The 55,147-nt window shown below is 69.9% G+C and carries 55 protein-coding genes (2 of these 55 running past the window's edge); 24 read left to right on the forward strand and 31 right to left on the reverse strand.

Going from position 1 to position 55,147, the window contains the following annotated elements; translation table 11 throughout:
* The 7 genes from FHS44_RS23545 to FHS44_RS23575 all read right to left on the reverse strand — a co-directional run.
* Positions 1-374: the 5' portion of a nuclear transport factor 2 family protein gene (locus tag FHS44_RS23545; RefSeq protein WP_184718189.1), read on the reverse strand. 55 nt of this gene lie to the left of the window's left edge; only the first 374 of its 429 coding nucleotides appear in the window; the start codon lies at positions 372-374; its stop codon lies beyond the left edge, outside the window.
* Positions 371-1,900 (reverse strand): phenylalanine--tRNA ligase subunit alpha, encoded by a 1,530-nt coding sequence (gene pheS / locus FHS44_RS23550; protein WP_246435928.1) that lies wholly within the window; start codon positions 1,898-1,900, stop codon positions 371-373. Before pheS ends, FHS44_RS23545 begins: the two co-directional genes overlap by 4 nt.
* A complete protein-coding gene (locus tag FHS44_RS23555) occupies positions 1,897-2,964 on the reverse strand; it encodes a cupin domain-containing protein (protein ID WP_184718194.1) in 1,068 nt (355 codons plus the stop codon). The genes pheS and FHS44_RS23555 overlap by 4 nt, the downstream gene beginning before the upstream one ends.
* A complete protein-coding gene (locus FHS44_RS23560) occupies positions 2,961-4,061 on the reverse strand; it encodes an aminotransferase class I/II-fold pyridoxal phosphate-dependent enzyme (protein WP_221461206.1) in 1,101 nt (366 codons plus the stop codon). The genes FHS44_RS23555 and FHS44_RS23560 overlap by 4 nt, the downstream gene beginning before the upstream one ends.
* Before the next feature lie 613 nt (positions 4,062-4,674).
* The gene (locus tag FHS44_RS23565; protein ID WP_184718199.1) at positions 4,675-4,875 is read right to left on the reverse strand and encodes an EF-hand domain-containing protein; all 201 of its coding nucleotides are present in this window, start codon (positions 4,873-4,875) and stop codon (positions 4,675-4,677) included.
* A gap of 123 nt (positions 4,876-4,998) precedes the next feature.
* Complete coding sequence (gene secD / locus FHS44_RS23570) at positions 4,999-7,266, reverse strand: protein translocase subunit SecD (RefSeq protein ID WP_184718201.1); 2,268 nt, start codon at positions 7,264-7,266, stop codon at positions 4,999-5,001.
* 105 nt (positions 7,267-7,371) lie between these two features.
* Positions 7,372-7,767, reverse strand: coding sequence for a hypothetical protein (locus FHS44_RS23575; RefSeq protein WP_184718203.1), 396 nt, complete (start codon positions 7,765-7,767; stop codon positions 7,372-7,374).
* Positions 7,768-7,875: 108 nt separating this feature from the next.
* Here FHS44_RS23575 and FHS44_RS23580 point away from each other — a divergent pair, with 108 nt between their 5' ends.
* The 3 genes from FHS44_RS23580 to FHS44_RS23590 all read left to right on the forward strand — a co-directional run bounded on the left by FHS44_RS23580 (position 7,876) and on the right by FHS44_RS23590 (position 10,615).
* Positions 7,876-9,537 carry an alpha-amylase family protein gene (locus FHS44_RS23580; protein WP_184718205.1) on the forward strand — a complete coding sequence of 554 codons (1,662 nt, stop codon included), beginning with the start codon at positions 7,876-7,878 and terminating at the stop codon, positions 9,535-9,537.
* Positions 9,538-9,758: 221 nt separating this feature from the next.
* On the forward strand, positions 9,759-10,394 hold the full coding sequence (locus FHS44_RS23585) for a hypothetical protein (RefSeq protein WP_184718207.1): 636 nt from the start codon (positions 9,759-9,761) through the stop codon (positions 10,392-10,394).
* The gene (locus FHS44_RS23590; protein ID WP_184718209.1) at positions 10,391-10,615 is read left to right on the forward strand and encodes a hypothetical protein; all 225 of its coding nucleotides are present in this window, start codon (positions 10,391-10,393) and stop codon (positions 10,613-10,615) included. Before FHS44_RS23585 ends, FHS44_RS23590 begins: the two co-directional genes overlap by 4 nt.
* On the opposite strand, the gene FHS44_RS23595 is transcribed toward FHS44_RS23590, so the two are convergent.
* Together FHS44_RS23595 and FHS44_RS23600 are read right to left on the reverse strand one after the other, a co-directional pair.
* On the reverse strand, positions 10,569-12,434 hold the full coding sequence (locus FHS44_RS23595; protein WP_184718211.1) for a CASTOR/POLLUX-related putative ion channel: 1,866 nt from the start codon (positions 12,432-12,434) through the stop codon (positions 10,569-10,571). The two genes, FHS44_RS23590 and FHS44_RS23595, sit on opposite strands and share 47 nt — an antisense overlap.
* 120 nt (positions 12,435-12,554) lie before the next feature.
* Complete coding sequence (locus tag FHS44_RS23600) at positions 12,555-13,316, reverse strand: SDR family oxidoreductase (protein ID WP_184718213.1); 762 nt, start codon at positions 13,314-13,316, stop codon at positions 12,555-12,557.
* 115 nt (positions 13,317-13,431) lie between these two features.
* Between FHS44_RS23600 and FHS44_RS23605 the strand changes: the two genes are divergently transcribed.
* Positions 13,432-14,265, forward strand: coding sequence for a helix-turn-helix transcriptional regulator (locus FHS44_RS23605; protein WP_184718215.1), 834 nt, complete (start codon positions 13,432-13,434; stop codon positions 14,263-14,265).
* Here FHS44_RS23605 and FHS44_RS23610 read toward each other — a convergent pair.
* The gene (locus FHS44_RS23610; protein WP_184718217.1) at positions 14,257-14,796 is read right to left on the reverse strand and encodes a DUF4262 domain-containing protein; all 540 of its coding nucleotides are present in this window, start codon (positions 14,794-14,796) and stop codon (positions 14,257-14,259) included. The genes FHS44_RS23605 and FHS44_RS23610 overlap by 9 nt on opposite strands.
* Positions 14,797-14,948: 152 nt before the next feature.
* Between FHS44_RS23610 and FHS44_RS23615 the strand changes: the two genes are divergently transcribed.
* Entirely contained in the window at positions 14,949-15,452 is a 504-nt protein-coding gene (locus FHS44_RS23615) for a DinB family protein (protein ID WP_184718219.1), read from the forward strand.
* Positions 15,453-15,456: 4 nt separating this feature from the next.
* On the opposite strand, the gene FHS44_RS23620 is transcribed toward FHS44_RS23615, so the two are convergent.
* Complete coding sequence (locus tag FHS44_RS23620; protein WP_184718221.1) at positions 15,457-16,065, reverse strand: TetR/AcrR family transcriptional regulator; 609 nt, start codon at positions 16,063-16,065, stop codon at positions 15,457-15,459.
* 133 nt (positions 16,066-16,198) lie between these two features.
* Here FHS44_RS23620 and FHS44_RS23625 point away from each other — a divergent pair, with 133 nt between their 5' ends.
* Entirely contained in the window at positions 16,199-17,005 is an 807-nt protein-coding gene (locus tag FHS44_RS23625; protein ID WP_184718223.1) for an alpha/beta fold hydrolase, read from the forward strand.
* 3 nt (positions 17,006-17,008) lie between these two features.
* Here FHS44_RS23625 and FHS44_RS23630 read toward each other — a convergent pair whose 3' ends face one another.
* Both FHS44_RS23630 and FHS44_RS23635 read right to left on the reverse strand, forming a co-directional pair.
* On the reverse strand, positions 17,009-18,244 hold the full coding sequence (locus FHS44_RS23630; RefSeq protein WP_184718225.1) for an RNA polymerase sigma factor: 1,236 nt from the start codon (positions 18,242-18,244) through the stop codon (positions 17,009-17,011).
* Between the two features lie 39 nt (positions 18,245-18,283).
* Positions 18,284-18,652, reverse strand: a complete 369-nt coding sequence (locus tag FHS44_RS23635; RefSeq protein WP_184718227.1) for a YciI family protein — start codon at positions 18,650-18,652, stop codon at positions 18,284-18,286.
* Positions 18,653-18,824: 172 nt separating this feature from the next.
* On the opposite strand from FHS44_RS23635, the gene FHS44_RS23640 reads away from it, so the two are divergent.
* Positions 18,825-20,363 carry an MFS transporter gene (locus tag FHS44_RS23640; RefSeq protein WP_184718229.1) on the forward strand — a complete coding sequence of 513 codons (1,539 nt, stop codon included), beginning with the start codon at positions 18,825-18,827 and terminating at the stop codon, positions 20,361-20,363.
* 56 nt (positions 20,364-20,419) lie between these two features.
* Here FHS44_RS23640 and FHS44_RS23645 read toward each other — a convergent pair whose 3' ends face one another.
* Positions 20,420-21,517: an acyltransferase family protein gene (locus FHS44_RS23645; protein WP_184718231.1), complete on the reverse strand. Its 1,098-nt coding sequence runs from the start codon at positions 21,515-21,517 to the stop codon at positions 20,420-20,422.
* A gap of 529 nt (positions 21,518-22,046) precedes the next feature.
* Here FHS44_RS23645 and FHS44_RS23650 point away from each other — a divergent pair.
* Positions 22,047-23,240 (forward strand): acyltransferase family protein, encoded by a 1,194-nt coding sequence (locus tag FHS44_RS23650; protein ID WP_184718233.1) that lies wholly within the window; start codon positions 22,047-22,049, stop codon positions 23,238-23,240.
* Between the two features lie 35 nt (positions 23,241-23,275).
* Positions 23,276-24,478, forward strand: a complete 1,203-nt coding sequence (locus FHS44_RS23655) for a cytochrome P450 (RefSeq protein WP_184718235.1) — start codon at positions 23,276-23,278, stop codon at positions 24,476-24,478.
* Here FHS44_RS23655 and FHS44_RS23660 read toward each other — a convergent pair.
* Entirely contained in the window at positions 24,468-25,256 is a 789-nt protein-coding gene (locus tag FHS44_RS23660) for a helix-turn-helix domain-containing protein (RefSeq protein ID WP_184718237.1), read from the reverse strand. The genes FHS44_RS23655 and FHS44_RS23660 overlap by 11 nt on opposite strands.
* A 91-nt stretch (positions 25,257-25,347) precedes the next feature.
* Here FHS44_RS23660 and FHS44_RS23665 point away from each other — a divergent pair, with 91 nt between their 5' ends.
* The gene (locus FHS44_RS23665; RefSeq protein WP_184718239.1) at positions 25,348-25,707 is read left to right on the forward strand and encodes a VOC family protein; all 360 of its coding nucleotides are present in this window, start codon (positions 25,348-25,350) and stop codon (positions 25,705-25,707) included.
* A 42-nt stretch (positions 25,708-25,749) separates the two neighbouring features.
* On the opposite strand, the gene FHS44_RS23670 is transcribed toward FHS44_RS23665, so the two are convergent.
* From FHS44_RS23670 to FHS44_RS23685, 4 genes are all read right to left on the reverse strand, one after another.
* On the reverse strand, positions 25,750-26,901 hold the full coding sequence (locus FHS44_RS23670; protein ID WP_184718241.1) for a cytochrome P450: 1,152 nt from the start codon (positions 26,899-26,901) through the stop codon (positions 25,750-25,752).
* Between the two features lie 382 nt (positions 26,902-27,283).
* Complete coding sequence (locus FHS44_RS23675; protein ID WP_184718243.1) at positions 27,284-27,460, reverse strand: SRPBCC family protein; 177 nt, start codon at positions 27,458-27,460, stop codon at positions 27,284-27,286.
* Between the two features lie 102 nt (positions 27,461-27,562).
* The gene (locus tag FHS44_RS23680) at positions 27,563-29,011 is read right to left on the reverse strand and encodes a hypothetical protein (RefSeq protein ID WP_184718245.1); all 1,449 of its coding nucleotides are present in this window, start codon (positions 29,009-29,011) and stop codon (positions 27,563-27,565) included.
* Between the two features lie 65 nt (positions 29,012-29,076).
* Positions 29,077-29,946, reverse strand: coding sequence for an NAD-dependent protein deacetylase (locus tag FHS44_RS23685; protein WP_184718247.1), 870 nt, complete (start codon positions 29,944-29,946; stop codon positions 29,077-29,079).
* A 167-nt stretch (positions 29,947-30,113) separates the two neighbouring features.
* Between FHS44_RS23685 and FHS44_RS23690 the strand changes: the two genes are divergently transcribed.
* Positions 30,114-30,662, forward strand: a complete 549-nt coding sequence (locus FHS44_RS23690; protein ID WP_184718249.1) for a DUF4365 domain-containing protein — start codon at positions 30,114-30,116, stop codon at positions 30,660-30,662.
* Between the two features lie 23 nt (positions 30,663-30,685).
* Positions 30,686-31,840, forward strand: coding sequence for a hypothetical protein (locus tag FHS44_RS23695; protein ID WP_184718251.1), 1,155 nt, complete (start codon positions 30,686-30,688; stop codon positions 31,838-31,840).
* A 75-nt stretch (positions 31,841-31,915) separates the two neighbouring features.
* Here FHS44_RS23695 and FHS44_RS23700 read toward each other — a convergent pair whose 3' ends face one another.
* The 4 genes from FHS44_RS23700 to FHS44_RS23715 form a co-directional block, all read right to left on the reverse strand.
* Positions 31,916-33,907: an ABC transporter ATP-binding protein gene (locus FHS44_RS23700; RefSeq protein ID WP_184718253.1), complete on the reverse strand. Its 1,992-nt coding sequence runs from the start codon at positions 33,905-33,907 to the stop codon at positions 31,916-31,918.
* Entirely contained in the window at positions 33,904-35,637 is a 1,734-nt protein-coding gene (locus tag FHS44_RS23705) for an ABC transporter ATP-binding protein (RefSeq protein ID WP_184718255.1), read from the reverse strand. Before FHS44_RS23705 ends, FHS44_RS23700 begins: the two co-directional genes overlap by 4 nt.
* On the reverse strand, positions 35,627-36,280 hold the full coding sequence (locus FHS44_RS23710; protein WP_184718257.1) for a TetR/AcrR family transcriptional regulator: 654 nt from the start codon (positions 36,278-36,280) through the stop codon (positions 35,627-35,629). The genes FHS44_RS23705 and FHS44_RS23710 overlap by 11 nt, the downstream gene beginning before the upstream one ends.
* A gap of 71 nt (positions 36,281-36,351) precedes the next feature.
* A complete protein-coding gene (locus FHS44_RS23715; protein ID WP_184718259.1) occupies positions 36,352-37,326 on the reverse strand; it encodes an NAD-dependent epimerase/dehydratase family protein in 975 nt (324 codons plus the stop codon).
* A gap of 269 nt (positions 37,327-37,595) precedes the next feature.
* Here FHS44_RS23715 and FHS44_RS23720 point away from each other — a divergent pair, with 269 nt between their 5' ends.
* Both FHS44_RS23720 and FHS44_RS23725 read left to right on the forward strand, forming a co-directional pair.
* Positions 37,596-38,534 (forward strand): anti-sigma factor RsbA family regulatory protein, encoded by a 939-nt coding sequence (locus FHS44_RS23720; RefSeq protein ID WP_184718261.1) that lies wholly within the window; start codon positions 37,596-37,598, stop codon positions 38,532-38,534.
* 271 nt (positions 38,535-38,805) lie between these two features.
* Positions 38,806-39,891: a hypothetical protein gene (locus tag FHS44_RS23725; RefSeq protein WP_184718263.1), complete on the forward strand. Its 1,086-nt coding sequence runs from the start codon at positions 38,806-38,808 to the stop codon at positions 39,889-39,891.
* Positions 39,892-39,931: 40 nt separating this feature from the next.
* Here the strand turns inward: FHS44_RS23725 and FHS44_RS23730 are convergent, their stop codons facing one another.
* On the reverse strand, positions 39,932-40,351 hold the full coding sequence (locus tag FHS44_RS23730) for a MarR family winged helix-turn-helix transcriptional regulator (RefSeq protein WP_184718265.1): 420 nt from the start codon (positions 40,349-40,351) through the stop codon (positions 39,932-39,934).
* A gap of 115 nt (positions 40,352-40,466) precedes the next feature.
* Between FHS44_RS23730 and FHS44_RS23735 the strand changes: the two genes are divergently transcribed.
* Entirely contained in the window at positions 40,467-42,059 is a 1,593-nt protein-coding gene (locus FHS44_RS23735) for an MFS transporter (protein ID WP_312863783.1), read from the forward strand.
* 389 nt (positions 42,060-42,448) lie between these two features.
* Positions 42,449-42,763, forward strand: coding sequence for a MerR family transcriptional regulator (locus FHS44_RS23740; RefSeq protein ID WP_184718269.1), 315 nt, complete (start codon positions 42,449-42,451; stop codon positions 42,761-42,763).
* Between the two features lie 8 nt (positions 42,764-42,771).
* Here FHS44_RS23740 and FHS44_RS23745 read toward each other — a convergent pair whose 3' ends face one another.
* From FHS44_RS23745 to FHS44_RS23760, 4 genes are all read right to left on the reverse strand, one after another.
* Complete coding sequence (locus FHS44_RS23745; protein WP_184718271.1) at positions 42,772-43,347, reverse strand: 1,2-dihydroxy-3-keto-5-methylthiopentene dioxygenase; 576 nt, start codon at positions 43,345-43,347, stop codon at positions 42,772-42,774.
* Between the two features lie 72 nt (positions 43,348-43,419).
* The gene (locus FHS44_RS23750; protein WP_184718273.1) at positions 43,420-44,439 is read right to left on the reverse strand and encodes a TIGR04500 family putative peptide maturation system protein; all 1,020 of its coding nucleotides are present in this window, start codon (positions 44,437-44,439) and stop codon (positions 43,420-43,422) included.
* Positions 44,439-45,407 (reverse strand): MvdC/MvdD family ATP grasp protein, encoded by a 969-nt coding sequence (locus FHS44_RS23755; protein WP_184718275.1) that lies wholly within the window; start codon positions 45,405-45,407, stop codon positions 44,439-44,441. Before FHS44_RS23755 ends, FHS44_RS23750 begins: the two co-directional genes overlap by 1 nt.
* 51 nt (positions 45,408-45,458) lie before the next feature.
* Positions 45,459-45,605, reverse strand: a complete 147-nt coding sequence (locus tag FHS44_RS23760) for a hypothetical protein (RefSeq protein ID WP_184718277.1) — start codon at positions 45,603-45,605, stop codon at positions 45,459-45,461.
* 262 nt (positions 45,606-45,867) lie between these two features.
* On the opposite strand from FHS44_RS23760, the gene FHS44_RS23765 reads away from it, so the two are divergent.
* Both FHS44_RS23765 and FHS44_RS23770 read left to right on the forward strand, forming a co-directional pair.
* Positions 45,868-46,788, forward strand: coding sequence for a hypothetical protein (locus FHS44_RS23765; protein WP_184718279.1), 921 nt, complete (start codon positions 45,868-45,870; stop codon positions 46,786-46,788).
* 128 nt (positions 46,789-46,916) lie between these two features.
* Positions 46,917-49,199 (forward strand): polysaccharide lyase 8 family protein, encoded by a 2,283-nt coding sequence (locus FHS44_RS23770; protein ID WP_184718282.1) that lies wholly within the window; start codon positions 46,917-46,919, stop codon positions 49,197-49,199.
* Here FHS44_RS23770 and soxR read toward each other — a convergent pair.
* On the reverse strand, positions 49,192-49,599 hold the full coding sequence (soxR, locus tag FHS44_RS23775; protein ID WP_184718284.1) for a redox-sensitive transcriptional activator SoxR: 408 nt from the start codon (positions 49,597-49,599) through the stop codon (positions 49,192-49,194). The two genes, FHS44_RS23770 and soxR, sit on opposite strands and share 8 nt — an antisense overlap.
* A 79-nt stretch (positions 49,600-49,678) precedes the next feature.
* Between soxR and FHS44_RS23780 the strand changes: the two genes are divergently transcribed.
* The 3 genes from FHS44_RS23780 to FHS44_RS23790 are packed head-to-tail and all read left to right on the forward strand — an operon-like array spanning position 49,679 to position 51,347.
* On the forward strand, positions 49,679-50,290 hold the full coding sequence (locus FHS44_RS23780; RefSeq protein WP_184718286.1) for an NADPH-dependent FMN reductase: 612 nt from the start codon (positions 49,679-49,681) through the stop codon (positions 50,288-50,290).
* Entirely contained in the window at positions 50,287-50,919 is a 633-nt protein-coding gene (locus tag FHS44_RS23785) for an antibiotic biosynthesis monooxygenase (RefSeq protein WP_184718288.1), read from the forward strand. The genes FHS44_RS23780 and FHS44_RS23785 overlap by 4 nt, the downstream gene beginning before the upstream one ends.
* Positions 50,916-51,347, forward strand: a complete 432-nt coding sequence (locus FHS44_RS23790) for a nitroreductase family deazaflavin-dependent oxidoreductase (RefSeq protein WP_184718289.1) — start codon at positions 50,916-50,918, stop codon at positions 51,345-51,347. The genes FHS44_RS23785 and FHS44_RS23790 overlap by 4 nt, the downstream gene beginning before the upstream one ends.
* Before the next feature lie 153 nt (positions 51,348-51,500).
* Here FHS44_RS23790 and FHS44_RS23795 read toward each other — a convergent pair whose 3' ends face one another.
* Entirely contained in the window at positions 51,501-51,854 is a 354-nt protein-coding gene (locus FHS44_RS23795) for a nucleoside triphosphate pyrophosphohydrolase (RefSeq protein ID WP_184718291.1), read from the reverse strand.
* A 580-nt stretch (positions 51,855-52,434) separates the two neighbouring features.
* Between FHS44_RS23795 and FHS44_RS23800 the strand changes: the two genes are divergently transcribed.
* A complete protein-coding gene (locus tag FHS44_RS23800) occupies positions 52,435-53,319 on the forward strand; it encodes a hypothetical protein (RefSeq protein ID WP_184718293.1) in 885 nt (294 codons plus the stop codon).
* On the forward strand, positions 53,316-53,804 hold the full coding sequence (locus tag FHS44_RS23805) for a GntR family transcriptional regulator (RefSeq protein WP_184718295.1): 489 nt from the start codon (positions 53,316-53,318) through the stop codon (positions 53,802-53,804). The genes FHS44_RS23800 and FHS44_RS23805 overlap by 4 nt, the downstream gene beginning before the upstream one ends.
* Here FHS44_RS23805 and FHS44_RS23810 read toward each other — a convergent pair.
* Positions 53,716-54,372: a helix-turn-helix domain-containing protein gene (locus FHS44_RS23810; protein ID WP_312863784.1), complete on the reverse strand. Its 657-nt coding sequence runs from the start codon at positions 54,370-54,372 to the stop codon at positions 53,716-53,718. The genes FHS44_RS23805 and FHS44_RS23810 overlap by 89 nt on opposite strands.
* A 112-nt stretch (positions 54,373-54,484) precedes the next feature.
* Here FHS44_RS23810 and FHS44_RS23815 point away from each other — a divergent pair, with 112 nt between their 5' ends.
* Positions 54,485-55,147: the start of an ABC transporter ATP-binding protein gene (locus FHS44_RS23815; protein ID WP_221461208.1), read on the forward strand. The gene runs 1,143 nt beyond the window's last position; 663 of the gene's 1,806 nt are visible here — the first part of the coding sequence; its start codon is at positions 54,485-54,487; the stop codon falls past the right edge of the window.

A 55,147-nucleotide genomic window follows, 5' to 3' on the forward strand; every position in this document is an offset into this window, starting at 1 on the left:
GCCTCGAAGGCCGGACGGGCCGTCACCGTGTCGTAGACGATGTGCAGTGCCTCGATCCGGCCGTCTTCGGCCAGTTCGAGGACGTCCACGCACTCGAAGTTCGCCGGCTGGCCCGAGGGGAGGGTCCAGTCGAAGCGGAACCAGATGGTCACCAGCGGGGCGCCGGTGACGGTCCTGCCCTGGGTCGTGCCGAGCAGCAGCAGCCTGGCGCGGCCCGTGTCGGCGAACAGGGCGGGGTAGAACTCCGACGCGGGCATGGGGCCGTACAGGGGGGAGTGGACGATTCCCCCCGGTCTGTACAGGCCGAGCACGGCGTCGAGATCGCCACGCTCAAGCCCGTCGAGATAGGCGTGAGCGAGTTCTTCCGGTGTCACAGTTTTTCCTTTTCTCTGGGGTTACTCGGTTTGGTGAGGCGTTCGAGGGCACTGAGGTCGAGCTCCATGGCGCTCGTCCCCGGCGGCAGGCCCAGGGCGTCGACCGTGGCAGGGCTAAGCTGCCCGGCGTGACCGAGCACGGTCGCCCCCACGAGCAGCGCGACGCAGCGGCCGGGCAGCCACGGCGGGGGACCCCCCTCACGCGTGGTCAGCCGTACGGCACCGGCAGTGGCGCTCGTGGCGCTCGTGGCGCTCGCGACCGCGCGGGCCACGTCGACCAGCTCGGCCCAGCGGGGTTCTCCCGCGAGCACGGCGGCCAGGTGGTACGGCTGCGCGGGGACGAGGTCACGCAGCGCCCGCAGGTCCTCCTCGTCCGGGCGGTGCCCGGTGGGCACCTGAGGCGCCTGGCCCGTGAGGACCGGGGAGGTGAAGACCGTGCCCTGCTCGAACAGGCCAAGGCGCGTCCGGCCGCGTTCGGCGTCCCGGCGCAGCACGTCCAGCAGGCCGGGAAGGAGCGTGGTGCGCAGCTCGGGCTCTCCGGGGTTGAGCGGGTTGACGAGCGTGAGGGACCGTCTGCGCGGGTCGTCGGCCGCCAGCCCGAGGGCGTCCCACGACGTGGTTCCCACGAAGGGGAAGGCCGTGGTCTCGACGTATCCGGCGGAGGTCAGCGCCCGCCCGGCCATCCGCCTGACGCGCTGGAAACGAGGAGGCCCGGCCGGGTCGAAGGGCAGCGGTGTCTCACCGAGGGCGCGGATGTCGTCGAGGCCGTGTCTGAGCATCAGCGTGCGCTCGACGCCCACCCCGAAGGCGAACCCGCCGTACTCCGCCGGGTCGATGCCGCAGGTGGCCAGCACCCTGGGGTGGACCATCCCGCAGCCGCCCCACTCCACCCACCCGAGCCCCCCGCAGGTACGGCAGGCCCGGTCGGGGGTGCCACGGCAGACGGCGCACGCCACGTCGATCTCGGCGGACGGCTCGGTGTAGGCGAACCAGTGGGGCCGCAGCCGGGTCACCACCCCCTCGCCGAACACCGAGGCCGCGAAGTGGTCGAGCGTGCTCGCCAGGTCGGCCATGGTCAGGCCCCGGTCCACGACCAGCCCTTCGGCCTGGGTGAAGACCGGGCTGTGGGTGGCGTCGAGCGGGTCGGGACGGAAGACACGCCCGGCGCAGATCATCCGGATCGGCGGCTCGGAGGTGAGCATCCGCCTGATCTGCACCGGGGAGGTGTGCCCCCGCAGCACCAGGCCGCAGCCGCGTTCGGTGTCCGAGGGGTCGGCGACGTAGAAGGTGTGATCCCGGTCGCGGGCGAAGTGGTTCTCGTCCATGTTGAGCGCGTCGAAGACGAACCACTCGGCCTCGACCTCTGGCCCTTCTGCGACCTGGTAGCCGAGGTCGGTGAAGATGTCGGTGATCCGTTCGGACATGACGGTCACCGGGTGCCGGTCCCCGGGCGGGGCGCAGGAGACGCGGGACAGGACCGCGTCGGGGTGGGGAGCGGGAACGCGCCCCCCGGTGGCGGATCTCATCGCCCTTCCTTCAGGGTCCATGCGGCGATGCGCTCGTGGATCAGGTCCATCTGGTCCCAGGCCCGCCTGCAGGTCTCGGCGAGCCTGGGGAAGGCGGAGGGGGGCAGCGCCGCCAGGCGGGCCCTGCCGACGTTCCTGTGGTCGTCGTCGGCCTGGGCGTGCAGGGCGAAGTAGCCGCCCGCCTCCTCGCGGAAGATCTCCGAGGTGGCGAGGCCGAACACGTGGCCGCTCGACTCGACGACCATGTGCACGAGCACGATCCGCTGGGCCTCGTCCATCTGGTACATCTGGGCGACGAACCAGCTTCCCGCCGCCTCAAGGACCGGGTCGTAGACGTCGGTGCCCGCGTCGTACTGTTCGAGCAGCAGGAGGTCGTGACCGAACTCCTCACGCAGGTGCTCGCCGTACTCCGCGCGCAGGATCTCCTCGGCGCAGGTGGCCTGGCGGGCGTGGAGCATCCGCTGGAAGTAGGTCGCCCAGACGTAGAGGGCGGCCAGGAAACGCGTCCGTAGCGCGGGGTCCTCGTTCAGCCTGCCGCTGTCGAACAGGGTGAACAGCGTGTTGCCCCGATGGCGTCTGAGCAGCGACTCGTTCAGCCGGTCGAGCTCGGCGAGCGCCTCCTCGGCGCCGCCGAAGGTGGCTCTGGGCGCGTGCCCGTCCTCGTAGAGACCGGCTCCCTCGAACTGCACGGAAAGACCGTGGAACTCCTCACCGGGGCGGGTGCGGAACCCGTGGTCGCTGTCAGGGGGCACACACACGACGTCCCCCTCGGACAGTTCGCGTTCGTGGGAGCCGAGCAGCAGCACCGAGCCGCTGCAGACCAGGATCATGGACTTGGTCGGATGCCGGTGCACGGCCAGACTCTCCCCGTCGCGTAGCCGTACCCAGGCGAAGGAGGGTCTGCCCGCCTCGGGCAGGAAAGCGGCGAGGGCGTCGTTGCGGCGGAAGTCGCGTTGTTGGCCGAGTTGGTGGACGTGGCCGTCCACCCTGACCGAGGTGATGGCGCGTATGTCGTCGCGGGCGACTGTCGTCACGGACGGCGCCGTGGTCGTCTCGGTGCTCATGTCTGGAGTCCTCTCCCCCGGATCGCGGCGACCGCGCCGCGTGCCATGCGGAACGTCGGTTTTCTCATGCCGGTCGCGGGTTCCCTGGCCGGGACGCCCTTGAGCGCGGCGACCAGCCGGGAGTTGTCCACGGGCCGTCCGACGGAGACGCGCACGTGTCCCGGCCAGCCCATCGGCTCAGGGAGCGTGTCGAAACCGGCCCGCCACAGCTCGTCGGCGAGGGTGTGCTCCCCCTCGACCGTGACGAAGCCCGCCTCGGCGAAGACGCGCCCGACCCCTGGGCATCCGGCGAGCCCGGCCGCCAGGCGGTCGCGCTCTCCGGTGAAGGCCTCGATCCGGCCGCGCAGCGACGCGGGGCGCGTCAGCTCGGCGACGGCCCGCGCGGTCACCGGCCCCGGCAGCGCGTACGGCAGCCGCGTCTTGCGCAGCGCCGTGAGCAGGTCGGGGTGGGCGAGCACGGCGCCGAGCCGCAGCGCCGCGAGGCCGAGCGCCTTGGACATCGACCGCACGACCACGAGGTTGGGGTGCTCGGGGATCAGGTGCCGGTAGGACACGCGCCCCGAGCACTCGACGTAGGCCTCGTCGATCACCACCAGGCCGTCGAAGGCGTCGAGGAGCGCCAGGACGTCCCGCCGGTCCAGGCAGGTGCCGGTCGGATTGCCCGGGTCGCACAGGATGACGCCCTTGACCGGGAGCGAGGCCAGCCGTCCGACGTCGAGCCGGTCGAGCCGCTCTCCCCTGAGCGGGACGGGCACGCGGGCGACCCGGTAGACCGTGGCCAGCTCGTCGAAGAGCGCGAAGCTGGGCGGTGTCAGGGCGACCGCGTCCGAGGCGGGTTCGAAGAACGTCCTGAAGACCAGGTCGAGGCCGTCGGCCGCACCCCGGGTGATCAGGACGCTTTCCGGCCCCCAGCGCCACCGGGGACCGTCGGGCATGGGTTCGACGACGTCGAGGGCGCGGATGTAGGCGGCGACCAGGTCGTCGTTCCCGTTGTCGGGATAGTGGCGGTGCGGTCCGCCGAAGGGATTCTCGTTGTCTCTCAGATTGACCAGGTCGTGGCGTTCCCGGCGGGGAGCCGTGGGGAACGTCGGTCGCATCGACCGGATCACTTCACGTGCGAGACCTCCGGCCATGTCTCACCTCCTGCGGAGAAAGCCGGATGGAGGACCCTGGAGACCGATCGGTCGTATGCCTGGGAGTCTCCGGCTGGCTCCGCGCTGTCGCGGTGAGTCGGCGGGAGGTCGGCGAGGGGACGACCGATCCGCTGCGCAGGATTGGGGTCAGCTCACGCTGGAAGCTGAACCGGGATGGGTATCTTCGGTGGCGCGGGTGACGCTCTGGAAAGGCGTTCAGGGGGGTGGCCCCGGGGGCACGGTGGTCATGGGCCGTGCCGTTCGTGGGCGGACGATGTGACCGTGTGATGCATTGAACCTCACCTCACCGCTACATTATGAAGCTCATTGGCTACTTTAAGTTATTAGGTCGTGAATGGAGAGTCAATAGCCCGCAAGGGCAGGAGCGAATGCTTTGCCATATCGCCGATCCACCACCGAATTTCATCTATTCGGGCAGCGTATTAACGGAAAAATCCGATTTAAGTCGTAAATGTCCGGCGACTATGGGCGAGAAGAGAAGAGGGGCCTCGGGCCGGGGGCCGCCATGGTCATCGCGGCCCCCGCTGCCCTCGCCCCGGGGGTGTAAAAGCGGAAATTAGCTGAGATATCCGGCGAACTCCTCCAGGGAGATGAGGCCGTCACCGTCCTGGTCGATCCTGGCCACGGCCTCGGCCGCCCCCTCCGGGGTGAGCGGCTGACCGAGCACCTCCATCAGCCGCGCCAGCTCGGGCGCCGAGATGAGGCCGTCGCCGTCCACATCGATGATCTTGAACGTCGTCGCGTAGTCTTCCGCCACGGTGGGTCCGCCTTCCAGGGGTCGGGGGGATCAGATCCCCAGCACATTAGCGGCCCGTCCTCTCCCCGAGGAGAGGCCCGCCGAACCTCGGCGACGGCCTCACCCCGGGAATCTCGCGAAGGCTCAGACGACAGCTCCCGACCCCTCTCTCGTACGGCCCCGCCCCGCCTTGGGGCGCGGTGGCCCCGCCGTACCGCGTCGCTCGAACTCGACCGCGAGCGGCGCCGCCACCAGCGCGGAGGACAGGGTGCCGGTGACGATGCCGATCAGCAGCGCGATGGCGAAGTCGGTCAGCGAGTCGCCCCCGAGCACGGCCAGCGCCCCGAGGATGAACAGCGCGCCCAGGCCCGTGTTCACCGTCCGGGGCACGGTCTGCAGGACGGCGCCGTTGACCACCTCGGCGAACGGCGCCCTGCGTCGCGCCCCCCACAGCTCGCGGACCCGGTCGAAGACCACGACCTTGTCGTTGACCGAGTAGCCGATCACCGTGAGCATCGAGGCCAGGAAGACCCCGTCGATCGTCTTGCCCAGCCAGGCGAACACGCCGACCACCACCGCCGCGTCCACAACCAGGGCGATCACCGTGGCCAGCCCGAACGTCCAGCGGAACCGGAAGGCCAGATAGGTCAACTGCGCGGCGAGCGCGACCCCGAGCGCGATCATGGCGTTCCTGCGCAGCTCCTCGCCCAGGCTGGGGCCGATGAGCTCGTCGCGTTCCTTGGTGACCTGGCCGCCCTCGCTCTCCAGCGCGGCCTCGATCCGCGCCTGCTCGGCCTCGCCGATCCTGCCGGTCCGCACCGAGACGCCCTCGTCGGACGACTGCACGACCGCGTTCGGGAACCCGGCGCCGGAGACCAGCTCGCGGGCGGCGTCGGCGCTCAGCGGCGTGCTCGTCGAGTAGTCCATCATCCTGCCGCCGGTGAACTCGACCCCGAAGTTCATCCCCCTGACCGCGATCCCGCCCAGCGCGGCGACCACCAGCGCCGCGGTGACCATGAGGTACGGCACCCGCCTGCGCATCAGGTCGGGCTGACGCGCGGTCAGCCACCTGCGGACCCGGCCGATGTCCGCCAGGCCGGTCGCCCGGGGCCGCCTGGCGACCGAGGGCAGGTTCACCGCCCACTGGGCCAGGACCCGGGTGACGACCATCGCGGTGAACAGCGAGGCCACGACGCCGATGACCAGCGTGACGCCGAAGCCCCGCACCGGCCCCGAGGCCAGGAAGAACAGCAGGCCCGCGGCGAGCAGCGTCGTGATGTTGGAGTCGGCGACCGCGCTCCACGCGTTGCGGAAGCCCCCTTCGAGCGCGGGCCGCAGCCGGGGTTTGGCGGCGTACTCCTCCCTGGCGCGTTCGAAGACCAGCACGTTCGCGTCCACGGCCATGCCGATCGCCAGCACGAAGCCCGCCAGGCCGGGCAGGGTGAGCGTGGCGCCGAGCGCGACCAGCGCGGCGTAGGAGATCAGCGCGTAGCAGAGCAGGGCGATCGTGGCGACGGCCCCGGCCAGGCGGTAGGTCACCACGATGAACAGCCCGGTGAGCAGCACGCCGATGACGGCGGCCTGGGCGCTGGCCAGGATGGCCGCGGCGCCGAGCGTCGGGCCGACGGTCCGCTGCTCGACGATCTCGACGGGCACGGGCAGCGAGCCGCCCTTGATCAGCGCGGCGAGGTCCTGCGCCTCCTCGACGTCGAAGGCGCCGGTGATCTGCGTCGAGGGGCCGTTCAGCCCGACCCCGCAGCCGACGTCCTCGTTGACCTGCGGGGAGATGAGGACCTTGTCGTCGAGGACGATCGCGACCCTGCGCTTGGGGTCACCGTACGGATGGCAGGCGGCCTCGCCGGTCAGCTTCGCCCACTCCTTGCGGCCCTTCTCGCGCAGGTCGAGCGTGACGAACCAGCCGCCGCCGCTCTGCGGGTCCGTCCCGGCCGCGGCGTCGCTGACGCCGTCCCCGGTCAGCCGGGCGGGGCCGACGATCACCTTCGCGCCGTCCTCGTCGGGGATGACGCGCCGGTCCTTGCCGGGGGTCGTCCCCTCGGGCGCGGGGCCCTCGACGGCGTGGAAGGTCAGTTGGGCGGTCTTGCCGATGACCTCGGCGGCCCTGGCCGGGTCCTGCACGCCGGGCAGTTCGACGATGATGCGCCGCTCGCCGGAGCGTGACAGCGGGGCGTCGGCGACGCCGAGCGCGTCGGCCCTGCGGCGCAGCACCTCAAGGGTGCGGTCGGTCGCCTCGGCGTCGGCCTTGGCGGTGGGGGAGTCCCTGGTTTCCAGCACGATCTGGGTACCGCCGCGCAGGTCGAGACCGAGGCGCGGTGACATGGTCAGCGCGACGAAGAGCGAGACGGCGATGACGGCGAGCGCCGTCACCGCGCGCACCACGGGGGCACGCGACATGGAAGCCTCCACAGGCTTGGAAAAGAGAAGAAGAGAGGTCTGGTACGGCCCGCCGGCGGGCGTGCCGGAACGCCTCCCGGGGTGTTCCGGGAGGTCAGGTGATGGTCAGACGCCTGTGGAGAAGGGAGGGGCCCTGGCGGGGCCGGTTCCCGAGGCGGGAGGCGCGAGGAGCGCCTCACCCGATGAGCGCGCGTGCGAACCGGCCGGTGGAAGGAGGGGCGCGAAGCCCGTCCGCGGGGCGACGGCCAGGTGCCCGCCCGCGGCCGCCGGTCCCGAAAGGGCCGAGAGCAGCGCGGAGGCGAGGGTTCCCGGAGCGTGCGACCGCTCACCCGCCGAGGTGTCACGGCTCTCACGGGAGATCGGACGGGTCGCGGGGGCGGCAGCCGTACCGACGCTGGAAGAAGGAGCGGGGGGGAGGGCGGCGGGGCCGGCCGCGACGAGCAGGGGGAACAGCAGGCTGAGCAGCCACCCGAAGGGGGCTCCGTGCCTGAGCTGTCGCATGATCCCCTCCAGCGTCCAGCCTCCACCGTAGCCGTACCGGCGACATGCCGGGAGCGATCACTATTGGTATATCCCCATAAAGAGGTAAAGCTCGGGTAGTGCGGGCGCATGCGACTGACCCACACGGCTGATCTGTGGTGGAAGAACGCCGTCGTCTACTGCCTTGACGTCGAGACCTACAAGGACGGCAACGGCGACGGCATCGGCGACTTCAGAGGACTGGCCCAGCAGATCGACCATCTCGACCGTCTCGGGGTGACGTGCATCTGGTTGATGCCGTTCTTCCCGACCCCCGGCCGCGACGACGGCTACGACATCACCGACTTCTACTCGGTCGATCCCCGCCTGGGCACCCTCGGCGACTTCGTGGAGTTCATGCGAACGGCCAGGGACCGGGGCATCCGGGTGATCGCCGACCTGGTGGTCAACCACACCTCCGACGAGCACCCGTGGTTCAAGGAGTCCAGGTCGAGCCGGGACTCGCCCAAGCGAGACTGGTACATCTGGCGGGACGAACCCGAAGATTTCGACCCGAAGGCGATCGTCTTCCCCGACAAGGAGGACAGCATCTGGGAGCTTGACGAGGGAAGCGGCCAGTACTACCTGCACAGCTTCTACCGCTTCCAGCCCGACCTGAACGTGGGCAACCCCGAGGTCCGCGACGAGATCGCCCGCATCCTCGGCTTCTGGATGGAACTCGGCCTTTCCGGCTTCCGGGTGGACGCGGTGCCGTTCCTGATCGAGGGGGCGGGCAACGACCCGCACTCCTTCCTGGCCGACCTGCGCGCCTTCATGAACCGCCGTGACGGTGGCGCGATCCTGCTGGGCGAGGTCAACCTGCCCTACCCGGACCTGATGGCCTACTTCGGCAACGGGAACGGCAACGAGGTCACCATGTGCTTCGACTTCATCGGGATGCAGCGCCTGCACCTGTCGCTGGCCAGGGGACGCCCGGCCGCCCTGGGTGAGGCCCTGAGTGAGCGGCCCGCCCCGCCGAAGGACAGCCAGTGGGCCACCTTCGTCCGCAACCACGACGAGCTGACCCTGGACAAGCTCACCGACGAAGAACGTCAGGAGGTCTTCGACGCCTTCGCCCCCGACGAGGACATGCGGGTCTTCGGCAGGGGCATCCGGCGGCGTCTGCCCCCGATGCTCGACGGCGACCAGCGGCGGCTCAGACTGGCCTACAGCGTGCTCTTCTCCCTGCCGGGCACGCCGGTGCTCTTCTACGGCGAGGAGATCGGCCTCGGTGAGAACCCCAAGGGGGAGGGCCGGATGGCGGTCAGGATCCCCATGCAGTGGACGCCCGCCGGTGGGTTCTCGCCCGTCGCCGAGCGGACCGCCGTCCCCACCCCCTCCGGCGAGTACGGCCCGCACAACGTCAACGTCGAGGTCCAGCGCCGCGAGCCCGACTCGCTGCTGCACTGGATCACCCGGCTCATCGAGCGCTACCGGGAGTCGCCCGAGCTGGCCTGGGGCTCCTACCAGGTCCTGGACGCCGACGACGACGCCGTGCTCGTCCACCGGGCCGACGCGGAGGGCGGAACCGTGGTCGCCGTCCACAACTTCGCCGACCGCGAGGCACGGGCCGAGTTCGTGCTGGAGGGACTCGACGAGGGGCTGGTGCTGACCGACCTGCTGGTCGACGGCACGCTTGACCTGCCCCCCGACGGCAGGGTGAGCCTCACGCTTGAGCCGTACGGCACGCGCTGGCTGCGGTCGGCCGCTCCCGACGAGCCCCTTGAGGACGCCTCGGCGAAGGGGAGCTGAGGCCGGGTGCGAGGCCACTCACGGGACCGCATATGCTTCGCATGGCCAAATTTATGGATTTAGCGGGACTTAAAGGGAGAAATTGACCGTGTACAAGGAGTTCGCCGTCGAGGCCGTGGTATGGCTGATCCCCGTCGTCGTCCTGCTGGGCCTGGCCTTCATGATCACCGCCTGACCGATCTCCACTGGCGGCCGTTCCGGACTTCGGCTTTGATGACCACATGTTCGGAAAAGCCCAGGAACAGCCGCTGGACTCGCCGATGACACGGTACGCGGGCCCGGGTGTGCGTCCGCTCACCCGGGTACTGATCGGGCCTCCCGGTCTCCCGCTGATCTCCGTGACCACCCTGGCCGGCCTCCTCCTGCTGTACGGCGCCAGCGCCCCCGGCGGCTACTTCATGACCTCCATTTTCGGCGGTCTGCTGGCCATGGGCGTCGCCATGGTCTGGGCTCCCCGGCTCCTCGTCGGCCTGGTACGCGCCGACGGCCGCCCCGGCCTGCGGCGGCACTGGGCGCGCTGGGTCGCGATCCCCCTCCTCGGGACGGTCACCGCCGTGCTCCTGACCTTCGACACCTCCTACGCCGTCCGGTTCGCGCTGTCGGAGAAGAGCATGGAGGCCATCGCCCGCGAGCTCGTGGCCGGTGGGAAGACCTCCGCCGACCCGGGATGGGCCGGGCTGTTCCAGGTGTCGTCCGTCGAGCGGCAGGGCGGCGCCGTAACCTTCGTCCTTGAGGACACGGGCTTCCTCGCGCGCTACGGCCTGACCTGGAGCCCCGACCGCAAACCCGGGGTGGATTCCGACGCCAGCTATCGGCACTTCACCGGCCCCTGGTACGAGTGGATGGAGCGGTTTTGACCCTTCCCGGCAGGCCCGTCGACTGGATCGTCGGAGGCGTCGTCCTGACCCTCGTGCTGATCTACCCCCTGGGCGGGATCGGCTGGCCGCTCTACCTGTTCATCATGCCGCTGGCCATGACGGCGGCGACGGTCCTGGCCTACCAGGAGGCGGCCAGGGCACGTGCGGCGGGCCTCAGCGCTCGGCGAGAACAATCACCGAGTCACCCTCCCCAAGAGTGACCGGGCGGGACTTGTCGGGGTTGAGGACGACGCCGAAGTGCGGCGCCTCGTTCGCCCGCTCCGCCAGCCGGTAGCCGATCGCCGTCTCCCCACGGCGCCTGGCCGACTCGATCATCGAGGCGAAGCTGACCGGCGTGCCCGTGCGGACGTACCGGGCGGCGGGACGCGGGTAGATCTCCGAGCCCCTGGAGTCGAAGAGGTAGCCGAACACCTCGGCCAGGTGCCGGTTCTCGGCGAGCTGGGCCAGCAGCAGGCCGATGACCGTGTCGCTGATCACGATGTCGTCGGCCTCGGTGACCTCGGCGAGGCTCCGGTTGTTCTCGTCGTGCATCTCGCTGACGATCGAGTACCGCTCGCCGAGCGCGGTCTGCATGTCCCGAAGCTGCAACAGCGTCATCAGGGTGCGGGTGTCGGCGTGCTCGGCCGGGTAGCGGTCGTCGGAGAGCACGATGACGTGCTGGTAGACGCCCAGGCCCAGCGACTCCAGCGCGTAGCGGTCGGTGGTCTCGCACTCCTTGGCGTTGACGGTCAGGTTGACCAGCCCCTCGAAGGGGACCGAGGCGTCGGGGTGGTCGGAGGCGATGTCCAGCGCGGAGCCCGGCGCCACGTAGCCGTCGAGATAGTGGACGACCTGGCGGCCCCTGCCGTTCCAGTTGAGCACGAGCGTGCGCTCCGGGCCGGGCCTGACGTGCGGGGCCGCGACGATCACCTCCTCGTCGGCCTCGGGCATGCCCTCCGCGAGGTGGATCAGCGAGTCGTCCTGGGCGATCACGACGACCTCGTCCTCCGCGGTGATCACCGTGTCCGTCGGCGGGTTCAGCATGACGCCGCCGGGACGGCGCAGCCCGATGACCGTGGCCGTCCGGTAGGCCGGGAGCGCCTGGCCGTACGTCATGCCGGTCAGGCCGGGGTCGGAGCGCAGATAGATCTCACCGGCGTCGAAGTTGAGCAGGTCCATGCAGACGACGGACATGCCCGACTGCCGGGACGACTGCACGATGAGCCGGGAGGCGGTGTCGTCGGAGTCCACCAGGTGGACGTCAGGGCCGCCCGCGAGCCTGGCGGCGGCCATGTTCGCGGTGCGGGCGATGGCGGCGACCACGGGCGGGTGGTCACCCGCCCGCTTGGCCAGCGCGAGCAGCGTCTTGATGACGTGCGCGTCCGGGTCGTTCCCCTGCGGCGACAGGACGACCACGGAACGGGCGGTGTCGAGGTTCATCAGGTCGAGGTCGGCGGGCTCGGTCGGCCGTCCGGTCCTGCAGACCAGCTTGGTCCTGCCGAGGTCGCTGACATGGCGGCGGATGTCATCCTCCATGCGAGATTTGTCCCGGTCGGCGAGGACCGCGATGACCGAACGGCTGTCGCTCGCGTGCGCCTGAACCAGCTCGGTGACGATCGTGAAGACCTGCTCCGACCAGCCGAGGACCACGATGTGGCCGTTCTCGATGATCCGGGACCTGCCCTCGCGCAACTGCTCGAACTTGGTCTTGAGCCCGTTGGAGAGCACGCCGACCAGGGCGCTGACGATGAACAGGCCGCCCATGGAGGCGAGGAACATCAGTGCGACGAACAGGGTGCTCCCGGTGTCGCTGGCGACCTTGCCCGGGCTCAGCGCGCGCATCAGCGACACCCACAGCATGCCGGGCAGGCCGCTGTTCCTCGCCGCGTCCCCGGGGGTCAGCCAGAGACTGAGCACGCTGACCAGCAGGATCAGCCCCATCGAGATGAGGGCCAGCCAGCCGATCAGCGCCACCGTGCCCCGCGACATGGTGTTGTCGAACCAGTACCGCAACCGCTCCCGGACCGTCGGCCTCGACACGGACCCCTCCCCGAAGGTGAACACCGGATCAACAATCGCACAAAAGTGACAGGTCGCTCTGGTGTTCGCAAATCCATGAAATATGGCGCGTTCCATGGCCTTCCAGAAGGGGGCCCGGGGTCACGCCTGGCGGGTCGGCAGCACCACGATCTGCCGCAGGTTGACGTGCCGGGGACGGCTCACCGTGTAGGCGACCAGGTCGGCGACGTCCTCCGGCGCGAGCGAGCCGATCGCCTCGAACATCTCGCCGAGCTGGCCGTCGAGCCCAAGTTCCGCGTTGTCGGTGTGCCGGCCAAGTTCGGTGTCGGTCAGGCCGGGCTCCACGTTCGTCACCCGGACGTCGCGCGGGCCGTACTCGCTGCGCAGCGCCGCCGACAGGAAGGTGACCGCCGCCTTGGTCGCGCCGTACACCCCGTAGTTGGGGAAGACCATGTGCGCGCCGATCGAGGAGATGTTGACCAGGTCGGCAGTCGCTCCCTCCGCCGCGGCCGAGACGAGGTCGGCGGAGAAGGCGCGGATCACCCGCAGGACCCCGGTGACGTTCGTGTCGATCATGCGGGTCCACTCGTCGAGACGGCCGTCGTCGACCGGGTTGGGCAGCATGACCCCGGCCGCGTTCACGACGAGGTCGACCCGGCCCAGCTCGGCGCGCACCCGGGCCGCCGCCGCGTCGACCGAAGCCTGGTCGGTCACGTCGACCACGACCGGCACGGCAGTCCCGATCTCGGCCGCCAGCTCCTTCAGGCGGTCCTCACGGCGGGCCAGCAGGGCGACCCGCGCGCCCCCGGCCGCCAGGAGACGGGCGGTCGCGGCGCCGATGCCGCTCGCGGCCCCGGTGACGACGGCGGTACGGCCCGACAGGTCAGAAGAGGTGGTGCTCATGGTGCTGTGCTCCCCGAAGTGGTTCTCGTTGACGGATCCGACTCTGCCGCCACGCGTGGAACCGGCCCAGGGCAGCGGTTTTCCTGGGTCTGCGAGTACCACCTAAAGTCTTCCCATGAGCGATGATTCCGGACAGTTGGGTGACTTCCTCCGGTCCCGGAGAGCGCGGATCCAGCCCGAGGACGCCGGGCTGCCGATCTTCGGCCGTCGCCGTCGCGTCCCCGGGCTGCGCCGCGAGGAGGTCGCGCAGCTCGCCGGGGTCAGCGTCGACTACTACGTCCGCCTTGAGCAGGGACGCGGGCAGAACGTCTCCGACACCGTCCTCGACGCGGTCGCCCGCGTGCTGCGCCTGAACCGGACCGAGACCGACCACCTGCGGGACCTCGCCCACCCCACCCGCCTGCCCGTCACCTCCCCCCAACTTCTCGTACGGCCCGGCGTCCAGGTGCTGATCGACGCGATCGCCGGGCCCGCCTTCGTGCTCGGCCGCAGGATGGACGTGCTGGCGTGGAACGCCGCCGCGGACGCCGTCGTCGGCTTCTCCGGGATGCGCCAGCGGCCACGCAACATGGCACGCCACGCCTTCCTCGACCCCGCGGGCCGCGCGCTCTACGCCGACTGGGAGCGGGTCGCCGTCGAGACCGTCGCCTACCTGCGCATGGACGCCGCCCGCCACCCCGGCGACACGAGGACGGCGGCGCTGATCGAGGAACTGTCCGAGGGCGACCCGGCCTTCCCGCGCATCTGGGAGGAGCACCAGGTCGCCGAGAAGACACACGGCGTCAAGCGGCTGCGCCACCCCGAGGTGGGGGAGTACGAGGTCGGCTACGAGACACTCGCGCTGCCCGGCGACACCGACCAGATGATCGTGGTCTACACGACCGTGCCGGGCTCGGAGGCGGCGGAGAAGCTGGCCCTGATCACCCAGGGGGTCCTGAGCCTACGGTAGCTTCGTCCACGGCCCCGGAGGGTGGTCGTCCCTGGGGAGCCACAGCGAGGGCTGCAGGTCACGCAGCCGGGGCGTCGCGTCGGCGTCCCAGGGGAACAGCCCCGCCCTGTCGGGCCAGACGACCTCCATGAAGGACAGCGGGGGCCTGCGGTAGAGGCGCAGCGCGACGCCGAACAGCGAGCGGTACCAGCTCGGATCGACCGCGCGCGTGACGACCGGGTAATTTCTGATGACGTCGTCCCGCTCCTGGCCGTCCACCATCAGGTGCCCGGCCGCGACCCGGTCGGCCAGGGTGTTCAGACACCGGCGCATCACCTCGACGTCCAGCCCGAACATGGCCGCCTCCGGCGACCTGAAGGTGTGCCACAGCCCGACGGTGAACGCCCACCCGGGGCCGTCCTCGTCCTCGGGGACCATGATCACGGCCCAGCCGTCCCGCTCGACCCGCCGTACGGTGTCGAGGTCGAGTTCGTCGAGCTCCTCGTCGTACGCGGCGCAGATCGGGCACTGACAGATGAGCCGGTCGAACATGCCTTTGAGCGTACTGGTCACCGGGTCCGCCGCATTCGAGGGGCTTGCCAAGGTTGGGTGCGAAGGGTCTTTCCTGGCACCGCGGAACTGTCGGTGGCAAGCCCTAATCTGGCGGAGCAGGGGTTACACCGGATGATCTGAGAGGCCACGCCGTGACACACAACGACACCATCACCGGTGAGCGCGCCGACCTGCTCGAAACGCTTGCCGCGCACCGGGCCTTCCTGAAGGGCACGGTCGAGGGCCTCACCGACGAGCAGGCGGCCATGCGCACCACCGTGAGCGAGCTGTGTCTCGGCGGCCTCATCAAGCACGTGGCGGGCGTCGAGGCCCGCTGGATGCGCTTCGCGCTCGGCGACCCCGACGCGATGACGATGAACGAGGCCGACTGGACGGGCCAGTTCCGCATGCTTGAGGGCGAGACCCTGCAGAGCCTGCTCGCCGCCTACGACGAGGTCGCCCGCACCACCGACGAGCTGGTGGCGACGATCGACCTGGACGTCTCCCACCCGCTGCCGCCCGCCCCGTGGTTCGAGCCGGGCGCGAGCAGGTCGGTGCGCCGGGTCGTGCTCCACGTCATCGCCGAGACCTCCCAGCACGCCGGGCACGCCGACATCATCCGCGAGTCCCTCGACGGCGCCAAGAGCATGGGCTGACCCGCTAGCTCTCCGCCTCCTGGGGGGCCGCGGCCTCGAAGAGGCTCACGAGGGACCGCAGCCCCTCCAGGATCTCGGCCCCGGTCGGCGCCTGCTCCGGATCGGCCAGCCACTGCACCATCACCCCGGACAGCAGGGCCAGCTGCACCGAGCCGAGGGTGCGAACGGTGCCCTCCTGAAGCGCGTCCTCCTCCACGCCCAGCAGGATCGAGGCCAGCCCCCTGCGGCCCTCCCGCTGGCCGTCGGCGAGATACTTCCGCAGGTCGGGCGAGTGCTCGGCCTGCACCAGGGCCTCGACGCTGGCCATCCACAGCTTCCTGTGGGTGCCGAACGACTTCGAAAGCCGCGTCCACAGGGCCTCGTACCGCTCCTCGGGGGTGGCGGTGAGATCGTCGTAGGCGGAGGACGCCGTCTGCCCGGTCTCCAGGCCCCATTCGTCGATCGCCTGGATGAGTGCCGCGTTCAACAGCGCCTCCCGCGAGCCGAAGTGGTAGCCGATGGCCGCCATGCTCACCCCGGCCGCCGCCGCGATGTCGCGCACGGTCGTCCGCGCCCACCCCTTCTCCTCCAGGCAGCGTCTCGCCCCGGCGAGCAGGTCCTCGCGATTTCCCATAGCGGGATGCTACTTGCCTGCTCGCGACGTCCCACGCTCTTGCGCATATGCCTTAGGCGATCGCATTGCGCAAATGCCCAAACCATTGGTAGCTTCGTGCCAAGCGAGGGGCAGCCGAGTGGAGGAGAAGGCCATGAACCACGTCATCACGCCGACGCGGGCGGAGCTGGACATCGCGGGCCGCCGCCTGTCCTACGTCGACTTCGGCGGGCAGGGCCGTCCGCTGCTCGCCCTGCACGGGCACCTGTCGGAGGGGAAGAGCTTCGCCGCCGTCGCCGCCGGGCTGGCCCCCGAGTGGCGGGTCATCGCGCCCGACCAGCGGGGACACGGCGACTCCGACCGGGCCGCCGACTACTCCCGGGAGGGCTACCTCGCCGACATCCTCGCCCTGCTCGACCACCTCGGCCTCGACCGGGTGGCGGTGATAGGCCACTCACTGGGCGGCGTCAACGCCTACCACCTCGCCGCCCGCCACCCCGAGCGGGTCACCGCCTTCGTCAACGCGGACGCGCCGGTCGCCCTCGGCCTCGACGGGAAGCCCAACCCGCTGGCGTTCGTCCTGCCGCTGCCGTACCGGGCACCCACGCGCGAGGCGCTGGTCGAGGCCCTCGGAGAGGCCGCCCCCTACTTCACCGAGAACCTGCGGGAGAACCCCGACGGCACCTGGCGGCTGCCCTTCCATCCCCGGGACATGGTCGACTCCGAGGACCTCGTCCACGGCGACCACTGGGACGTCTGGCTCGCCAGCACCTGCCCCGCCCTCCTCGTCCGGGGCACCGAGGGCGGTGTCATCCCCGCGGACCAGGCCCAGGCCATGATCGACCGCCGCCCGAACACCCGCCTCGCCGAACTGGCCACCGACCACTTCGTCTACGCCGGTGACCCCGAGGGCTTCACCGTGGCCGTCCGTGAGTTTCTCGGCTCCCTGCCCACCGGCTGAGGGTCAGGCCCCGAGGCGTTCGGCCTTCGATCGCAGATAGCGCTGCTCGGGGATGCTGGCCGTGTGCCGGGCGGCCAGGAGATATTCGTCGTGGGCCGCGCGGGGATCGTCGGCCATCTCCAGCAGATGGGCGCGCACCGCGCGGAAACGGTGGTGCCTGGTCATCCGGTCGTCGTTCTCCAGCTCCTCAAGGAGCAGCAGACCGGCCCTCGGCCCCTCGGTCATCGCGACGGCGACGGCCCGGTTGAGCGTGACCATCGGGTTGGGCGTGAGCCGTTCGAGAATCTTGTAGAGGATCGCGATCTGCGTCCAGTCGGTGTCCTCAGGCCGAGCCGCCTCGGCGTGCACGGCCGCGATGGCCGCCTGCAGTTGGTACGGCCCCAGCCCCGAGCGCGACATGGCCTCGGTGACCAGCGCCGTGCCCTCCGCGATGGCGGCGGCGTCCCAGCGGGACCTGTCCTGCTCGGCCAGCGGGATCAACGCGCCGTCGTCACCGGTCCTGGCGGGACGCCGCGCCTCGGTGAGCAGCATGAGCGCCAGCAGCCCGGCCACCTCACCGTCGTCGGGCAGCCGCCGCAACACCTTCCGCGTCAGCCGTACGGCCTCGCGGGTCAGGTCGGTTCGGTGCAGGTCGGGGCCGCAGGTGGCGGTGTAGCCCTCGTTGAAGATCAGATAGAGCACCTGGAGCACCACGCGCAGCCGTTCGGCCCTCTCGGACTCGGGAGGCTCCTCGAAACGCGCGCCCGCCGCCCTGATGCGCTGCTTGGCCCGGCTGATGCGGGGCGCCATGGTCGCCTCGGGAACGAGGAAGGCGCGGGCGATCTCGGCCGCGGTCAGCCCGCCGACCGCGCGCAGGGTCAGGGCCACCTGGGAGGCCGGGGTCAGCGCGGGATGGCAGCACAGGAACAGCAGGGTCAGGGTGTCGTCCTGGTCGCCCCAGGAGTGCTCGTCGGGCCCCGGCGCGACCTCGGGGAGCTGCGCAGCGACGGTGGCCTCGCGGCGGCGTCTTGCCTGCTCGGCGCGGAGCAGGTCGACCAGGCGGCGGGAGGCGACTGTCGTCATCCAGCCCCGCGGATTGTCGGGGACCCCCTCGACCGGCCACTGCTGCGCCGCGGCCAGCAACGCCTCCTGGACGGCGTCCTCGCAGAGACCGAAGTCGTCGTAGCGGCGGGCGAGCGCGCCGAGAACCTGCGGCGCGAGCGAACGCAACAGATCTTCCAGTCCGGTTCCGGCTGTCATGTCCCCTCCGCTCGTCTCAGGGGTGTCCGTCTCCCAGTGTCACACCGGGCTGCCCGCGGAGAACATGACGGGGCGCACCTCGATGCCGATGCCCGGGACCGAGGCGTCGGGGATCATCGCGGCCAGTTCGAAGGCGCGCTCCCGGCTCTCACAGTTGATCATGTAGAAGCCCGCGAGGTATTCCTTGGTCTCAAGGTAGGGGCCGTCGGAGACCACCGGGACGCCGTCGGTGACCCGGACCACGGCGCTGGTCGCGGGGCCTTCGAGCACCTGGTGGCCGACCAGTTCGCCGGACTTCTGGACCGCCTCGATGAACGGCTGGTGGCCGTTCATGACCTCCTTGCGCTCCTCCTCGGTCAGCGAGTCCCAGATCTCCGGGTTCATATGCATGATCAGCAGGAACTTCATGGGGGTTCTCCTCTCGTCCCTGTACCGGTGCTTCCACGGTGAGGTCGGAGACGGCGTCGAATTCTTGACTCCCCGGCGCAAGATCTGAGAACCCGTTCCGACCTCTCAGTGAGAGGTAACCCTATCTGTCACCTCCTCACCAACGGGACGCATCCACGAAGAGGAGCCCAACATGTCCGTCAGCAAGACGGAGGAGACCGAGCCAAGGGCGACAAGTCGCACCTGGATGGGGCTGGCGGTGCTGGCACTGCCCACGCTGCTGGTCGCCCTGGACATGAACGTGCTGTTCCTGGCGCTGCCGAGGCTGACCGCCGAGCTGGGTGCCGACAGCGTCGAACAGCTATGGATCACCGACGCCTACGGGTTCATGGTCGCCGGACTGGTGATCACGATGGGCACGCTCGGCGACAGGATCGGGCGGCGCAAACTGCTGCTGACCGGGGCGTTCGCGTTCGCGATCGCCTCGCTGGCCAGTGCCTACGCGCCCAACCCGACGGTGCTGATCGCGGCCAGGACGGTGCTGGGCATCGCGGGCGCGACGGTGATGCCGTCCACGCTGGCGCTGATCACCAACATGTTCCGCGACGCCCAGGATCGCGGCAAGGCCATCGCCGTCTGGGCCACCTGCAACTTCACCGGCGCCGCGCTCGGCCCGGTGGTCGGTGGCATCCTGCTCGACCACTTCTGGTGGGGGTCGGTGTTCCTGATGGCCCTGCCGATCATGGTGGTCGTGCTCATCGCCGGGCCGCTGCTGCTGCCGGAGTTCCGTCCGCCGCAGGCGGGGAAGCTCGACCTCACCAGCGTGCTGCTGTCCATGCTGGCGATCCTGCCCGTCGTGTACGGCATCAAGACCCTCGCCACCGGGAACGGCACGGCCACCGTGTCCGTCGTGGCGATCCTGGTCGGCCTGGTGTTCGCGATCGTCTTCGTCCGCCGTCAGCTCCACCTGGACAACCCGCTGCTCGACCTGCGGCTGTTCACGCGGCGCTCGTTCGCCCTGGTGGTGCTCGCGCTCGCCCTCGCCGGGATCGTGATGGCCGGGGTCGGTCTGCTGGTCACCCAGTTCCTGCAGAGCGTGCTCGGCTACTCCCCGCTGACCTCCGCCCTGTGGTTCGCGCCCATGGGCCTGGCGGTCGCGGTCGGCACGATGGTCACCCCGGCCTTCACCAAGTCGCTCAAGCCCAGCGTCGCCATCGCCGGTGGCCTGGCGGTCTCCACGATCGGCGCCGCCGTACTGATCGTGGTGAACTCCACGTGGGGGCCGGTGCCGGTCGTGATCGGCATCGCGATCCTCGCCGTGGGCACCGGGCCACTCTTCACGATCGGCACCGGGCTCGTCGTCGGCTCGGTCCCGCCGGAGCGGGCGGGTTCGGCGGCTGCCATGTCGGAGACCGCGAACTTCCTCGGCGGCGCGCTCGGCCTGGCCCTGCTCGGCACGATCGGCGCGGCCGTCTACCAGCACCAGATGGCCGGGGCCGTACCCGACGGAGTGCCCGAGGCGGCGGCCGACGCCGCACGCGAGACCGTCGCGGGGGCCACCTCCGTCGCGGCGAGCCTGCCCGCCGACCAGGCGACCGAGCTGCTGCGGCAGGCGCACAGCGCCTTCACCTCGGGCCTCAACACGGCCGGGGTGGTCTCCACCGTCATCTTCGCCCTCTTCACCGTCCTCGCGGCGGTCTTCTTCCGCAGGGCGGGCGGTGAGGAGAGCTGACCGTGACCCGGACCCCGGTCCGCCGCGACGAGCGGACCGGGGACCCGGGAGCGTGCTCACACCTTCGCGTCCACCTGACCGCCACCTGACCTGGCGCGCCAGGTGCCGCCCGCGGTGCCGAAGCGGCGCATCACGGGACGTTCGAACAGGCTGAACGTCAGCCACGACACGAAGAGCGTCACGCAGAACAGCAGCACACTGATGGCGAAGGCGGTCGGGGTCGGCCACGCCCCGCCCGCGCCGAGCAGGTCATGACCGGTGATCAGGACCAGCCGGTGCCACATGTAGAAGGCGAAGGACACCTCACCGAGCCACACCCACACCCGGCCCGACAGCCCGGTCCGCCTGCCGTCCCGGTCGGCGACGGCGCCGTTGGCGATGACCAGCCCGAGCGGGACGCACAGTGCCGCGACGAAGGCGTAGGTCGGCGGGATCAGCGGGGTCAGCGCGTAGACGACCACGCTGAGCAGCACCGACCCCCGGTAGCCGAGGGGGATCCTCCTGCCGGTCAGCACCATCTGGGCCAGCAGGATGCCGAAGACGAAGTCCAGCATCCGCACCGGCGGGAAGTGGTAGATGAACCAGGTCTCCCACTCGGTCACCCCGAGGATCGGGTACGGCTGCTGCGCGGGCAGCAGGCCGGAGGCGAGCGGGACGAGGAAGATCACCACGACCACACCGGCCGCCCACCTCCACAGCCGCTCCGGCCTGATCCTGCGCACGAGGCCGAGCAGGAGAGGGAAGCACAGGTAGAAGAACGCCTCGCAGGAGAGCGACCACGCCACCGGGTTGACGCTGGTGATGGTCTGCGCCTGCGGGAAGAACGCCTGCAGCAGGAACAGGTTGCGTACGGCGTCGGCCAGGCCGACGGTGTTTCCCACCACCAGGGTGATGACGAGAAGCGCCGCGAGGAACGTCAGCAGGTGGTTCGGATATATCTTGAAGAAACGCCGCCGCCAGAATGTCCGGGGCGTGTCGTCGGAGCGCGCCGACCAGGTCAGCACGAATCCACTGAGGACGAAGAAGAAACCGACGCCGGCTCCGCCGCCGAGGGCGAGCATTTTGAAGAGCGTCGGGTGTGAGGCTCCCGAGGCGAATATCCCCTCGACCATCACGTGCAGGGCGAAGACCATGGTTGCGGCGACGAATCGCATTCCCGTCAGCGAGGGAAGACGAGACGGAAGTCCGGTTGGGCGGGGTTCTGACTGGCGCGACGACTCGACCATGTGGTGCGACTCCAAACAGGGTTGGTGCGAACTCTCCGTGCCGTTCCCACGGCCGGGCGGGGTGTCTGAGTGCGTGTCCCTGGAGCCGGGTCACGGATGGTCGCGGGTCCTCCCGCGCGGGGGAGACGTCAGGTACGGCATGGCGGTGCCTCCTCTTTGCGTGGCTCTTTCCACGGCCGGGCTTTCAGCGGCCCGGCACGCTCGGCGTTGGCACCCGTCCCCGATCCGGGTCGTCCGGCGAAGAGCCGTCCTCACGGATATGTCGGAGCCGCTTCCGCGTTCTTGACGTCCGCCATCGTTCTTTTCGGCTTCACAGCATTTTCGAAGAAATCGGGCCGGAGAAGTTGTGGCACTGTCAAGGAACCGCGGTCGGCTCCGACCTTTGTGTGGGAGGAAATCTCCGCCGGGAGACCGGGGCACGCCCCCGGCCCGTCGACTTTCGGGAGAGTAACCGCCAATGACCTCCACGCAGGAAGCAACCCCAGGAAACCTCTCTTCGCTGACTGGCCTGCGGGCCGTCGGCATGTTGTTCGTCTTCGTCGCCCACGGCGCCGCGGCCTCGGTCTTCGCGGACAAGGGCGTCGCCGCCGGTTACAACACCCTCATCGACAACGGGGCCCTCGGCTTCCTCGCCGTCTCGTTCTTCTTCGTGCTCAGCGGGTTCGTGCTCACCTGGTCGGCCAGGCCGGGCGCGCGGCGTTTCTGGCGACGGCGGCTGGTGCGTGTCTTCCCCAACCACCTGGTGGTGCTCGTCATCTCGGCCCTCATCTTCCTCGCGGCGGGGGAGACGATCAGGCTCGTCCCGGCGCTCGCCAACGTGTTCCTGGTGCAGAACTGGTGGCCGGACGCCGACCTGATGTACTACCAGCTCAACGGCCCCACCTGGACGCTCTCCGTGGAGCTGTTCTGCTACGCGGCCTTCCCGGTGCTGTTCATGCTGGTCAACCGGATCAGGCCGCAGCGGCTCTGGTTCTGGTGGGTGGGGGTCGGCGTGCTCGCCCTGGCCATGCCGCTGCTGAGTGAACCGTTCCTGGCGGGCTACGGGCCGAGCAAGGTCTTCGGGGTCGGCTCGTGGCCGCAGCAGTGGTTCCTGTACTTCTTCCCGGTCGTCCGCTCGCTGGAGTTCGTGCTCGGGATGATCCTGTGCCGGATCGTCCAGACGGGCCGCTGGGTCCGCGTCCCGGTCGTGGTCTCCGCGCTCTGCGTGCTGGCCGTCTACGTCGCCCTGTACTTCCTGCCGCAGAACTTCGTCTTCGCCGCGCTCTATCCCATCCCGGTCGCCCTGCTCGTCGGCTCGGTCGCGACGGCCGACCTCGCGGGCCGTGCCAGGGTGATGAACAGCAGGTTCATGGTCAAACTCGGCGACCTGTCCTTCGCCTTCTACATCGTGCACATCCCGGTGCTGTTCTCGGTGCACGCCGCCTTCGCCGGGGAGTGGGTCGGATACGCCAACCACTACACCCGGACCCAGTGGAGCGTCCCCACCGGGATCGCCTTCCTCGTCGGCGTCTACCTGCTGTGCGTGCTCGCGGCCTGGGTCCTGCGGACCGCGGTCGAGATCCCGGCGATGCGCCGCTGGGGCGGACGCCGTACCCGAGGAACGCCGGACCTGCCGCGGCCGAAGACCTCGGGGCCGCAGCTCCAAGCGTGACCACCGTCGACCGTCACCCTTCCAGGAGAGTCCTGATGACCGACGAGACCTATCCGACGCTGTCCTATCCGATGCGGCGCACCTGCCCGTTCGAGCCGCCCCCCGGCTACGCCGAGCTGCGCGAGCGCCCGACGATCTCCAAGGTCGAGCTGCCGACGGGCAGACTGGCCTGGGCGGTCACCCGCTACCGGGACGTCAGGGCGATGCTGACCGACCCGAGGTTCAGCTCGGACCTGCGCCACCCCGGCTTCCCCGTCCTGTACGAGCACCAGGTGCCCGCGCCCGGGTTCTCGACCTCGCTGATCGGCATGGACGCGCCGGAGCACACGCTCGCCAGGCGGGCCGTGGCCGGGGAATTCACCGTCCAGCGGCTGCGCAGGCTGCGGCCCCGCATCCAGGAGATCGTCGACGAGCACGTCGAGCGGCTCCTTGAGGGGCCACGCCCGGTCGACCTGGTGCGGGCCTTCGCCGACCCGGTCCCGCTCATGGTGATCTGCGAGCTGATCGGCGTGCCGTACGCCGACCGTGAGTTCTTCCTCAAGATCTCCTCGACCGTGATGAACGCGCCCTCGCCGGAGGAGGGCGCGCGGGCCATGGTCGAGCTGACGGACTATCTGGACGCGCTGGTCCGCGACAAGGAGCGCGAACCGACCGAGGACGTGATCGGCAGGCTGGCGGCGAGGCCGGGGGAGCCGGGGGTCCCCGAGCACAAGGACCTCGTCGGGATGGCGTTCATGCTGCTGATGGCCGGGCACGAGACTCCCGCGAACATCATCGCGCTCGGCACCCTGCTGCTGCTCGAACACCCCGACCAGCTCGCCGAGCTGCGCGCCGACCCGGCGAGGACCCCGGCCGCCGTCGAGGAGCTGCTGCGCTACTTCACGATCGCCGAGATCGCCACCTCCCGGGTCGCGGTCGAGGACGTCGAGCTGGGCGGCGCCCTCATCAGGGCGGGGGAGGGCGCCCTGGCCCTCATCACCGGGGCGAACCGGGACCCGGACCAGTTCGCGGCGCCGGACGAGTTCGACATCCGGCGCGGCAACCACCACCACGTGGCCTTCGGCTTCGGCGGCCACCAGTGCCTCGGCCAGCACCTGGCGCGCCTTGAGCTGCAGATCGCCTTCGACACGCTGTTCGCGCGGATCCCCGGCCTGCGGCTCGCCGAGCCGGTCGAGGCGCTGCGCTTCAAGGACGAGGCCATCAACTACGGCGTGTTCGAGCTCCCGGTCACCTGGTGAGATCGCGCCGTACGAGCAGGCGGCGCAGCGCGGTCGGGGTGTGGCCCAGGTGCTCGCGGACGGTCCTGGTCAGGTGGGCCTGGTCGGCGAAGCCGAGGTCGGCGGCCAGGGCGGCGAGATCGTCCCCCGCCTCCTCGACGTGCCGCAGCACCCTGCCGACCCGGACCCGGTTGCGGTAGCGGGTCAGCGAGACCCCCATCTGCCGGGAGAAGACCCGACTCAGCCGGTACGGCGAGGCCCCCAGCAGGTCGGCCAGCGAGCAGAGCCCGGCGGCGTCGGGATGATCGGCGACGATCGCCTCACGGGCGGCGGCGACGAGTGCCCGGTCCGCGGGGCTCGGCGGGCGGCCGGGACGGTGCCCGGTGGCCGAGGCGACCAGCCCGAGCAGCTCCTCGGTGAGCGCGTAGTCGACATCGCCGCCCCGCGCCGCCGCGAGCAGCCGCCGGTGGGCCAGATCGACCCGGGCGTCCACGTAGACCGTCGCGCCGGTCCACGGCCCCTCCCAGAGGTCGGGGGAGACGGTCACCGAGGTGCACAGGTCGCCGCCCGCGGGGTGGGCGAAGCGCTCCTCCTCACCCGGCGCCGCCAGGTAGGCCATCGTCGGGTCCAGGTCGGTGTCCACCCCGTCGACCCGCCTCCTGAACCTGCCACGCCGTACGAGAACGAGCCGGTGGGCCCTGTCGGCGTCGGGCTCCGACCAGCGGGTGTGGTGGGCGCGGCAGGTCACCGTGGACACGGTGAAGCGGGGGCGGACGGCGAGGGACACGGCGGACAGCACGGCTGGACACTACCCGCAAGAATCTTCAAGACCGTAACCGCCGTATGGGCGAAGCTGGTTACGCAAACGACGAACGACTTCAGGAGTCACGATGACCGCTCTCGCGGCGCCCACCGCTATCATCCTCGACTGCGCCGACCCCGGGGCGCTCGCCGAGTTCTACCGCGAGGCCACCGGCTGGGAGCTCACCCACAGCGACGGCGATACCGCCTATCTCGGCGACGGCCCGATCCAGCTCGCCTTCCAGCGGGTCGAGGGCTACCGGGGACCCGGCTGGCCCGACGCGGCCAAGCACGCCCACCTGGACTTCAGGGTCGCCGACGTGGAGACCGCCACGAGGGAACTGCTGGCCCTCGGCGCCACGAAGCCCGACTTCCAGCCCGGTGGCGACGACTGGACGGTCCTGGCCGACCCCGAGGGGCACCTCCTCTGCATCAGCGCGGGTTCATGAGCTGCTCGCGCTCACGCCGGATCTGGAAGTTCATCGACGCGTTCACCAGGTGACGGGCAGCTCCCGCACGCCGTAGATCACCGAGTCGGCCCGCAGGTCGAGTTCCTCGACAGGCCGGTCGAGGGCGAGGCCGGGGAAGCGGGCGAACAGCCGGGAGAGCGCCACCTCAAGCTCGATCCTGGCCAGGTTCTGGCCGAGACACTGGTGTGGACCGAACCCGAACGCGACGTGGAACTTCGGATCACGCCGCAGGTCCAGCCGGTCGGGCTCGGGGAAGGCGCGCTCGTCCCTGTTGGCCGACAGCAGCGACATCACCACCCCGTCGCCCGCCCGCACGCTCACCCCGCCCACCTCAAGCGGCGCCAGCGCCATCCGCGCCATGGGCCCCTGCGTGATCGTCAGGAACCTCAGCAGCTCGGCGACCGCGGAACGGGCGAGCGCCGGGTCGGCACGCAACTCGGCGAGCTGGTCGGGATGGCTCAGCAGGGTCAGCACGCTCAACGCCAGCACGTTCGCGGTGGTCTCGTGCCCGGCGATCAGGAGCACCCGCGCCATGCCGAGCGCCTCGTCGTAGTCGAGCTCCCCATGACCGACCCGCGCCGCGAGCCTGCTGAGCAGGTCGTCCTTCGGCTCACGCATCTTGTCGGTCAGGAGCCGGTCGAGATAGACGGCGATCTCGGCGAAGGCGGGCCCCGCGACCTCGGGTGGGTTGGAGGAGAGGATGGCCGCGCTGCGCGTCTGGAAGAAGTCGTGGTCACCGTACGGCACGCCGAGGAGCCCGCAGATCACCAGCGTCGGCACCGGCAGGGCGAAGCGCCGTACCAGATCGGCGGGGCCGCCACCCTTCTCCAGGTCGTCGAGCAGGCCGTCGACCACGCCCTCGATCGTCGGCCGCATCGCCTCGACCCGAGGGACGCTGAACTCGGAGGTCAGCATGCGCCGCAGCCGCCCGTGCTCGGGGTCGTCCATCCGGGTGAAGGACAGCTCGCCCGGTTTCGCCCCGGGAAGCAACTGGGGGAAACCGTCGCGCCTGTCGTCGGCGCTGATGCGCGGATCGGCCAGCACCGCCCGGACATCGGCGTGACGGCTCAGCACCCAATGATCTTTACCGTCGGCGAAGCGGATGCGGCAGGGCGGCTCCCCACGAAGCTCGGCGAGCTCCGCGGGGGTGCCGGACGGGTCCGGTCGGTGCATGGGAAACGTACGTTCGGCGGGCTGGTCCATGGTGCCCCTTCCTCACAGGCGGGAGGCCGGATCCGGGCGTCAGTCAACCGGCTCGAATCATATGCAGCCGGTAATGCCTGGAGAAGAGGTGAAAAAAACAGAGCATTTTCCAATAAATACCCTTGAAGAACGCGACCTTTCTGCTCTCCACCTGTTTTGCCACGCACCGTACGACCGCGCGGGTCTTCTGGCGTGCTGTACGGCTGCGCGGACCTTCAGGCGTGCTGTACGGCTGGGCGGATCTTCTGGTTGCCGTACGGCCGGGCGCGGCATGGGGCGCCCGGATCGCGCTCAGCCGACCGAGCGGAGCACCGTCACGCTCACGACCGTCGCGAGACCCCTGGTCGATGGGTCACACCATCTGCTGGTTGAGGCACGTCTCCTCCAGTTGCCTGGCGTAGATCTCGCGCAGCCCCTCCCAGCCGTGGTCACGCGCCTTCCTCCCCCGGATCGGACCCACCGGGTACCCGTCAAGCAGACGTTCGGCGACGTCGAGGCACAGGTGCCACCCGGCCGCGATCTCCGGCATCCACCTGCGTTCCCCAAGCGTGTGCCGCAGGGTCAGCCGTGTCCCCGAGCCGAGCGCGACCAGTGTTGAATGCTGGGTGCGTTAGTCCTTGTTGGTTTCTCCTCAGGGGTAGTTGCGGTAGATCACGGGCTTCTTCTCCTTGCCGGGGAAGACCATGATCAAGAGTTGGATGGTGGCGTCGGGGGCGTCGTAGTGTTCCTGGACGGTTTTGCGGTCTCGGATGTGGACGCGGACTCGGTAGTCTCCCGGGCCCATGGCCGCGAGGTTGGGCATGCTCTCGCCCCGGCCGTCCACGAAGGACAGGGTTCCCTTGGTGGTCCGGTAACTCACCTCGACGACCTGGTCCCAGCCCCGGGTCTCGACCGGAGGGCGGCGCCGGTAGGCCTCGCCCGTCACGCACGCGTGCCCGATCTCGTCGGCGGCCCAGACGTCCAACGCGCCGGGGCTGCTCCCCACCAGGTTGGCGACCATCTTGCCGGTGCTTCCGCCCTCGTTTCCCTCGTCCCAGGCGTTGATGTACCAGAACTCCGTCCACATGGTCGCGGCGGCCTGCCGTACCGGCTTGATCTTGGGGCGGTGGCGGGGATGGGCGGCGCAGCGCCGTTTCGCGGTGGCGACATACGCGTCGTTCGCGGCCTTCATGCGCTGTTCCTCCTCCGCGATCGCCTGCGCCACGACGGGGCATCTCCCGGCCAATGCCCCGGTCAGCGTGGAGGTGTCCTGTATGCGGCCCATCGCCCTCTCAAGCTCGGGCGCGCGCAGATCTCCCCCGTTTCGTACGGCGAGCGCGCACAGTTGGTCGCCGTAGGCGAGGAGTTCGCGGTCGGGCATCCGTGCCAGTTCGGGCGCCCCCTCCCTGGTGAGACCGTTCCGGATCGCGCACAGGAACCGTCTGTCCCGCTCGTTGAGCTTCGAGGGGGCGGCTTCTTCGGGTGCGAAGCAGTCGAGGTCGCGCGAGGCGCTCACCTTCCCCGCCGGGGCACTGGCCGTGACGCACAGCAGGACCGGGGCGGCGAGTACGAGCGAGACTCCCACGCGGGCGAGGCGGCCACGCCGGGCTCCCGGGGTGCGCAGGGCGAGCAGGACCAGGACGGCCGGGACCAGGGAGTAGAGCCCCATGGCGTTGCTCCAGGCGGTGATCTCCAGCGGTCCCCAGTTCCCAGCGCACGCCGGGTCCCTCGCTGTGTCGAGTACGAACAGCAGCGGGGACGTCAGGTTGGAGACGACCAGCAGCGCGACGGTCAGGGAGGGCAGGATCCGCCCGAGCCAGGGACGGCCGATCCGTTGGGCCAGCAGGACGCCTGCCCAGGAGAGCGCGATCAGCGGCGCGGCGCCGTACTCCATGAGGAGGAGGTCCCGCAGGGGAATGAGCAGGATCTGAAGCCGGAGGTCGAGCTCGAAGCCCGGGCATATACCGCCCATCGTGACGATGAGGGAGGAGTAGGAGCCACCTGACTCGTTGGACAGTGTCGCCACGATCCAGAACCAGGCGGAGGGGGCCGCCGCAGTCAGGGTCGCCGCCGCCCAGAGAACTGTTGATCGTTTGGACACGGGAAGGAAGGCTAGCGACCCCTCCCGACAAACTCATTTACACCGATAAATCGGCATTTATCATTTCAAGCCAATGCCTGGGCGAGTTCCGGGAGGATCGTGCCCAGGGGGGCGTCGAGGGTGAGGGTGGCGTAGGGGTCGCCGCGGGTTTCGCCCTGGTTGATGATCACCACGGGGATGCCGAGCCTGGCGGCGTGCAGGACGAACCGGCGTCCGGAGAGCACCGTCAGCGACGACCCGAGGACCAGCAGCAGGCGCGCCCCCGCCACCAGGGCGTAGCTCGTGTGCACCCGGTCGGCGGGTACGGTCTCCCCGAAGAAGACGACGTCGGGCTTGAGCGTCCCCCCGTCGCACGCCAGGCACCCGACCACCCGGAACCCGCTGACCTCGGCGTCCCCCAGTTCGACGTCACCGTCCGGGTTGATCGTGGTGGTCTTGAAGCCGAAGGAGGGGTTCGCCTGCCGCAGGCGGTGGTCCAGCTCCTCACGCGGGGTCGAGTCGCCGCAGTCGAGGCAGACCACGTGGTGCAGGCTGCCGTGCAGCTCGACGACCTCGCGGGCACCGCCCGCCTGGTGCAGGCCGTCCACGTTCTGCGTCACGATGCCGGTCACCAGACCCTGCCGCTGGAGGGCGGCGACCGCCTCATGACCGCTGTTCGGCGCGGCCCCGGTCATCGTCCGCCAGCCGACGTGGCTGCGGGCCCAGTAACGCCGCCTGGCCGCCTCGCTGCCGGTGAAGTCCTGGTAGGTCATGGGCGTGTGCCGGCTCAGGGAACCCCGCGGCCCCCGATAGTCGGGAATCCCCGACTCGGTGGACATCCCGGCCCCACTCAACACAACAACGCCGCCCCCGGCGACCAACCCCGCCAACCGGCTCCTGCCCTCGCTCACCCTTCCATGGTGCCTCACCGTATGTGGCGGTCCGTGCGGCGGCATGGCCGATGGGTGGTTATCTCACTTTCGCGCGGTGGCTTACGAGAAAACGACATAAGGGGGCATAGGTGATTTTGTCATCAATAAAGTAATTACTCCTTGGTGACTGGCGGCGTGTTTATACCATCGGCCGGGCGGCTTTCCGGATTTGGCAGAACGATTGAGGCGCGATGGTCTCCGGGCGGGATTGGGAGCGGAACACTCTGCAAGGTGACTTCGGGGAAGCATGGCTTGAGGTGGTCGCCGCGGGTAGTGGTCTTCTCCATGGGCGGCCGACCACCCTGGATCTCCAGAAATCGGACGTGCAGCTTTTTCTTCGCGGCGTTGAGCAGGGCACGTACAATCCCGCCGTTCTCGTGCAGGTCAAGACCACGGTGGACCTTCGTCGGTCGGGCGACGGTGATTACTACTATGACCTGGATATCGAGACCTATGACGTGCTGCGGCGAATCGACCATTCGGTCAGGAGAATACTCGCCGTCATCGGTCTGTCGAAGAATGGCGAGAACGTGCGCCTCTACGACGAGGGAACCCTTCTGGTCGGTCGTGGAGCATGGGTCTCACTGGAGGGCTTGTCGGCGTCCGACAACGCGAAGACCCAGGTCGTCTGCCTTCCAGCGGAGAACACTCTGGACCGCGACGGGCTTCTCATGATGCTCAGGACCTACGGAGTCCGTAGATCCACCCCCGTGCCTGACGTCGACGCGTGGGAGTTGTAGTGGGTGGACCAGGGGAAAGTCTTGTGGAAGAGGCGGCGGCGTTTCCCAGCCTGGCCGTCTTCGTCGCTTATCTGCGCGGTTCCGGGTGGACTCTCGAAGACGACGACGGCCGGACCACGTTGTGGCGGCCGGTGCGATCCGACATGGAAACGATGATGCGGATCGTTCTCCCGAACAGGCAGGAGGTCCGCGACTACGCCGAGCGGGCGGACGAGGCGTTGCGAACGCTCGCTTACGTGGAGCGTCGCCTTCCCCAGGAAGTTTCCGCGGACATGAGCTTCGGTGGTGCGGACAATGTGTCGGTACGGCTGACGCCGGACGCTCCGGCCGGGGAGGCACCACTGTTCCTGGCGCATTCCGCGATATCGGCCCTGCGGAACTACGTGGTGGCCTCGGCCACGGCGCTGGACGCCGACTATCTCGTGCTGCCTCCCCGGCGTCCGCAACGGGCGGAGTCCTATGCGGCGCAGACCCGTATTTCCACCCAGCCGGGAAGTTTCGTGCTCTCCCTGGCCCTTCCACTGGTGGACGCGTACACGGAAGGGGCGACCGCCTCCGCGGCCGGTCAGGAATCCCTGCTGGACATTCCTCCTCGGCCCTTCGGTCGTAAGGTGACGAGCAGAATGCTCGCCGCGGCTCAGCGGGCACGGCGTCTGGCGGAGGAAGTCGGCGAGGGGGACAAACCCCTTTCGGCTTTCGGGCAACTCGGTCAGGCTTCTCCGAATGCCACCGAGTTGGAAGCGCTGAGCCTTCTCGGAGGGCCGGATCACGATGTGTACCAGATCCGGTTCTCACAGTCTCCACTCGCTCCCGGATCCCATGAGCCCACGCGTCTGAAGATAACGCCGGGTCAGCAGAGAATCCTCGGGGAGGCCGCGGACTTTCTACGGACGAAACAACCGAGAGCCGGGATCACGGTCAGCGGCCTGGTCGTCCGCCTGTTCCGGGAGAGGAAGTACGGAAAAGGGGAAGTCGTCATCCAGGGAGTCGACGACGACACGGGTGAGACGAGAAGGTTCCGCGTCGAGCTTGACGAGTCCGACTACAACCTCGCGGTGCAGGCGCACAAGACCGGCCTTGAGGTCACCGCGACAGGTGATCTCGACGTTCGCGGGACACGCCGCTCCCTGCGTCGTCTGACCTGCTTCTCGGTACTGCCCGCCCTCGGAGACGACTAGAAGCCGAAGTGGCGGTCCCCACGGGGGTGACCGCCACTTCGCATGATCGGGCCAGGCCGTACGGCCCGGCGGGGGTCAGGTGGATGATTCGGTGTCGGCGGGGACGAGGGCGCCGGTGAACTGGGCTGAGTAGAGGCGGTGGTAGGGGCCCTGGGTGGTGAGGAGTTGTTCGTGGGTGCCCTGTTCGACGATGCTGCCCTCCTCCATCACCAGGATCAGGTCTGCGTCGCGGATGGTGGACAGGCGGTGGGCGATGACGAAGCTGGTGCGGTCGGAGCGCAGTGCGGCCATGGCGTGCTGGACCAGGACCTCGGTGCGGGTGTCCACGGCGCTGGTCGCCTCGTCGAGGATCAGCAGGGACGGGTTGGACAGGAAGGCGCGGGCGATGGTCAGCAGCTGGCGTTCACCGGCGCTGATGTTGCCTCCCTCTTCGTCGATCACGGTGTCGTAGCCGTCGGGCAGGGAGCGGACGAACCGGTCGACGTAGGTGGCCCGCGCGGCGGCCTGGATCTGCTCCTCGGTCGCCCCGGGGTTGCCGTAGGCGATGTTCTCCCTGATGGTCCCGCCGAACAGCCAGGTGTCCTGGAGTACCATGCCGACGTGGGAGCGCAGGTCGTCGCGGCGCATCGCGGTGATGTCCACGCCGTCGAGGGTGATGCGGCCCGCGTCCAGCTCGTAGAAGCGCATGACCAGGTTGACCAGGGTGGTCTTGCCGGCGCCGGTCGGGCCGACGATGGCGACCGTGTGCCCGGGTTCGGCCACCAGGGACAGGTCCTCGATGAGGGGACGGTCGGCCTCGTAGCGGAAGGAGACGTGCTCGAACTCGACGCGGCCCCGCCGTACGGTCGGGGGCACCGGGTTGGCCGGGTCGGGGGTCTGCTCCTCGGCGTCGAGCAGCTCGAAGACCCGTTCGGCCGAGGCCACCCCGGACTGCAGCAGGTTGGTCATGGAGGCGACCTGGGTCAGCGGCTGGGTGAACTGCCGGGAGTACTGGATGAACGCCTGCACGTCGCCCAGGCTCATCGACCCCGTGGCGACCCGCAGGCCGCCGACGACCGCGATGGCGACGTAGTTGAGGTTCCCGACGAACATCATCGTCGGCATGATGATCCCGGAGATGAACTGGGCGCCGAAGCTGGCCTTGAACAGCTCCTCGTTCCTGGTGCGGAACACCTCCTCGACCTCGGGGCCACGGCCGAAGACCTTCACCAGCTCGTGGCCGGTGAACGCCTCCTCGATGTGGGCGTTCAGGGTGCCGGTGTGCGTCCACTGCGCGACGAACAGCTTCTGCGAGCGCTTCATGATCTGCCCGGTGAGGATCGTCGAGATCGGGATGGTCACCAGGGCGATCAGCGCGAGCAGCGGGGAGATCACGAACATCATTACCAGCACGCCGACCACGGTCAGCAGCGCGGTCAGCAACTGGCTCAACGTCTGCTGCAGGGTCTGGGAGACGTTGTCGATGTCGTTGGTGACCCGGCTGAGGAGTTCGCCGCGCGGCTGGCCGTCGAAGAAGCGCAGGGGGAGCCGGTTGAGCTTGTCCTCGACGTCGGAGCGCAGCCGGAACACCGTCCGCTGCACCACGTCGTTGAGCAGGTAGCCCTGCAGCCAGCCGAAGACCGACGCCGCGACGTAGAGAGCCAGGGCCCAGGACAGGACCGTGGCCAGCGCGCCGAAGTCGATGCCCTGGCCGGGGACGACGTGCATCCCGGCGAGCATGGCGGCGAAGTTCTCGTTGCCCGAGGCGCGGGCGGCCTGGACCGCCTGTTCCGTGGTCGTCCCCGCGGGCAGTTGCCTGCCGATCACGCCGCTGAAGATCAGGTCGGTGGCCTGACCGAGGATCTTGGGACCGATGACGCCGAAGACCACGCTGATCACGGCCAGGCCGATCACCGCGAAGAGCCGGGTGCGCTCCGGGGCGAGCCGCCGTACGAGACGGCGCATGGAGGGGCCGAAGTTCATCGACTTCTCGGTCGGCATCCCGCCGCCGAAGGGGTTGCGGCCGAAGGGGCTGCCGCCCGCGGGGGGACGGGGACGCGCGGGCGTCGCCTGTTGGTTGCCGCTCATGCCGCCCTCTCCTCGGTGAGCTGGGACTCGACGATCTCGACATAGGTCGGGCAGGAGTCGAGCAGTTCGTCGTGGGTTCCCCTGCCGACGACCACGCCGTCGTCGAGGACGACGATCTGGTCGGCGTCGGCGATGGTGGAGACCCGCTGGCCGACGATCACGACGGCGGCGTCGGCGGTACGCGGGCGCAGGGCGGCGCGCAGCCGGGCGTCCGTCGCCAGGTCGAGGGCGGAGAACGAGTCGTCGAACAGGTAGATCTCGGGCCTGCTGACCAACGCCCTGGCGATCGAGAGGCGCTGACGCTGGCCACCGGAGACGTTCGTGCCGCCCTGGACGATGGGCGCGTCGAGTCCCTCGGACATCGCCTCGACGAAGTCACGGGCCTGGGCGACCTCAAGGGCCTCCCACAGCTCCTCGTCGGTCGCCTCGGGGTTGCCGTAGCGCAGGTTGCTGGCGACGGTGCCGGTGAAGAGGTACGGCTTCTGCGGCACCAGGCCGATCCGCGTCCAGAGCATCGCGGGGTCGAGGTCGCGCACGTCCACTCCGTCCACCAGCACGGTGCCCTCGGTGGCGTCGAAGAGGCGGGGGACGAGGGAGATCAGCGTCGTCTTGCCCGCCCCGGTGCTGCCGATGACGGCGGTCGTCTGCCCCGCGGTGACGCGGAAGGAGACGCCGGACAGCACCGGTGCCGCGGCGCCCGGGTAGCGGAACCCGACGTCACGCAGTTCGAGCTCGGCGTGCGTGTGCACCCGCCGTACCGGATCGGTTGGCGGCGGCACGGAGGAGTCGGTGCGCAGCACCTCGCCGATGCGCTCGGCGCAGACCGCGGCGCGCGGGATCATGATCGAGATGAAGGTGGCCATCATCATCGCGCCGAGGATCTGGATCAGATACATGAGGAAGGCGGTGAGCGCGCCGACCTGCATCTCCCCGCTGTCCACGCGGAAGGCGCCGAACCAGAGCACGGCGACGCTCGACGCGTTGAGGATCAGCATGACGAGGGGGAAGATGAGCGCGGTCAGTCGTCCCACGCGCAGCGCGGTCGCGGTCAGTTCGTCGTTCGCCTCGGCGAAGCGCCGGGTCTCCTCACGCTCCCTGACGAAGGCGCGCACGACGCGGATGCCGGTCAGCTGCTCGCGCAGCACCCGGTTGACCGTGTCGATCCTGGTCTGCATGGCGCGGAACTGGGGGACCATGCGGGAGACGAGCAGGCCGATCGTGACCAGCAGCACCGGGACGCAGACCAGCATCAACCAGGACAGGCCGATGTCCTGACGCAGCGCCATGATGACGCCGCCGACGCACATGATCGGCGCGGCCACCAGCATGGTGCAGGTCATCATCACCAGCATCTGGACCTGCTGGACGTCGTTGGTGGTGCGGGTGATCAGCGAGGGGGCGCCGAAGTGGGACAGCTCCCTGCTGGAGAAGCCGTTCACCCGGTGGAACACGGCGGCCCTGACGTCGCGGCCGAAGCCCATCGCGGCGCGGGCGCCGTAGTAGACCGCGGCGATCGAGCAGGCGATCTGCACGAGGGAGACGGCCAGCATCCAGCCGCCCGCGGTGAGGATGTAGCCGGTGTCCCCGGTGGCGACGCCCCGGTCGATGATGTCGGCGTTGAGGCTCGGGAGGTACAGCGAGGTGATGGTGCTGATCAGCTGCAGGACGATGACGGCGATCAGGGTCGAGGTGTAGGGCCGTAGGTGCGTGCGGAGCAGCCTACTCAGCATGGGGGTCTCCACGTTCTGGGAGGAGGAGGTCGTCGTCACGCCGTTGGCGGATGCCGTCCAGCAGCATGGAGACGATCTCCGTGGGAGCCAGGGGGTCGTTCTCGACGAGCTTGGGGTGGCTGCCCGCGGCGGTCAGCAGGTGCAGGCGCCGTGCCGCCTCCTGGGCGGTGCAGCGCAGCAGGTCGCGGTCGGGGACGATCAGGTTGACGATCGTCTGCCTGATGACGGCACGCGGGTCGTCGCAGTCGTCCTCGCCGAGTTGCGCCCTGCGCTCGCGGTCGTACTTGGTGATCGCCTCGACGCCCAGCGCGTCGACCAGCCGGAAGACACGCACCGTGTGGCGTTGCAGGATCTCGACGGCGGTGACGAGGCGTGCCCCGAGCGGAGCCGTACGGTCGATGGCCGTCAGGTCGCGGATCAGCGCCGTGGAGTCGAAGGCGCTGGTGATGGCCGCCCTGACCAGCTCGTCCTTGGTGGCGAAGACGCGGAAGATCGTCCCCTCCGCCACCCCGGCCGCCTGGGCGATCTGCCGGGTGTTCACATCCGGGCCCTCGGCGAGGATCAGCGCGAGGGTGGAGGCGATGAGCGCGGCCCGCCGTTCGTCCGGGGGGAGTGGCGCGGCACGCGGAGAGGTAGAGATCACGCGAATCACCCTATATGAGTGAGTGACTCACTCACTCATATTTATTGGGGAGCTACCGGTTCGGTCTGAGTTCAGCGTGAGTGCCACCTGGTCAGCAACTCGTTTTCCCGCTCCTGGGTGATCGTGCTCTCCGTCGAGAACCCGGCCTCCGAGGCGCGGATCTCACGGACCGTACGGCTGAGCGGGCGTGGGTCGAGTCCGGTGGCGCGGGCGGCGGCCGGGTCGGCGGTGTTGACGGTCATCCACCTGTCGCCCTCCGACCACAGCGGCAGGGACGTGCCATCCTCCCCCTCGGCGAACAGGAAGTCCGCGCCGACCCAGGTCAGGGTCGTCCCTGGCGGTCCGACCTCGGCCAGGATCGCCTCCAGCATGTCTTTGAAGGAGTACGGCGGAGCCGGGCTGACCGCGTGGAAGACAGTGGGACCTGCCGGCCGGTCGAGCAGGCCGACGATCCACGAGGCCATGTCCCGGGCGTCGATCACCTGGATCGGGTCCGTGGGGTCGCCGGGCGCCAGGACCTCGCCGCCCTCGGCGATCCGGTTGACCCAGTAGGTGAAGCGTCCGGTGTGGTCGTGGGGACCGACCACATAGGTCGGCCGTACGACCAGGGCGTTCTCGCCGAACCTGGCGGCGGCGGTCCGCTCGCACAGCACCTTCAGCGCGCCGTACGTCTCGACGGTCACCTCGGTGGGGACCGGGCCGTCGAACTCGGCCAGCGGTGAGTCCTCGGTGAAGCCGGGGGAGGCGGGAGGGGTGTAGACGGCGGTGCTGGAGATGAGGACGTAGCGCCCGGTGGACAGCGCGTCGGCGAGGGAGTCGACCTGGGCGGGCAGGTAGGCGCTGACGTCGATCGTCGCGTCCCAGGCCCGGTCCCGCAGGAGCGACAGGTCGGCGTTGCGGTCGGCCGTCAGGTGCTCGGCCTCGGGGAACAGGTCGGCCCCGGTCCTTCCCCGGTGCAGGAGGGAGACCTCGTGCCCCGCCGCGAGGGCGGCCTCGGTGATGTGCCGTCCGACGAACCTGGTGCCGCCGATGATCAAAATTTGCATAGTCATAATTTTGTCGCATATGCCTGCTGTACGGCAGGCCGAAATTCCCGAGTGTTCCCGCCGGAATGGTCGATAGCAGGAAATGTCGGGAAAAGGGCAGGTAGGGCTGCTTTTGGGATGTCCTTTGGCGGTCGTCGGCTTCGCCGAGAAAGGCGGCAGGGGGTACGTTGGACGGTACCCCTTCTCTAGTTCAGGATCATCGCCATGGCAATTCGGCCAGAGCCGGGACCTGCGCCCGCTCACCCCTCATCGGTCGGCGCGGAGGCGTGATGGACACCGCGACAGCCGATCTCGATCCTTTCGTCCATCCTGCCCTGTTCTATCGGGGCGACCACGAGTATCTCCAGGCGACTCTGCCGTTCATCCGGGGCGGACTGGCGGCCGGAGAGCCCGTCGCGGTCGCCGTCCCCGAGCGGAACCTCAGGCTGCTGCGGGCCTGGCTCGGTCCGCAGGCGTCGGCGGTGTGCTTCCTCGACATGACCAGGGAGGGCCGTAACCCGGGACGCATCATCCCCGGGGTGCTGCGTGCCTTCGCCGACCCGCACGAGGGCCGCAGGGTGCGGATCGTCGGGGAGCCGGTCTGGCCGGGGCGCTCGCTCACCGAGTATCCCGCCTGTCTCCAGCACGAGGCCCTGGTCAACCTGGCCTTTCCCGGCAGGGCCGTCACGATCATGTGTCCCTACGACGCCGACGCCCTGGCACCCGGGGTCGTCAGGGACGCCGAGACGACCCACCCCGTCCTGCTCGACGGTTCCGGGCTGCGGCTCAGCGAGGCCTACGCGCCGGAACGCGCCATCCGCGACGCCAACAGGGCACTGCCCGACCCCGAGACGGCCGAGACGCTCACCTTCGGGAGCGGGGACGGCGATCCGGGACGGGCACGGGAGTTCGCCGCGGGGCGCGCCTCCAGGGCCGGGCTCTCCGGCGAGCGCCTCGGCGACCTGCGGCTGATCGCCGGTGAGCTGGTGGCCGACAGCCTCGGCCACGGCGGCGGCGGGGGAGTGCTGCGGGTGTGGACCGAGGGCGGCCAGGTCGTGATGGACGTCAGGGACGCCGGGCGCATCACCGACCCCCTCGCCGGGCGCGGGCCCGTCGATCCCCGGCTGCGGGGCTCACGCGGGCTGCTCGTCACCAACCTGCTCAGCGATCTCGTCCGCGTCCACACCGGCGAGGACGGCACGACCGTCCGGGTTTACTTCACGATCTGACCGTCAGGAAAAACCGGGTATTCGACAGGGGGATTCAACCAGGTTATATCCGAAGTTGACAGGCCGACGCCGCTTTTTTGCCGCTGGCGGATTACCAGTTGGAATTAAGGGCGTCGTGTGCCTTTTTGGGTCTTTTCTCCGGGCTCTAACTGGGTTATCAATGGCGCAGAGGCCAAGGATCCGCGTCTTCCACCCCCCCCTGATGAGCACCGGAGTCAACCGGTGTCGCTCCCATATGCCATCACACCCCCCAGAAAAGATGGAGAACCGTATGCGCCGGTTGAGAAAACCCTTTCTCGGAGTCCTGTGCGGCGTCGTCGCACTCCTCGCCGGGCTCGTCCCCGCCACGACCGCCCAGGCCGCAGTTCCCGACCGCTGGGGATTCGCCTTCGTCGACGTCTTCTCCGGCGTCCCCAACCTGGCCCACCAGGCGGGAAGCTGGTCGTCGGGGTCGAACGTCACCGTCTCGGCGGGCTCGACGGGCCAGGTGAAGGTCGTCTTCCCGACCATCGCGGCCCGGGGCGGCGTCGCGCACGTGACCGCCGTCTCGCCGAACGCCGAGTGGTGCCAGCTCCAGAACTGGGGCCCCTCGGGTGCCGACGAGGTCGCGGTCGTCCAGTGCTACAAGTACGGCGGCGCCCCCGTCTTCACCCCGTTCACCATCGTCTACGAGACCAGCAGTGGAACGCTCCCCGCTCCGCAGGCGCTCGGCTACATCCACTACAACGGCGGTGGGATCGTCACGCAGTTCAACTCGGCCGGTGGCGTCAACACCGTCACGCCGAGTGGGACCGGCGTCTGGGGCGTCACCCTTCCCGGGCTCGGCTCGGCCGGTCCCGAGGGTGGTCTCCAGGTGACCGCCGTCGACCCGCAGCAGCCCGCCCGCTGCAAGGTCGGCTCGTGGGGGTCGGCGACCAGCGCGCAGAACGTGAAGGTGATCTGCCACGACGCGACGAACCGGCCGATCAGGACCGGCTGGACGCTGACCTACCAGCGCCAGCGGGCGATCACCGGCGCCGCGGTCCCGCCCCGGTTCTTCGGCTACGTCCTCGACACCAACCCCACGGCGGCCGGGCCGTACGCGCCGACTCCCGCGGGGATCAACTTCAACACCCTGGTGCCCGGAGGGAACACCATCCAGAACTTCGCCCCCGGCCGTCAGGTGACCTTCCCCAAGATCGGTTACCTGCGTGACCACGTCCAGGTGACCGCGTTCGGTCCCGGGCCCGAGTACTGCAACATCTACAAGCTCTGGGTGACCCCGCCGAACGACGCCATCGTCAACGGCGTCAAGTGCTACAACGCCGTCACGCTGAAGCCGGAACGTTCCTTCGTCAGCTACACGTCGGAGAAGTAATCCACCGGCCGGTGGCCTCGGGAACGGGGCCACCGGCCGTTCAGCGGTCCCGGATCCCGGTGATCAGCCGGATGAGCTCGGCGCGCAGCGCCTCGGGGTCCTCGACCCGGTCGGCGATGATCCGCTCGGCCGGGTCTCCCTCCATGATCTCGGCGTAGGTCCGCTTTCCCAGGTCGGTACGGGTCACCATCACCCGGCGCCGGTCGGCCGTGTCACGTTCGCGGGCGATGTGACCGTCGCGTTCGAGCCGGTCGAGCACCGGCCTGATCGTCTGCTCCTCGACGTAGGTGCGGGCCGCGAGTTCCCGCTGGGTCCGTGGGCCGTCCTGCAGGACGTGCAGGGCCAGGAAGCCCGCGTGGGTCAGGCCACGCTCGGCGAGCACGGCGTTCCACTCGCGTTCGACCAGGCGCGCGGCGACCAGGAGCAGGCGGCCGGTCGCCCACGAGGCGTGATCGTCCATGGAACCCCGCTCGAAAGAACCCTCGAAAGAAACCGTCCGCCCACGCTATCCGAAGGATGCTAAGGGTACTTAGTATTTCCATCTCGAAGCGGGACACATGGGAGGACACGTGGGCGTGACGGCGCCACCGGAGACGGCCGAGGCGAAGGGGCGGGCGCGGTGGGCCGGGCTCGCCTTCATCGCGCTGGCCGTGGCGATGATCATCTCCAGCACGACGATCACCAACGTGGCCGTCCCACAGATCATCGGCGACCTCGGGCTCAGCTCAACGGACGCGCAGTGGATCCAGGAATCCTACGCGCTGGTCTTCGCCGCGCTGCTGCTCACCTTCGGCAGGCTCGCCGACCGGCTGGGCAGGCGCAGGCTGCTGCTGACCGGGGTCACGCTGTTCGCGCTGACGTCCCTGCTGGCCTCCGCCTCCGTCAGCGGGCCGATGCTCGTCGGGTCCAGGATCCTGCAGGGCGTCGGCGGGGCCATGATCTTCCCCACCACGCTCTCGCTGCTGAACGCGGGCTTCCGCGGCAGGGACAGGGCGACCGCGTTCGCCGTCTGGGGCGCCACGATCGGCGGGATGGCCGCCCTCGGGCCGCTGGTCGGCGGCTGGCTCACCACTGACCTGTCCTGGCGCTGGGCCTTCGGGATCAACATCCCCGTCGCGGTCGCCGTACTGGCCGGGGTGCTGGTGTTCGTGCCCGAGTCGCGGGAGTCGGACGGTCAGCGGGGCGCGGACCTGGGCGGCGCCGTGCTCTCGACGCTCGGGTTCGGCCTGCTGGTCTTCGGGCTGGTCGAGGGCCGGGTCTACGGCTGGTGGCGGTCCGTCGAGCCCTTCACCGTCGGCGGCTGGCGCTGGCCGTTCGCGCTGTCGCCCGTGCCCGTCGCCTTCGCCGCCTCCGCGCTGGCCCTGACCACCTTCGTGCTGGTCGAACGAGGACGGGCCCGCCGGGGCCGGGTCGCCCTGCTCGACCTGTCGCTGCTGTCCATCACCTCCTTCCGCAACGGCAACATCGCCGCGCTGATCGTCAGCCTCGGTGAGTTCGGCGTGCTGTTCGCGCTGCCGCTGTGGATGCAGTTCGTCCTGGGCTACTCGCCGCTGCAGACGGGCGTCGCCCTGCTGCCGCTCGCGGTCGGCTCCTTCGCCGCGAGCGCGTTCGCCTCCCCGCTGTCCCGGGCCAGGGGAGCTGCCTTCGTGGTACGGCTCGGCCTGGCACTGGAGATCGCCGGGATCGCCGGACTCGGCCTGGTGATCTCCGCGGACACCCCGTGGGCGCTGCCGGTGCCGTTTCTGTTCTGCTACGGCATGGGCATCGGGCTGGCCACCGCCCAGCTCACCGGGGTGGTGCTGGCCGAGGTCCCGGTCGAGCGCAGCGGTCAGGGGTCGGGCACGCAGAGCACGGTCAGGCAGATCGGCTCCGCGCTGGGCATCGCCGTACTCGGCACGCTGCTCTTCGGCGGGCTCAGCGCCGACCTCGACCACCGGCTGAGCCAGGCCGACGGCATCGATCCGGTACGGCGGGAGCAGATCGTCACGGCCGTGCAGAGCAGCGCGGGAGGGGCCATCGCCGGGTTGTCCCGGATGCCCGGGGTCGCCGAGGCGGCCAAGGAGTCCTTCGCGGTCGGCACGCGCTACGCGGCCTTCGGGGCTGCCGGTTTCCTCGCGGTCGGCCTGCTAGCCAGCCTGTCCCTCGGCGCACGCCGTACCGAGGAATGATTGGGGTAAACCTGCTGTGTCCAATGTAGACATTTGACCCTATGGAACGTAGGGTTTGTGGTGTCACGGAAAGCGAAAGCCGACCGTGACGAGTGACGAAACGCCGTGCGACGCCGGAGGCCACCGGTCGCGCGGGACTTCGCGACACGGTCCCGCCCGTGCCAACGGCGCCGCGGAACGTGGGAAAGGGGAGACGAACACCACGCCACAGACCCACGGCTCGGGAGGTGGTCCCTCGGTTACTCACAGACGGTTCCCGCCCGCCCTGCCTTCCATGAGGGCGTGTGCGGTCAAGAAAAACCGGCAAGATAGCCGGTAGATGGTGTTGAACTCTTCGGGCCCCGGTGCTTCGCGCGCACCGGGGCCTGACACACGTCACGGAAGGTGCGATGGGAGAAGCGCTGTCCGACAGATTCGACGACGACGACTACCCCGCCTACAGCATGGGACGGGCCGCCGAGATCCTCGGCGTCACCCCGGCGTTCCTGCGCAGCCTGGGCGCCGCCAGACTGATCGAACCCCTCCGCTCCGCCGGGGGCCACCGGAGATACTCCCGCCGCCAGCTCCGTCTGGCCGCCCGCGCCCGCAGGCTGCTCGACCAGGGCACCCCGCTCGACGCGGCCTGCCGCATCATCTCCCTTGAGGACCAGCTCGAAGAGGCCCTGCGCCTCAACGCCGAACTGCGCCCGAACACCGAGCCGTGACGCCGTGGTCAGCGGGTGGCGATCAGCGTGTCGAAGTCCGCGAAGTCGTCGGCCAGCCGACTGCCGGTGAAGTCACCGACCCAGCCGTCCTCGTCGTGGAAGAACCGGATCGCCACGAAGTCGGGCCGGGTGCCCATGTCGAACCAGTGCGTCGTGTCGGCGGGCACGCTGAGCAGGTCGCCCGCCTCGCACAGCACCGCGTAGACCCGCTCGTCGAGGTGCAGGTAGAACACCCCGGCGCCCCTGGCGAAGAAACGGTCCTCGTCGTCGGCGTGGGTGTGCTCGGAGAGGAACTTCTCCCGCGCCAGCGCGGCCTGCTCCACCCACCCGGGGTCGTCGGAGGGCGTCATGCGCACCGCGTCGACCAGCACGTATCCCTCCTGCCCGATCACCCGGTCCACCTCGTCGCGGTAGGCGTCGAGCACCTGCTCCGGGGTCGGCTCGGCAGGCAGGTCCCTGACCGGCCCCCACCGCTCGAACCTGATCCCGTACGGCTTGAGCGCGTCGGCGATCTCCTCGGCGTCCTCGGTCCTGGCGATCACGGTGTCCGGGTCATTGTCGGCCCAGACGGTCAGTAAGGTCATCGGGGTCTCCTCGTCACGGGTTTCCGTCCGTGTTCCGGTGCTTTCCTCCCCCGCGCTCCGGGCGCTCTCCCCTTACCTTTCGGGCTGATTTCCCGGCACGTTACCGGTGCGCTCCGCCGTACCCCAGAACCACTCGACTTTGGCCGCGCGTCTGCGCCGCTCGATCCACCCGGCGAAGATCTCCCGTTCGACGAGGTCGCGGACGGCGTCGTCGAGCACGGCGGGCTCGACCGCCAGCACCTTGACCGTCAGCTCTCCCCGGTCCGTGGGGAAGGGGCCCGCGAGCGTCCCCGGCGCGGCGGACATGACCGTCCCGGCCGCCTCCTCGCCGAGCTCCGCGACCAGCTCGCGCCTGCGCGCGGCGACGAACGTCTCACCCGGTACGGCCTGGCCCCGCGCGAACGCCCTCTCGACGTCGCCGAGGAAGCCGTCGCCGGTGAGGGGTGTGCCGGGGACGAGGACGACCCTGGCCAGCCGTACGACGTCGAGGTTGTGACCGTGGGCGGCGAACCAGTCCTCGACGTGATCCGCGGCGATCCGCGAGCGCAGCCGGGCGACCGAGGCCTCGACCGCGACCAGCTCCTCAAGCTCGGCGTGGGAGAGGTGGTTGCGTTCCATCCAGGCCCGGGTCTCGGCGCCGGTCAGCAGCCCGCGCGCCCTGCGGAAGGCGTCCATCGCCCGCTGCAGCTCCGCGTCGGAGACCGGCTCCGGCTCCTCCTCAAGCGCCTCCCGGACCAGGCAGTCCGTCACCAGGCGGTCGGCGACCCCGCGTTCGTCCCAGACGAAGTCCAGGCAGGCGACGGCCCTGGCGACCGGGGTCTCGACGCCGTTGACCCGCAGCAGCAGGTGCTCGCCCGCCCGGTGCACACCGCGCAGCGGCCAGGGCAGCCCCAGGTCGGGGGACCACGACAGGGAGACGGTCGAGCCGTCCGGCCCCTTGAGGAGCAGGGCGTGCTGGAGGGAGCCGTCGAACTCCTCCCGCTGGGCGACCAGCCGTACCCGCAGATCGGGGTTGGCGGCCCGGAACGCGTCCAGGTCGGCGCCGTCGGTGAGCACGCGGAGCGCCTGCGCCAGGGTCCGGCCGTCCGTCATCACGTCAGTCCGTTCATGAGCAGGTCGCGGATCGCGGCCGCGACGGGAAGTCCCGTGGCGGCCTCGATCCACTGGAACTGGCCGTTCGGGTTGATCTCCAGGAAGACGTGGCGGCCGTCAGGGGTGAGGATCAGGTCGATCGCGCCGTAGGTGAGCCCGAGCCGCTCGACCAGCCGCACGCACCGCGCGGCGACCTCCCCGGGCAGCTCGTGCGGCCTGATGGGGGTGACGCCCGGGTCGTAGTGCCGCCAGTCGTAGCGCGTGTGGTTGCTCACCTGGGAGTGGATCTCCGCCGCGAAGACCCGCCTTCCGACCACGGTCACCCGGACCTCGACCTCCTTGGGCACGTAGGCCTGGACGATGACCGGGCACAGCCGCAGCGCGTCGGCGTGCGCCACGTCCACGGGGGTGACGGGCGCCGCGAACCGGCCGAGCCACTCCCCGTCCGCCTCGAACCGGTTGCCGTGCACGGGCTTGGTGATCACCCGGCCCTCGTGCCGGTCGTAGAAGTCGAGGAAGGCGTCGGGATCGGTGGTGACCAGCGTCTCCGGCAGCGCGAAGCCGAGCAGCCGAGCCTGTTCGAGCTGGTACGGCTTGCGCCCGGCCCGGTCGAGGACCGACCTCGGGGCGGGAACCGTCAGGCAGCCGAGGCCGTCCCACAGCCCCTCGGTCACGGCCAGGCACTCCTGCTCCACGTAGGCCCTCACCTGTTCCGGGTGGGCCGGGCTCGCGGCAGGGGGCAGCGGCCTGCGGTACCAGAGCGAGGTCAGCTCGTCCAGCACGACCCCGCGCTCCCCGGTGTCGAGCACCCTGCGGGTCGAGCCGTCACGTGAAAGGCCGATCTCCACGCTCGCGCGGGCCGGGTAGGAGGCGGGGTCGAAGACGACGACGTCCGCGCCCGCGGACGTGAGGAGGCCGACCACCTGGTCCGCGTGGTCGTCCCCGGCTGAGGTCAGAACGAGGATCATCTGGAGTCCCCGCACGGGGACGCGGTCCCACGCGTCCCCGTGGCGGATCGATCAGCTGTCGCCGGAGGTGTGGCTGTGGTTGCCGTGGATCACGATCACCTGGCTCTTCGCGCCGCCGCTGACCTGGAGGAGCTGGTTCTCGTCGAGCTCGGGGCCGAGGGCCGCGATGTCGTCGAGCGTGGTGCGCGACTTGCTCACGTCGTCCCTGCCTTCCTGTTGTTCCCGTGGACCGCCCGATGCGGTCCGACGCCGTGAAGGCTAGGCGGGGGAGGTGGGGAGGGTCGTCCGTCACGCGGATGATCGGCCGTCCCCCGTCCAGGGGACTTCTTGATGATCGTCTGGTCGGCGGAAGCGGCATAATGCCCGGGTTATGTAGTAACCGGCGACCGATGCCCGGCCCGTGACGCTGTGCCAACGGGGGCGACACAGCCGTCATCGGTCCTCTCTGATCGGAGAACCCATGTCCCACGATGCCATCGGCGAAGGCCTGCTCAGGGCCCTGGCCGAGGAGGGCGTCACGGGCAGGCTCACCGGCCCGGCGACCGTCGCCGTCAGCCGTCCGGACGGCGACCTCACCGTGGACATCGGCGAGTGGCGCGTCCACGCCGCCGAGATCCCCCCGGCCGACCTGCCGGGATTCGCCGCGCACTTCGCCCGGGGGTTCGCGCGGTCGGTCCGCGCCGAGGCGCGGCCGTCGCCCGACATCGAACGGCTGCTGGCCGAGGGGTCCCTGCGGATGCGCGTCTACACCGAGGAGGCGCTGGCCGAGCCGCCCGGCCTGCGGGACGCCCTGCTGACCCGCCCGCTCGCCCCGGGACTCGTCGAGACGGTGGTCGTCGACACCCCCGACTCGATCGTGCCGCTCAACCGCGTCCACCTCGGAGACAGGCCGCAGGAGCAGGTCTTCGGCGCCGCGCTGCACGCCTCCCTGACCAGGGAGCCGCACTACGCCAAGACCGACGCGGTCTGGGGCGTCCCGATCACGCACGTCGGGGAGACCCACCGCTACATCGGCTCTCACGTCCACGTGCTCAGGCGCCACGTCGGATCCGCCCCGTACGGCGCGCTTGTCGCCTTCCCCGTCCCGGAGTACCTGATCGTCCACGAGATCGGCGACACCCACATCGTCGCGGCCCTCGAAGCCATGCAGGAACTCGCCGCGACCCACGTCGAGAAGGGGGACAACGCCCTCACCGCGCAGGTCTACTGGTGGTGCCCGGGGCCGTACGAGCAACTGCCCGAGCCGGACGCGCTCGCCAGCGGGCGGGTCCCCGACCTGCGGCCCGTGAGAGTAGAGGTGGACCACCGGGAGCGGAGCGTCACCCCGCGCACCCCCGACACCGAACGCCTCATCGAACTCTGGCTGGGCGACCGCCCCTGAGCCCGCGTCCCGTGACGCCGGTCTTTTCTCACGCCGGTCGGGCCGCTCACCCTTTCCGCCTCGTACGGCTGCCCGCCCCACGGTCGGGTCGTGGGTGATTTATCAGCTTTTTTCGTGATAATCAGGGGGTGTCTTGGGGGTCTCGGCGGGCGTTCCTGCGGCTTGGCGGGGTCGCCGTGGCCGGGACGCTCGTCCTGGGGGCCGACGGCAGGCTCGTACGTCTCAGGGAACACCCCGGGGACGAGGCCTTCGCCGGGCTTCGCCGTACCTGGCGGGACGTGACGGCGGGGGCGGGGTTCGACCCGGAGGCGGAGCCGTACCGGACGAGACTGGTGCGGCTGGGAAGGAAGGCGGCCAGGCACCGGGACGCCATGGCGCCGACCGATGGCTCCCTCTGGCCCGACCAGGCGTTCCCGTCGTTCGTCACGACCCCGGCGCGGCTGCGGAGCATGGCCCGCGCCTACGCGCTGCCGGGGACCGGGGTGACCGGGGACGCGGGCCTGGCCGAGGCCGTCGCCGTGGGCGTCGACCACTACCGGCGCCGGGTGTACGCCCAGGGTGCCGCGCAGACCGGCAACTGGTGGCACTGGCAGATCGGCGTCCCCAGGGCGCTCCTCGACGCGGCCGTGCTGGTCGGCCCGCACCTGACGGAGGCGCGGAGCAGGGCGCTGCGCGACGCGGTCGACCACTTCGTCCCGGAACGCCGCCTGACCGACTACGGCGGGACCAGCACCGGGGCCAACCGGGTGGACCTGTGCACGGTGATGCTGCTGCGCGCCATGCTCAGGTCGGACCCTGACCGGGCGGCGCTTGCCGTCTCGGCGCTGTCCCCGGTCCTGCGCCACGTCACCGAGGGCGACGGCTTCCACCGGGACGGCTCGTTCGTCCAGCACACCTTCGTCCCCTATCAGGGGACCTACGGCGCCTCGCTGCTGAACGGCGTCGCCACGCTGCTGGCCGTACTGCGTGGCTCGCCCTGGGAGATCACCGACCCGAACATCCGGATAATTCACGAAATGGTGGACAGGTCGTTCGCGCCGGTCGTGCACGACGGCCTCTGCATGGATCTCGTCAGCGGCCGGGCCGTCGGCAGGAGGCCGTACGGCGACCACGACAGGGGCCGCGCGATCGCCGCCGCGATCCTGCTGCTCGGGGAGAGCGCCCCGGCCGCCGACCGGGACCGCTGGCGGGGCATGGTCAAGGGCTGGGCGCTGCGGGACACCGCCAGGCCCATGCTCGCCGAGGCCGAACGCGACGACCTGGCCTTCCACGCCCGCCTCGCGACCCTCATGGACGACGAGACCGTGCCCGCCCTCGACGAACCCGCCGGGCACCGCCTGCTGGCGGCGAGCGCCCGCGCCGTCCATCGTGGACCGGGCTGGTGCGCGGGGCTCAGCATGGCCTCCTGGCGGATCGGCCACTACGAACACGGCAACGGTGAGAACCTCCGTGGCTGGCACACCGGCTCGGGGATGCTCACCTGGTGGGCCGAGGGCCACGGCGCCCAGTACTCCGACTCCTTCTGGCAGACCGTGGACCCCTACCGGCTACCCGGCACGACCGTCTCGACCCGGCGCCTGGCCGACGGCGAGGGGGAGGGCTGGGGCGACACCTGCCCCCCTGGCCGCTGGGTCGGCGGCGCGAGCGACGGTGTTTACGCGACCATTGGCCAGCACCTGTACGGCTTCGCGAGCACGCTTGAAGCCTTCAAGACGTGGCTCTTCCTCGACGACGCGGTGGTCTGCCTGGGCGCCGGGATCACCTGCGCCGACGGCGTCCCGGTGGAGACCGTCGTGGACAACCGCAGGACCTCCGGCGCCCTCACCGTGGACCCCGAAGCGGGCTGGGCGCACATCGCGGGCCACGGCGGCTACGTCCTGCCGTGCTCCCGGCCGCGCACCCTCCGCGAGGAGCGCTCCGACGCCTCGGGTTCGGTACGGCGAAGCTACGCGACCCTCTGGCTCGACCACGGCGTCGATCCCCGTGGTGAGAGCTACGTCTATCTGCTCATGCCGGGCGCGAGCCCTTCGGCGACCAGGGCCAGGGCCGCCGACCCCGGCTGGGCGCGGGTGCTCGCCAACACCGCTCTCCAGCAGGGCGTCCACGTCCCCTCACTCGGCCTGACCGCCGTCAACTTCTGGACGCCGGGCACCGTCGGGCCCCTGACCGCCTCGGCCCCGTGCGCGGTCCTCGTCAGGGAGCCCGGCGACGGTACGGCCACGCTCACGGTCTCCGACCCGCGCTGCGACCTGGACGCGCTGACCGTCACCTGGGACCGCCCCGTGGCCGAGGTGCTCCGCACTCCCCGCCTTCTGAAGGCCGCCACCCCCGGTCCACGCCTCACCCTGTCCTTCGGCCGCCTCGCCGGCGAGGAGGGCGCCTCGCAGACGGTCACCGTACGGCTCACGTGACCAGCCCGCCGGGATCGACCAGCGCACACCGCTCGAACGACAGGCAGCCGCAGCCGACGCACTCGGTGAACCGGTCACGCGTCCGCTCCATGCGTTCGATGCGCTCGTTGAGCTGTTCGCTCCAGCACGCGGAGGCCCGCACCCAGAACTCCCGGGTGGGCGTGTGGTCGGCGGGGACCAGGGCGAGGACCTCGCCGATCGCGGAGAGCGGAAGGCCGACGCTCTGGGAGGCGCGGATGAAGGCCACCCTGCGCAGCGTGCCCCCGCTGTAGCGACGCTGGTTCCCGGTGGTGCGCCTGCTGTGGATCAGTCCCTGGCGTTCGTAGAAGCGCAGGGCGGAGGCGGGGACACCGCTGCGGGCGGCCAACTCGCCCACGGTGAGCTCCTCGACGCGTGTCATGCGGCCCACACTAACTTGACGTCAACCTTTGTTTAAGTTCGAGGCTTGTCCTCACGGACTCTTCTGAGGAGGACATGTCATGAAATTATTGGAACCGTTGCGGCTTGCGGTGATCGTGGGCAGCGTCAGGCAGGGCAGGTTCGGGCCGACCGTGGCGAACTGGTTCGCCGCCCAGGCCGGAAACCGCGACGACGTCCTGGTCGACCTCGTCGATCTGGCCGACACGCCACTGCCCGAGGCGCTCCCCGCCTTCGGCCAGCCCCCGGGCCCCGAGGCCGCGCGGACCCTGGCGAAACTGACCCCGAGGCTGGAGGCGGCGGACGCCTTCGTCGTCGTCACCCCCGAGTACAACCACAGCTTCCCCGCGTCCCTGAAGACCGCGATCGACTGGCACTTCACCCAGTGGCAGGCCAAACCGGTCGGCTTCGTCTCCTACGGCGGCATGGCCGGTGGCCTGCGGGCTGTCGAACACCTCCGCGCGGTCTTCGCCGAACTGCACGCGGTCACCGTCCGCGAGACGGTCAGCTTCCACGGCGCCTGGGAGCGCTTCGGCCCCGACGGCCTGCCGAAGGACCCCGATGGTTGCGACGCGGCGGCCGGGGTCATGCTCGACCAGCTCCTGTGGTGGGGACACGCGCTCAGGGAGGCCAGGGCCAGGAATCCGTACACCGAGAGGAAGCAGGCGTCATGACCTCCCCTGTTCATCCCGACCCGGCCAACCCCGAGGCCCGTGCCGTACTGACAGCCCACTGGCCCCGCCACCACGCCCCGCTGGAGACCGTGACGGCGAGTTGGCAGGACAGACCGTGGCCGGAGGACCTCGTCTCGGTCAACGCCTACGTGAGCACCGACGGCGAGGACGTCCTGGTCTACGAGCAGTGGGCGATCGATCCTCCGGCAGCCCACTCGACGATGGGGGCCGAACCGGTCGCCTACCGGCTCTACCGCAGCGGGGCCAGGCAGGACGCGCCGGTGCCGGGGTGCGTTGTCATCGTCTCCGTCGAGTTCGTCGGCCCCGACCGGAGGCGGCAGGAACGGTGGATCGACACCGTCTTCGACGCGCTGGCCGCCGAGACCGACCCGCATCCCGGAGGGATCTCCGGCCACTTCCACGTCAGCCTGGACGGCACCCGGGTGCTCAACTACGCGGAATGGACGGACGAGGCGTCCCACAGGGAGGCCCTGGCGAACAGCGGACAGGGAACCGTCGGCTCCGCACCCGAATGGCGACGGGTTCTGGAGTTCCCCGGCGTGCGGGAGAGTGGGGTCAGGCGCTACCGCCTCCACGCGAGCCTCACCACAGCAGGGGGAACCAGATGACGGATCCAGAGGTGTACGACAGCACGACGGACTGGGTGGCCAGGCACATCCGCCGCTACGTCGAGTCCGACGGCGCGGACGGCCACATCTACCAGGGGATTCCGACCCTGCTGCTCACCACCCGGGGCAGGAAGAGCGGCAAGCTGCGCCGTACCGCGTTGATCTATGGCGAGGACGAGGGCCGCTACCTGCTGGTGGCCTCGAACGGCGGCTCGGCGGGACACCCCGCCTGGTATCTCAACCTGACCGAGGACCCCGAGGTCGCGGTGCAGGTAGGCCCGGACAAGTTCACCGCCCGGGCCCGAGTCGCCACCGCCGAGGAGAAGCCCCACCTGTGGCGGCTGATGACCTCGATCTTCCCCCTCTACGACACCTACCAGGCCAAAGCCCCCCGAGAAATCCCCCTGGTGATCCTGGACCGCCAGTAGAACCACGGTTCAGGCGCGTCGGAGTCTACGTAGGTGTGAGTCTCCGGACGTGCTGATGGCCCGTCCCTTCTCTTCTCCGGGACGGGCCGTTCAGCTCCACAACCGATGTGGGAGTTCCTCCACGGTCCTTACCTGCTCTGGTCCGTGAGCCTCTCACCCGTCGGACTCGCCGGGAGACGTCACCTCGTCGAGCCACAGGCGGCGACCGAAGCCGCCCCGTTCGGTCCGTTTGCGGCGTGCCGCCTCCCGGACCTGCTCGTCGGAGAACCCGAGTGCTCCGGCGAGAGCCGCCAGCACCTCGTGGAGGTCGGCCAGTTCGCCCAGACGGTCGTCGGGTCCGGCCTGGCGTAGCTCCTCGGCCTCCTCGGCGAGCTTGGCGACCAGCGCGGGAACCACCTCCCGCTCGTCGAGGACGCGCACCCCGGCCGTCAGCCCCTCGGCCTCGATGATCTCCGGAATCCGGTCGCGGACCAGCTTGCCATAGGTCGTTGTCCGTCTTTGGTGCAAAATGTCGCCCCCTTGATCAATACTGCACGGGTGGATTACCGACGCGGCGTGGTCACCGGTGAGAGCGTATGGCGCGCCATCGTGCTGTACGGAGCCAACTCGGCCACCTACAAGTTCCCCTTCGGCGAGACCCTGCTGCGGGCCGCCGCCACCGGCCGCACCCACGTCACGCTCGACGAGCTGGCGCCGCCGTACGCCGAACTGCTCTGTGAGGCCCTGAGGCACCACGACCGACAGGGCATCGCCGCCAACAGCAGGTTCCTGGACGCCTGCCGCGCGTTCAACACGGGCGAAATCGACCAGGACACCCTGCACAGACGCACCGTCCAGTACGGCTTCGCCAACGTCATCGACGCCTTTCCCAACTCAGCGGCACCCCGGCGCCGGTGCGCTACGTCGATCACACCGTTGTCTGAAGCCATGTCTGTAGACATCTTTGTGCTCTATCGACCCCGGCGACCCCAAGAGAAGATCACGGCTCAGATCTCGTCGGAGCCGCATGGATTTGTATCAATCGGTTGCGACAAGTGGGTTGGGTCGGGCAGACTTTGTATCGTCCGGTTGATACAAAGGAGATGGCATGGGACCTGTGGACCCCCTTGTCCTCGCGGTGTCGCTGGTGCTGGTCGCCGGGCTCCTCGCCGTGTTGATGTCGCTGAACCGCGTGGTCTCGGTGCCGGCCGGTGGCGATCTGTCCGTGCTGCGCGTGACCGCGACCCGGCTCCTCTGGGCGCGGCTCACCGGGCTGGTGGTCGGCCTCGCCGCCTCCTGGCTCGTGTCGAGCTGGGACAGTCTTGGCCGGGGGCTGATGCTGGCCGCCCCCGTCCTGGGCATCGGCCTGTTACTGGGCACGTTGGCGGGAGAGCTCGCCGTGCCGCGTCCCCACGGACCGATCCGGGGCGCGTCGCTGGAGATCAGAAGGGCGCGTGACTACCTGCCCAGGTTCTCGGCGTGGCTGGCCGGTGTCCTCTCCCTGGTGACCGTCCTGCTGCTGGGGGCCACGTCCGTCACGGCGAGCGCCGACGACCTGGGCCGTGCGGGTCGGGTGCTGGCCATGTCCAGTCCCGACGGCATGGTGCGCAGCGCGGTCGGTCCCTGGCCCGGCTGGTTCTACGCGTGGCCCATGCTGGCCGTGCTCGCCACCGCGTTCCTGCTCTCCGCGCTGGTGGTGCACCGCGTCGTGCAGCGGGGACGTCCGGGTCTCGACGCCGCGGCGAGAGCCGTGGACGACGTGCAGCGCGCCCATACCGCCCGCGTGGTCACCGCGGCCTACGGCCTCTGCGTGGCCCTGCCACTGGCCGGTGTCGCGGTCATCGCTGCGGGAGCACTCTTCGGGCAGAGCGAGTTCGCCGACTGGGCCGTGCCCGCAGCGTTCACTCTCCTGGGGATCGCGGTCTTCGCCGCTGGCTCGGCCACCTGGTACCTGGCCGAACTGCTCTCCCATCCGACGATCAGAGCCTCATGATCGAGGTCGATGTCACCAGTCCCTCACCGCCGTACGAGCAGATCCGGGCGCAGTTCGCGGAGCTGATCAGGTGCGGGGTGCTGGCCGTCGGCACCCGGCTCCCTCCGGTCCGCCAACTCGCCGCCGACCTCGGCCTGGCGGCGGGCACGGTGGCACGGGCGTACAAGGAGCTTGAGCAGGCCGGATATGTCACCGGAAAACGCGGCGGTGGCACCCGGGTTCTGCCACAGTCCGAGCCCCAGACGGCACGGGCGGAGCTGATCAGAGACCACGCCCGCGCCTACCTCGCCGAGGTGACCCGACTCGGCGGATCCCCCGAGGAAGCGATCGTCGCCCTGTCCAACGCCGTCGCGGCCCTTCACCCAGCAGCCCCTCAAGGACCTTTCGCGAGGGCGGTCATCGCCGCGCCGACCGTTCCCGTGCGGTCTCGCGATAGTGCCGTTGCTGACATGCCCGTGAGCAGTACCGGCGGCGACGCCCGGTAGGCGCTTGGGCGAATGTGCCTGCGCAGACGGCGCAGCGACTGAGCGGTACTCCCGTTTCGTCACAGACTTCCACTGTTTCGTCACGGTCGGCCGAGGCGTTGGTACGGCGCGGCGTCGACTGAGCCGCGGCGACGAAGCTCTCGGCCGCGACCCGGCCTCGTGGGGTGTGACTCATCAGTTCGCCGTCGAGCCAGGGGCACTCGTCCACGATGTCGTCGTCGGGACATTCCAGCAGGTGCATCAGGTACGTATGAGCGTTCCGCAGCTCTTCGATCTTCTGCTCTAGCAGCCGAACCTGGCCCTTCACCGTCCTGTGCCATAGATCGTTGCGGCGGCCGATCGTGACTTCGGAGACCTGGTCGAGGGACATCACGCCGGTCACGGAGCACAGGTAGGCGAGGCCGATGCGACGGAGATCGGTCTCGCTGTAGACGCGCCGCCCGTTCACGCGTGTCGCCCTGGGGAGCACTCGCTGGGACTCCCACCACCTCAACGTGGAGGGGGCGAGGTCGTAGAGGGCCGCTGCCTTGCCGATCGAGACGCTTGCTGGATCGCTCATGTACTCCATTTGACATCAAGTCGCCTTCAAGATTCACGATGGGAGGCATGGTTAGGCATGCCTTACTTCTCCCTGCACGAGTCCGGCGGCCGGAGCGAACCGACGACGGAGGAACACGGTCTTGAGCACGACAACATCGGAACCACGCACGGACTCCGTGCCCGAACCCGCCGTGGGCACGGAGCAGGGGCCGGGTCTTGCCGAGCCGGGCGCCCTGGCGCGGCTGTTCGCCCCCATCCGGTCATATCTCATCGCATGCGGCCTGTTGTCGGCGCTCTCCTCGGGGGCGGGGATCGTGCCCTACGTCGCCGCGGCCGAGATCGCGCGGGTCACGCTCAGCACCCCGTCGGTTTCCGCCGCGGCTGTCTGGACGTGGGTGGGAATCGGGGCTGCCGGGGCCGGACTGTGGCTCGTCCTGATGGTGCAGTCCTCCCGTCTCGGGCACTACGCCGACGCCGCGATCCTGCACCACCTCCGGGTGCGGATCGTGCGTCATCTCGGCGCGTTGCCGCTGGGCTGGTTCCGTGCCTCGGGGTCGGGCCGGGTCAAGCGGGCGATGACCGGCGACCTGGAGGAGATGCACGAGGTCATCGCCCACGCCCTGGGTCAGCTCGTCGGGGCGGTCACGGTGATCGCCGTCTCCGGGGTCTATCTCTTCTCCGTCGACGTGCCGATGGCGCTGGTGGTGCTGGGTGTCCTGGGGCTGATGACCGTCAGCTACCGAGTCTCGATGCGCTCGATGGCGGCCCACGTGAACCGGCTCATCGCCGCTGAGGGGCGGATC

This window comes from Streptosporangium saharense (assembly GCF_014203715.1).
Classification (GTDB): domain Bacteria; phylum Actinomycetota; class Actinomycetes; order Streptosporangiales; family Streptosporangiaceae; genus Streptosporangium; species Streptosporangium saharense.

Excerpts from the sequence above, each read along its gene's own strand:
- pheS (WP_246435928.1), bottom strand. The coding sequence starts at position 1,900 with ATGAGATCCGCCACCGGGGGGCGCGTTCCCGCTCCCCACCCCGACGCG.
- FHS44_RS23555 (WP_184718194.1), bottom strand. The coding sequence starts at position 2,964 with ATGAGCACCGAGACGACCACGGCGCCGTCCGTGACGACAGTCGCCCGC.
- FHS44_RS23560 (WP_221461206.1), bottom strand. The coding sequence starts at position 4,061 with ATGCGACCGACGTTCCCCACGGCTCCCCGCCGGGAACGCCACGACCTG.
- secD (WP_184718201.1), bottom strand. The coding sequence starts at position 7,266 with ATGTCGCGTGCCCCCGTGGTGCGCGCGGTGACGGCGCTCGCCGTCATC.
- FHS44_RS23575 (WP_184718203.1), bottom strand. The coding sequence starts at position 7,767 with ATGCGACAGCTCAGGCACGGAGCCCCCTTCGGGTGGCTGCTCAGCCTG.
- FHS44_RS23580 (WP_184718205.1), top strand. The coding sequence starts at position 7,876 with ATGCGACTGACCCACACGGCTGATCTGTGGTGGAAGAACGCCGTCGTC.
- FHS44_RS23585 (WP_184718207.1), top strand. The coding sequence starts at position 9,759 with ATGTTCGGAAAAGCCCAGGAACAGCCGCTGGACTCGCCGATGACACGG.
- FHS44_RS23600 (WP_184718213.1), bottom strand. The coding sequence starts at position 13,316 with ATGAGCACCACCTCTTCTGACCTGTCGGGCCGTACCGCCGTCGTCACC.
- FHS44_RS23605 (WP_184718215.1), top strand. The coding sequence starts at position 13,432 with ATGAGCGATGATTCCGGACAGTTGGGTGACTTCCTCCGGTCCCGGAGA.
- FHS44_RS23610 (WP_184718217.1), bottom strand. The coding sequence starts at position 14,796 with ATGTTCGACCGGCTCATCTGTCAGTGCCCGATCTGCGCCGCGTACGAC.
- FHS44_RS23620 (WP_184718221.1), bottom strand. The coding sequence starts at position 16,065 with ATGGGAAATCGCGAGGACCTGCTCGCCGGGGCGAGACGCTGCCTGGAG.
- FHS44_RS23625 (WP_184718223.1), top strand. The coding sequence starts at position 16,199 with ATGAACCACGTCATCACGCCGACGCGGGCGGAGCTGGACATCGCGGGC.
- FHS44_RS23630 (WP_184718225.1), bottom strand. The coding sequence starts at position 18,244 with ATGACAGCCGGAACCGGACTGGAAGATCTGTTGCGTTCGCTCGCGCCG.
- FHS44_RS23635 (WP_184718227.1), bottom strand. The coding sequence starts at position 18,652 with ATGAAGTTCCTGCTGATCATGCATATGAACCCGGAGATCTGGGACTCG.
- FHS44_RS23640 (WP_184718229.1), top strand. The coding sequence starts at position 18,825 with ATGTCCGTCAGCAAGACGGAGGAGACCGAGCCAAGGGCGACAAGTCGC.
- FHS44_RS23645 (WP_184718231.1), bottom strand. The coding sequence starts at position 21,517 with ATGCGATTCGTCGCCGCAACCATGGTCTTCGCCCTGCACGTGATGGTC.
- FHS44_RS23650 (WP_184718233.1), top strand. The coding sequence starts at position 22,047 with ATGACCTCCACGCAGGAAGCAACCCCAGGAAACCTCTCTTCGCTGACT.
- FHS44_RS23655 (WP_184718235.1), top strand. The coding sequence starts at position 23,276 with ATGACCGACGAGACCTATCCGACGCTGTCCTATCCGATGCGGCGCACC.
- FHS44_RS23665 (WP_184718239.1), top strand. The coding sequence starts at position 25,348 with ATGACCGCTCTCGCGGCGCCCACCGCTATCATCCTCGACTGCGCCGAC.
- FHS44_RS23670 (WP_184718241.1), bottom strand. The coding sequence starts at position 26,901 with ATGCACCGACCGGACCCGTCCGGCACCCCCGCGGAGCTCGCCGAGCTT.
- FHS44_RS23675 (WP_184718243.1), bottom strand. The coding sequence starts at position 27,460 with ATGCCGGAGATCGCGGCCGGGTGGCACCTGTGCCTCGACGTCGCCGAA.
- FHS44_RS23685 (WP_184718247.1), bottom strand. The coding sequence starts at position 29,946 with ATGCCGCCGCACGGACCGCCACATACGGTGAGGCACCATGGAAGGGTG.
- FHS44_RS23690 (WP_184718249.1), top strand. The coding sequence starts at position 30,114 with ATGGTCTCCGGGCGGGATTGGGAGCGGAACACTCTGCAAGGTGACTTC.
- FHS44_RS23700 (WP_184718253.1), bottom strand. The coding sequence starts at position 33,907 with ATGAGCGGCAACCAACAGGCGACGCCCGCGCGTCCCCGTCCCCCCGCG.
- FHS44_RS23705 (WP_184718255.1), bottom strand. The coding sequence starts at position 35,637 with ATGCTGAGTAGGCTGCTCCGCACGCACCTACGGCCCTACACCTCGACC.
- FHS44_RS23715 (WP_184718259.1), bottom strand. The coding sequence starts at position 37,326 with ATGCAAATTTTGATCATCGGCGGCACCAGGTTCGTCGGACGGCACATC.
- FHS44_RS23720 (WP_184718261.1), top strand. The coding sequence starts at position 37,596 with ATGGACACCGCGACAGCCGATCTCGATCCTTTCGTCCATCCTGCCCTG.
- FHS44_RS23725 (WP_184718263.1), top strand. The coding sequence starts at position 38,806 with ATGCGCCGGTTGAGAAAACCCTTTCTCGGAGTCCTGTGCGGCGTCGTC.
- FHS44_RS23730 (WP_184718265.1), bottom strand. The coding sequence starts at position 40,351 with ATGGACGATCACGCCTCGTGGGCGACCGGCCGCCTGCTCCTGGTCGCC.
- FHS44_RS23740 (WP_184718269.1), top strand. The coding sequence starts at position 42,449 with ATGGGAGAAGCGCTGTCCGACAGATTCGACGACGACGACTACCCCGCC.
- FHS44_RS23745 (WP_184718271.1), bottom strand. The coding sequence starts at position 43,347 with ATGACCTTACTGACCGTCTGGGCCGACAATGACCCGGACACCGTGATC.
- FHS44_RS23750 (WP_184718273.1), bottom strand. The coding sequence starts at position 44,439 with ATGACGGACGGCCGGACCCTGGCGCAGGCGCTCCGCGTGCTCACCGAC.
- FHS44_RS23755 (WP_184718275.1), bottom strand. The coding sequence starts at position 45,407 with ATGATCCTCGTTCTGACCTCAGCCGGGGACGACCACGCGGACCAGGTG.
- FHS44_RS23765 (WP_184718279.1), top strand. The coding sequence starts at position 45,868 with ATGTCCCACGATGCCATCGGCGAAGGCCTGCTCAGGGCCCTGGCCGAG.
- soxR (WP_184718284.1), bottom strand. The coding sequence starts at position 49,599 with ATGACACGCGTCGAGGAGCTCACCGTGGGCGAGTTGGCCGCCCGCAGC.
- FHS44_RS23780 (WP_184718286.1), top strand. The coding sequence starts at position 49,679 with ATGAAATTATTGGAACCGTTGCGGCTTGCGGTGATCGTGGGCAGCGTC.
- FHS44_RS23785 (WP_184718288.1), top strand. The coding sequence starts at position 50,287 with ATGACCTCCCCTGTTCATCCCGACCCGGCCAACCCCGAGGCCCGTGCC.
- FHS44_RS23790 (WP_184718289.1), top strand. The coding sequence starts at position 50,916 with ATGACGGATCCAGAGGTGTACGACAGCACGACGGACTGGGTGGCCAGG.
- FHS44_RS23800 (WP_184718293.1), top strand. The coding sequence starts at position 52,435 with ATGGGACCTGTGGACCCCCTTGTCCTCGCGGTGTCGCTGGTGCTGGTC.
- FHS44_RS23805 (WP_184718295.1), top strand. The coding sequence starts at position 53,316 with ATGATCGAGGTCGATGTCACCAGTCCCTCACCGCCGTACGAGCAGATC.
- FHS44_RS23810 (WP_312863784.1), bottom strand. The coding sequence starts at position 54,372 with ATGGAGTACATGAGCGATCCAGCAAGCGTCTCGATCGGCAAGGCAGCG.